Origin of the sequence: Dolosigranulum pigrum ATCC 51524, from assembly GCF_000245815.1 — a bacterium.
GTDB lineage: Bacteria > Bacillota > Bacilli > Lactobacillales > Carnobacteriaceae_A > Dolosigranulum > Dolosigranulum pigrum.
Genome location: NZ_JH601103.1, coordinates 288,812 through 346,482, shown reverse-complemented (window position 1 = coordinate 346,482; position 57,671 = coordinate 288,812). Strand labels below are relative to the sequence as shown.

The 57,671-nt window shown below is 37.1% G+C and carries 51 protein-coding genes and 1 riboswitch (1 of these 52 cut by a window edge); of the genes, 46 read left to right on the top strand and 5 right to left on the bottom strand.

The window, feature by feature from the left end; translation table 11 throughout:
- The 28 genes from HMPREF9703_RS01525 to HMPREF9703_RS01390 all read left to right on the top strand — a co-directional run.
- Positions 1 to 296, top strand: partial view of a DNA-directed RNA polymerase subunit alpha gene (locus tag HMPREF9703_RS01525; protein WP_004635002.1) — the end only. Its footprint begins 646 nt before the window's first position; only the last 296 of its 942 coding nucleotides appear in the window; its start codon lies beyond the left edge, outside the window; its stop codon occupies positions 294 to 296.
- A gap of 26 nt (positions 297 to 322) precedes the next feature.
- Positions 323 to 742 carry a 50S ribosomal protein L17 gene (gene rplQ / locus HMPREF9703_RS01520; protein ID WP_004635000.1) on the top strand — a complete coding sequence of 140 codons (420 nt, stop codon included), beginning with the start codon at positions 323 to 325 and terminating at the stop codon, positions 740 to 742.
- A gap of 259 nt (positions 743 to 1,001) precedes the next feature.
- Positions 1,002 to 2,504, top strand: a complete 1,503-nt coding sequence (locus tag HMPREF9703_RS01515) for an amidase (RefSeq protein ID WP_004634998.1) — start codon at positions 1,002 to 1,004, stop codon at positions 2,502 to 2,504.
- A 129-nt stretch (positions 2,505 to 2,633) separates the two neighbouring features.
- Positions 2,634 to 3,473 carry an energy-coupling factor ABC transporter ATP-binding protein gene (locus HMPREF9703_RS01510; protein ID WP_004634994.1) on the top strand — a complete coding sequence of 280 codons (840 nt, stop codon included), beginning with the start codon at positions 2,634 to 2,636 and terminating at the stop codon, positions 3,471 to 3,473.
- The gene (locus HMPREF9703_RS01505; protein ID WP_040376785.1) at positions 3,449 to 4,327 is read left to right on the top strand and encodes an energy-coupling factor ABC transporter ATP-binding protein; all 879 of its coding nucleotides are present in this window, start codon (positions 3,449 to 3,451) and stop codon (positions 4,325 to 4,327) included. The genes HMPREF9703_RS01510 and HMPREF9703_RS01505 overlap by 25 nt, the downstream gene beginning before the upstream one ends.
- Complete coding sequence (locus tag HMPREF9703_RS01500; protein WP_004634990.1) at positions 4,317 to 5,114, top strand: energy-coupling factor transporter transmembrane component T family protein; 798 nt, start codon at positions 4,317 to 4,319, stop codon at positions 5,112 to 5,114. The genes HMPREF9703_RS01505 and HMPREF9703_RS01500 overlap by 11 nt, the downstream gene beginning before the upstream one ends.
- A gap of 60 nt (positions 5,115 to 5,174) precedes the next feature.
- Positions 5,175 to 5,957 carry a tRNA pseudouridine(38-40) synthase TruA gene (truA, locus tag HMPREF9703_RS01495; RefSeq protein ID WP_004634988.1) on the top strand — a complete coding sequence of 261 codons (783 nt, stop codon included), beginning with the start codon at positions 5,175 to 5,177 and terminating at the stop codon, positions 5,955 to 5,957.
- Between the two features lie 146 nt (positions 5,958 to 6,103).
- Entirely contained in the window at positions 6,104 to 6,436 is a 333-nt protein-coding gene (locus HMPREF9703_RS01490) for a glycine cleavage system H family protein (protein WP_004634986.1), read from the top strand.
- The gene (locus HMPREF9703_RS01485) at positions 6,436 to 7,266 is read left to right on the top strand and encodes a protein-ADP-ribose hydrolase (RefSeq protein ID WP_004634983.1); all 831 of its coding nucleotides are present in this window, start codon (positions 6,436 to 6,438) and stop codon (positions 7,264 to 7,266) included. The genes HMPREF9703_RS01490 and HMPREF9703_RS01485 overlap by 1 nt, the downstream gene beginning before the upstream one ends.
- On the top strand, positions 7,253 to 8,140 hold the full coding sequence (locus HMPREF9703_RS08850) for an SIR2 family NAD-dependent protein deacylase (RefSeq protein ID WP_004634982.1): 888 nt from the start codon (positions 7,253 to 7,255) through the stop codon (positions 8,138 to 8,140). The genes HMPREF9703_RS01485 and HMPREF9703_RS08850 overlap by 14 nt, the downstream gene beginning before the upstream one ends.
- A complete protein-coding gene (gene lplA / locus HMPREF9703_RS08845) occupies positions 8,141 to 9,163 on the top strand; it encodes a lipoate--protein ligase (protein WP_004634980.1) in 1,023 nt (340 codons plus the stop codon). It begins immediately after the preceding gene.
- A gap of 30 nt (positions 9,164 to 9,193) precedes the next feature.
- Positions 9,194 to 10,192, top strand: a complete 999-nt coding sequence (locus HMPREF9703_RS01470) for an MsnO8 family LLM class oxidoreductase (RefSeq protein WP_004634978.1) — start codon at positions 9,194 to 9,196, stop codon at positions 10,190 to 10,192.
- 52 nt (positions 10,193 to 10,244) lie between these two features.
- The gene (locus HMPREF9703_RS01465; RefSeq protein ID WP_004634976.1) at positions 10,245 to 11,900 is read left to right on the top strand and encodes a peptide ABC transporter substrate-binding protein; all 1,656 of its coding nucleotides are present in this window, start codon (positions 10,245 to 10,247) and stop codon (positions 11,898 to 11,900) included.
- A 14-nt stretch (positions 11,901 to 11,914) separates the two neighbouring features.
- The gene (locus HMPREF9703_RS01460; protein WP_004634974.1) at positions 11,915 to 12,850 is read left to right on the top strand and encodes an ABC transporter permease; all 936 of its coding nucleotides are present in this window, start codon (positions 11,915 to 11,917) and stop codon (positions 12,848 to 12,850) included.
- Positions 12,847 to 13,920, top strand: coding sequence for an ABC transporter permease (locus tag HMPREF9703_RS01455; protein WP_004634972.1), 1,074 nt, complete (start codon positions 12,847 to 12,849; stop codon positions 13,918 to 13,920). Before HMPREF9703_RS01460 ends, HMPREF9703_RS01455 begins: the two co-directional genes overlap by 4 nt.
- 2 nt (positions 13,921 to 13,922) lie before the next feature.
- Positions 13,923 to 14,966, top strand: a complete 1,044-nt coding sequence (locus HMPREF9703_RS01450; RefSeq protein WP_004634970.1) for an ABC transporter ATP-binding protein — start codon at positions 13,923 to 13,925, stop codon at positions 14,964 to 14,966.
- Positions 14,963 to 15,820, top strand: a complete 858-nt coding sequence (locus tag HMPREF9703_RS01445; protein ID WP_004634968.1) for an ABC transporter ATP-binding protein — start codon at positions 14,963 to 14,965, stop codon at positions 15,818 to 15,820. The genes HMPREF9703_RS01450 and HMPREF9703_RS01445 overlap by 4 nt, the downstream gene beginning before the upstream one ends.
- Before the next feature lie 173 nt (positions 15,821 to 15,993).
- Entirely contained in the window at positions 15,994 to 17,490 is a 1,497-nt protein-coding gene (locus tag HMPREF9703_RS01440; protein WP_004634966.1) for an amidase, read from the top strand.
- Positions 17,491 to 18,147: 657 nt separating this feature from the next.
- Positions 18,148 to 18,834 carry a hypothetical protein gene (locus tag HMPREF9703_RS01435; RefSeq protein WP_155800778.1) on the top strand — a complete coding sequence of 229 codons (687 nt, stop codon included), beginning with the start codon at positions 18,148 to 18,150 and terminating at the stop codon, positions 18,832 to 18,834.
- The gene (locus HMPREF9703_RS01430; protein ID WP_004634962.1) at positions 18,812 to 20,056 is read left to right on the top strand and encodes an MFS transporter; all 1,245 of its coding nucleotides are present in this window, start codon (positions 18,812 to 18,814) and stop codon (positions 20,054 to 20,056) included. The genes HMPREF9703_RS01435 and HMPREF9703_RS01430 overlap by 23 nt, the downstream gene beginning before the upstream one ends.
- Positions 20,057 to 20,739: 683 nt before the next feature.
- Positions 20,740 to 21,114, top strand: coding sequence for a GntR family transcriptional regulator (locus HMPREF9703_RS01425; protein WP_256998285.1), 375 nt, complete (start codon positions 20,740 to 20,742; stop codon positions 21,112 to 21,114).
- Entirely contained in the window at positions 21,107 to 21,976 is an 870-nt protein-coding gene (locus HMPREF9703_RS01420; protein ID WP_004634958.1) for an ABC transporter ATP-binding protein, read from the top strand. The genes HMPREF9703_RS01425 and HMPREF9703_RS01420 overlap by 8 nt, the downstream gene beginning before the upstream one ends.
- Positions 21,973 to 22,617 carry an ABC-2 transporter permease gene (locus HMPREF9703_RS01415; protein WP_004634956.1) on the top strand — a complete coding sequence of 215 codons (645 nt, stop codon included), beginning with the start codon at positions 21,973 to 21,975 and terminating at the stop codon, positions 22,615 to 22,617. The genes HMPREF9703_RS01420 and HMPREF9703_RS01415 overlap by 4 nt, the downstream gene beginning before the upstream one ends.
- A 12-nt stretch (positions 22,618 to 22,629) precedes the next feature.
- Complete coding sequence (locus HMPREF9703_RS01410) at positions 22,630 to 23,220, top strand: hypothetical protein (protein ID WP_155800775.1); 591 nt, start codon at positions 22,630 to 22,632, stop codon at positions 23,218 to 23,220.
- Positions 23,221 to 23,853: 633 nt separating this feature from the next.
- Complete coding sequence (locus tag HMPREF9703_RS01405; protein WP_004634950.1) at positions 23,854 to 25,503, top strand: AMP-binding protein; 1,650 nt, start codon at positions 23,854 to 23,856, stop codon at positions 25,501 to 25,503.
- Positions 25,504 to 25,540: 37 nt separating this feature from the next.
- On the top strand, positions 25,541 to 27,799 hold the full coding sequence (locus tag HMPREF9703_RS01400) for a 3-hydroxyacyl-CoA dehydrogenase/enoyl-CoA hydratase family protein (protein ID WP_004634947.1): 2,259 nt from the start codon (positions 25,541 to 25,543) through the stop codon (positions 27,797 to 27,799).
- 23 nt (positions 27,800 to 27,822) lie between these two features.
- Positions 27,823 to 29,040, top strand: a complete 1,218-nt coding sequence (locus HMPREF9703_RS01395; RefSeq protein WP_004634944.1) for a thiolase family protein — start codon at positions 27,823 to 27,825, stop codon at positions 29,038 to 29,040.
- Positions 29,033 to 29,959 carry an NAD(P)H-dependent flavin oxidoreductase gene (locus HMPREF9703_RS01390; protein WP_004634942.1) on the top strand — a complete coding sequence of 309 codons (927 nt, stop codon included), beginning with the start codon at positions 29,033 to 29,035 and terminating at the stop codon, positions 29,957 to 29,959. The genes HMPREF9703_RS01395 and HMPREF9703_RS01390 overlap by 8 nt, the downstream gene beginning before the upstream one ends.
- 81 nt (positions 29,960 to 30,040) lie before the next feature.
- Here the strand turns inward: HMPREF9703_RS01390 and HMPREF9703_RS01385 are convergent, their stop codons facing one another.
- From HMPREF9703_RS01385 to HMPREF9703_RS01370, 4 genes are read right to left on the bottom strand one after another with little or no spacing between them, the layout of a single operon-like run.
- Entirely contained in the window at positions 30,041 to 31,240 is a 1,200-nt protein-coding gene (locus HMPREF9703_RS01385) for a M20 metallopeptidase family protein (protein ID WP_004634941.1), read from the bottom strand.
- A 60-nt stretch (positions 31,241 to 31,300) separates the two neighbouring features.
- Positions 31,301 to 32,230, bottom strand: a complete 930-nt coding sequence (locus HMPREF9703_RS01380) for a MetQ/NlpA family ABC transporter substrate-binding protein (protein ID WP_004634938.1) — start codon at positions 32,228 to 32,230, stop codon at positions 31,301 to 31,303.
- Positions 32,231 to 32,252: 22 nt separating this feature from the next.
- Positions 32,253 to 33,203, bottom strand: a complete 951-nt coding sequence (locus HMPREF9703_RS01375) for a MetQ/NlpA family ABC transporter substrate-binding protein (RefSeq protein WP_004634936.1) — start codon at positions 33,201 to 33,203, stop codon at positions 32,253 to 32,255.
- Positions 33,204 to 33,218: 15 nt separating this feature from the next.
- Positions 33,219 to 34,415, bottom strand: coding sequence for an NADH-dependent flavin oxidoreductase (locus HMPREF9703_RS01370; RefSeq protein WP_004634935.1), 1,197 nt, complete (start codon positions 34,413 to 34,415; stop codon positions 33,219 to 33,221).
- 416 nt (positions 34,416 to 34,831) lie between these two features.
- On the opposite strand from HMPREF9703_RS01370, the gene rplM reads away from it, so the two are divergent.
- From rplM to HMPREF9703_RS01285, 17 genes are all read left to right on the top strand, one after another.
- Positions 34,832 to 35,275, top strand: coding sequence for a 50S ribosomal protein L13 (rplM, locus tag HMPREF9703_RS01365; protein WP_004634932.1), 444 nt, complete (start codon positions 34,832 to 34,834; stop codon positions 35,273 to 35,275).
- Positions 35,276 to 35,288: 13 nt separating this feature from the next.
- Positions 35,289 to 35,681: a 30S ribosomal protein S9 gene (gene rpsI / locus HMPREF9703_RS01360; RefSeq protein WP_004634931.1), complete on the top strand. Its 393-nt coding sequence runs from the start codon at positions 35,289 to 35,291 to the stop codon at positions 35,679 to 35,681.
- A gap of 186 nt (positions 35,682 to 35,867) precedes the next feature.
- Complete coding sequence (locus HMPREF9703_RS01355) at positions 35,868 to 36,827, top strand: LacI family DNA-binding transcriptional regulator (RefSeq protein WP_004634929.1); 960 nt, start codon at positions 35,868 to 35,870, stop codon at positions 36,825 to 36,827.
- A gap of 5 nt (positions 36,828 to 36,832) precedes the next feature.
- The gene (gene rbsK, locus HMPREF9703_RS01350) at positions 36,833 to 37,741 is read left to right on the top strand and encodes a ribokinase (protein ID WP_004634927.1); all 909 of its coding nucleotides are present in this window, start codon (positions 36,833 to 36,835) and stop codon (positions 37,739 to 37,741) included.
- Positions 37,716 to 38,105 (top strand): D-ribose pyranase, encoded by a 390-nt coding sequence (gene rbsD, locus HMPREF9703_RS01345; RefSeq protein WP_004634925.1) that lies wholly within the window; start codon positions 37,716 to 37,718, stop codon positions 38,103 to 38,105. The genes rbsK and rbsD overlap by 26 nt, the downstream gene beginning before the upstream one ends.
- Before the next feature lie 17 nt (positions 38,106 to 38,122).
- Positions 38,123 to 39,601, top strand: coding sequence for a sugar ABC transporter ATP-binding protein (locus HMPREF9703_RS01340; protein ID WP_004634923.1), 1,479 nt, complete (start codon positions 38,123 to 38,125; stop codon positions 39,599 to 39,601).
- The gene (locus HMPREF9703_RS01335) at positions 39,602 to 40,543 is read left to right on the top strand and encodes an ABC transporter permease (RefSeq protein WP_004634921.1); all 942 of its coding nucleotides are present in this window, start codon (positions 39,602 to 39,604) and stop codon (positions 40,541 to 40,543) included.
- Between the two features lie 17 nt (positions 40,544 to 40,560).
- Positions 40,561 to 41,487, top strand: coding sequence for a D-ribose ABC transporter substrate-binding protein (locus HMPREF9703_RS01330; RefSeq protein WP_004634917.1), 927 nt, complete (start codon positions 40,561 to 40,563; stop codon positions 41,485 to 41,487).
- 198 nt (positions 41,488 to 41,685) lie between these two features.
- Positions 41,686 to 43,731, top strand: coding sequence for a BglG family transcription antiterminator (locus HMPREF9703_RS01325; RefSeq protein WP_004634916.1), 2,046 nt, complete (start codon positions 41,686 to 41,688; stop codon positions 43,729 to 43,731).
- Positions 43,732 to 43,734: 3 nt separating this feature from the next.
- On the top strand, positions 43,735 to 44,025 hold the full coding sequence (locus HMPREF9703_RS01320; RefSeq protein WP_004634914.1) for a PTS sugar transporter subunit IIB: 291 nt from the start codon (positions 43,735 to 43,737) through the stop codon (positions 44,023 to 44,025).
- Between the two features lie 19 nt (positions 44,026 to 44,044).
- Complete coding sequence (gene ulaA / locus HMPREF9703_RS01315; RefSeq protein ID WP_004634912.1) at positions 44,045 to 45,403, top strand: PTS ascorbate transporter subunit IIC; 1,359 nt, start codon at positions 44,045 to 44,047, stop codon at positions 45,401 to 45,403.
- A 5-nt stretch (positions 45,404 to 45,408) separates the two neighbouring features.
- A complete protein-coding gene (locus tag HMPREF9703_RS01310; RefSeq protein ID WP_004634909.1) occupies positions 45,409 to 46,251 on the top strand; it encodes a transketolase in 843 nt (280 codons plus the stop codon).
- The gene (locus HMPREF9703_RS01305) at positions 46,251 to 47,171 is read left to right on the top strand and encodes a transketolase family protein (protein ID WP_004634908.1); all 921 of its coding nucleotides are present in this window, start codon (positions 46,251 to 46,253) and stop codon (positions 47,169 to 47,171) included. The genes HMPREF9703_RS01310 and HMPREF9703_RS01305 overlap by 1 nt, the downstream gene beginning before the upstream one ends.
- A 274-nt stretch (positions 47,172 to 47,445) precedes the next feature.
- Entirely contained in the window at positions 47,446 to 48,381 is a 936-nt protein-coding gene (locus tag HMPREF9703_RS01300; protein WP_004634905.1) for an NAD(P)H-dependent flavin oxidoreductase, read from the top strand.
- 18 nt (positions 48,382 to 48,399) lie between these two features.
- Positions 48,400 to 49,281: an MBL fold metallo-hydrolase gene (locus HMPREF9703_RS01295; protein ID WP_004634903.1), complete on the top strand. Its 882-nt coding sequence runs from the start codon at positions 48,400 to 48,402 to the stop codon at positions 49,279 to 49,281.
- Positions 49,282 to 49,534: 253 nt separating this feature from the next.
- Positions 49,535 to 50,905 (top strand): potassium transporter TrkG, encoded by a 1,371-nt coding sequence (locus HMPREF9703_RS01290; protein WP_004634901.1) that lies wholly within the window; start codon positions 49,535 to 49,537, stop codon positions 50,903 to 50,905.
- Positions 50,906 to 50,914: 9 nt separating this feature from the next.
- The gene (locus HMPREF9703_RS01285) at positions 50,915 to 51,577 is read left to right on the top strand and encodes a potassium channel family protein (RefSeq protein WP_004634899.1); all 663 of its coding nucleotides are present in this window, start codon (positions 50,915 to 50,917) and stop codon (positions 51,575 to 51,577) included.
- Positions 51,578 to 51,682: 105 nt separating this feature from the next.
- On the opposite strand, the gene tenA is transcribed toward HMPREF9703_RS01285, so the two are convergent.
- The gene (tenA, locus tag HMPREF9703_RS01280; protein ID WP_004634898.1) at positions 51,683 to 52,351 is read right to left on the bottom strand and encodes a thiaminase II; all 669 of its coding nucleotides are present in this window, start codon (positions 52,349 to 52,351) and stop codon (positions 51,683 to 51,685) included.
- Between the two features lie 42 nt (positions 52,352 to 52,393).
- Positions 52,394 to 52,484, bottom strand: a riboswitch (TPP riboswitch).
- 293 nt (positions 52,485 to 52,777) lie between these two features.
- On the opposite strand from tenA, the gene HMPREF9703_RS01275 reads away from it, so the two are divergent.
- A partial coding sequence (locus tag HMPREF9703_RS01275; protein WP_004634895.1) for a G5 domain-containing protein occupies positions 52,778 to 57,671 on the top strand: 4,894 nt, incomplete at its 3' end.

Sequence of the window (57,671 nt, the reverse complement as noted above, 5' to 3'; positions counted from 1 at the left end):
TCATGACTGAGCACTTAGATATCTTTGTTAATCTAACTGAAGAAGCACGAGATGCTGAAATCATGGTAGAAAAAGAAGAAACACAGATGGAAAAAATGCTTGAGATGACTATCGAAGAGCTTGATTTATCTGTACGTTCATACAATTGCTTGAAGCGAGCAGGTATTAATACCGTACAAGAGCTCACTGGTAAAACTGAATCAGAAATGATGAAAGTTCGAAATCTTGGACGTAAATCACTGGAAGAAGTGAAAAACAAATTAGCCGAGCTTGATTTAAGCTTACGAGAAGAATAATTTAAGACGAAGGAGGAGATACAATTATGGGATACCGCAAATTAGGACGTACAAGTTCACAACGTAAAGCTATGTTACGTGATTTAGTATCTGATTTGATTATTAATGACCGTATTAAGACGACAAAAACTCGCGCAAAAGAAACACAGCGACTAGCTGAAAAAATGGTCACACTTGGTAAACGTGGTGACTTACACGCACGACGCCAAGCAGCAGCTTTCTTGCGTAATGAATTAGCTGAAGTCGGCGAAACAGAAGATGAAATCATCGTACAGTCAACACTTCAAAAATTGTTCGATGATATCGCTGTTCGATTCGAAAACCGTAACGGTGGCTACACTCGCGTATTAAACACTGAACCTCGTCGCGGAGATGGTGCACCGATGGCTATTTTAGAATTCGTTGAAAAAGGCGAAGTAGCAGAACAAGAAGCTGAAGAAGAATAATCTTAAGTTTTGATGAAACACTTACGATGTATGGAGCGTTATGATGATGGGACTTAATGAGAGTTAAGTAACCAAGTGTCTAGCTCTAGTTTTCCTAGGGGGATTGCCTCCTAGGAAAACACCATATATCAAAAGTGCTTTTTTTATACATAATTTTCATTAAACAATATTGTATATAAAATGAGTTGTATTTCTTTTGATTACTCAATCAATGTGTCATAATAATGAGGGTATTTGATTCAGAAGAAGGAGTTTTGCGATGAATTTATTTACAAAAGATGCAACTTATTATGCTAATCTAATTAAGCAGGATAAGGTGACCTCAGTTGAGTTAGTGAAGCGGGCATTAGCGAATATTGAGGCATTAAACCCTATGCTTAACGCGGTGACCCATGTCCAAAAGGAATATGCATTAAAACGTGCTCAAGTATTGGATGAGAACAAAGATAAATTACATACTTTACCGCCATTCTATGGAGTTCCCACCTTATTGAAAGATGTGGGCCAACAACAGGCAGGTTTTCCAGCGACTAGTGGATCACAATTACTTCACCAGAATATTGCGGAAACAACAGATTATTTTGTGGAGCGTGTTATTGAGGCGGGTTTTATTATTGTGGGACGTAGCAATGTACCGGAATTTGCCTTTAAAGGGATTAGTGATTCAACCTATACGGGTCATGTTCGTACACCGTTTGATTTAACACGTAATGCAGGAGGATCTAGTGGTGGGGCAGCGGCGGCGTTAAAAGCAGGAATTGTACCTATTGCGATGGCGAGTGATGGTGGTGGGAGTATTCGCTTGCCTGCAAGTTTTAGTGGCTTAATTGGACTGAAACCCTCTCGTGGACGTATTATTGTGGGACCAAGTGGCTATCGAAGGGGTCATGGGAATGCAGTTGACTTTGCATTAACTCGTTCAGTGAGAGACACATGGACTTTATTGAAAACATTAGAGGCTGACCAAGTTGAAGCACCGTTTAACCTTCCTTTATTATCAGAAGATAGATTACAACCAATTGATCAACCGCTTAAAATTGCCTTTTCTTATACGTCTCCTATCGGGGCTACCGTTTCGAAGACGAGTAAAGATAATATAACAAAAGCTGTTCGTTTATTGGAAGCACTGGGGCATGAATTAATCGAGGTTGCTCCTAATACAGATGATGAGAAGTTATTGAGAACCTATTATAAGGTAACGAGTATCGGCGCTGCTGAGATGTTCCATAAAATAGAAGACTCACTAGGACGACGCTTAACTATGCAAGATATGGAACCAATGACTTGGGTGATGTATAAAGCAGGAGAAAAAATTCCAGCGTATGAATTATCCAGTATATTGAATTTTTGGGATCAATATACCGTACAACGCGAAAAGTTTATGGCTAATTATGATCTAGCATTGACACCTATTACAGATGGGCCCGCACCAAAGCATGAACAGTTTGGATACAGTACCTATGAGCAGGAGATGGAACAAGCCGAACATTTATCAGAGCAAGCTATAGAAGAGCTTATTATGCGAATATATAAAAAAGGACATGACTATATGGGATATGCTTTTAGCCAAAATATTGCCGGTCAACCTGCGATTAGTCTGCCCCTATTTATGACGTCAGATGGCTACCCAATCGGCACACACTTCTGGGCGGGTAAAGGGAAGGAATATCGATTATTGCAACTAGCGCAACAATTGGAAGAAGCGGGACACTTACAGACCGATATTGAAAGATTAGATAAGCCAGCAGAAAATCATAATTAGTTAAATAGAGTATGAATAGCACACATTTTAGCTTGAAAAAGCTGATTAAGATTGTATTAAGAGGCTATTTTTGGTAATATTGAGGCATTGAGTGTCCATTTTATAGCTTAGAATATTGGAGTTAATAGTATGTCAGATATCATTACAGTGAATAATATAAAGTATAAATATAATATAGATGATGACCACTTGGCGTTGAATGATGTATCCTTCTCCGTTAAGCAGGGGGAGTGGTTGAGTATCGTGGGGCCCAATGGATCGGGGAAGTCCACTCTAGCGAAAACTTTAAATGGCTTGATCGCTCCTCAAGAAGGAAGTGTTCAAGTTGATGGGCTAGACTTAACGATGGAAAATGTGTGGGATATCCGCCAACGTGTTGGGATGGTGTTTCAAAATCCAGATAATCAGTTTGTCGGTGCTACCGTGCAAGATGATGTCGCATTTGGACTGGAAAATCTGGGTGTACCACGACCAGAGATGATTGAGCGAATCGAGCATGCTCTCGCTCAAGTAGGCATGACTGACTTCGCTGAGAAAGAACCTGCTCGTCTGTCAGGTGGACAAAAACAGCGGGTAGCGATTGCTGGTATTGTGGCCTTGAAGCCCAAGATTATGATTCTAGATGAAGCGACAAGCATGTTGGATCCACGCGGGCGTCGAGAAGTCTTGCAGACGGTGAAAGAAGTGAAAGAGCGAGAGAATTTAACGGTGCTTTCTATTACACATGATGTAGATGAAGCTGCAGCGAGTGACCGTGTCTTAGTCATGAAGGGTGGTCAGATTATTGATCACGATAAACCGGAAGCTATTTTTTCGCAGACGAAGAATTTAATGTCTTATGGACTTGATGTACCGTTTCCTGAGCGGTTGAAGCAAGCCTTGGCACAAGAGAATATTAAGGTGCCAGATAATTACTTAACAAAAGAAGGGTTGATTGATTGGTTATGGACATCCGTTTCCAAGATGTAGGATATGCTTATCAAATAGGGTCTCCTTTCGAAAGTCGGGCGCTCTATGATGTCAATTTAATGATTGAGACTGGGAAATATACTGCACTGATTGGTCATACTGGTAGTGGAAAATCAACGGTCTTGCAACACTTGAATGCACTGAAGACGCCGACAGAAGGGACAGTACAAATTGGGGATCGGACAATTACGCCCGATAGCGAGAATAAGAAGCTAAAACCATTGCGAAAAAAAGTGGGGATTGTCTTTCAATTTCCAGAAGCTCAGTTATTTGAAGAGACGGTGGGTTTAGATATTGCTTTTGGTCCGCGTAACTTCGGTATGGAGAAAGAAGAGGCATTAGCGAAGGCAGAAGCTCTCCTAGAAGTTGTGGGATTAGATGCTAGCTTCATGGAGCGGTCACCCTTTGATCTATCAGGTGGACAGATGCGCCGAGTTGCGATTGCAGGGGTGTTGGCTTTAGAGCCGGAAGTATTAGTACTGGATGAGCCGACAGCCGGGTTAGATCCACGTGGGCAAAAAGAAATTATGGATATGTTCTATCGCTTACATAAAGAACAAGGCTTAACCATTGTCTTAGTGACGCATCAGATGGATGATGTGGCAACATATGCGGATCATTTAATCGTGTTGGAATCCGGGACAGTGCGCCGCCAAGGAGATCCGCGTGAAATTTTTGCAGAATCAGACTGGTTGTCTAGCTTACAGCTGGGTGTACCGAGTGCAACGGAACTTGCCAACCAATTGCAAGCACAATATGATTGGCAGTTTGATTACTTGCCTCTGACGACGGAAGAATTGGCGGAACAATTAGCCACAACGCTGAAGAAGGTAGGTGATCACCATGATGGATAAACTAATTTTTGGGCGATATGTGACGGGAGATTCACTTATTCACCGACTGGATCCACGAGCAAAGCTATTGAGCACCATATTATTTGTCGTGATTATTTTCTTGGCTAACAACTGGATTACTTACTTAGGACTGGCTTTGTTTGTCGGGTTCGGTATTTATTTGTCAGATATCAAGTTAAGTTTCTTTATTAATGGTGTCAAACCGTTAATTTGGCTAATTTTATTTACAGTATTATTGCAAGTTGTCTTTACAGCAGGGGATAATGTACTGTTCAGTTGGTGGGTGATTGTTATTTCTAAGGAAGGTCTTGTCAATGGGGCGTTTATTTTCATGCGATTTGTCTTGATTATTTTTATGACAACTTTATTGACGTTGACAACGATGCCCATGAGTTTGACCGAAGCGATCGAATATTTATTACATCCTGGTAAAAAGATTGGGGTGCCTGTGCATGAGATTGCGTTGATGTTGAGTATTGCATTGCGTTTTGTGCCGACATTAATGGATGAGACGGAGAAAATTATGAATGCTCAACGTGCCCGTGGAATCGATTTTGGGGAAGGAAATTTGTATAACCAAATGAAATCCATTGTTCCTATGTTGATTCCACTATTTGTTAGCTCGATTAACCGAGCAGAGGAATTGGCAACAGCGATGGAAGCACGGGGATATAAAGGGGGAGAAGGCCGAACAAAATTTCGTCAGCTTACTTGGCAGCGACGCGATACGTATTTGTTAGGGGTCTATCTAGCAATGGCTATTTTCCTTATTATTTTTAGAACATAGAGAAGACAGGAGAGCTTGCTTAGTGCAGGCTCTTTTCGATTGAGAAAGGATGAAATCTTGATGCAACGTTATAAATTAACTGTAGCGTATGATGGGACGAATTATAGTGGGTTTCAAGTACAACCGAATGTACCGACAATTCAGGGAGAACTTGAACAAGCCCTTCAGCGGATTGCGAAGGGTGAATTTGTGCGTATTCATGGAGCGGGGCGGACGGATGCCGGTGTGCATGCGGCGGGACAAGTGTGTCATTTTAATTTTCCGTTTTATATTTCAGAGGAGGGAATGTTGCGAGCGATCGATGCGAATACGCCCACCGATATTGTCCCTCAAAAAGTGGAGCGAGTATCTGACACTTTTCATGCACGGTATGATGCTTGTGGGAAAATGTATGAATATCGGCTCTATACTGGTAAACAAGCTGATCCATTCAAGCGACTGTACGCGTATCATCATCCGCATGCACTGAATGTTGAACGCATTAAGCAAGCCCTAGAGCATTTTAAAGGAGAACATGATTTTACGAGCTTCTCAGCGGTCAATGCAGAAGTGGATAGTCGCGTGCGTGAACTTTATGAAGCGTGCTTAATTCAAGAAGGAACAGATTATATTTTGCGTTTTAGCGGGAGTGGTTTTTTGTACAATATGATTCGAATCATGGTGGGGACGCTGCTCGATGTGTCGGATGGTAAGTTGGATCCAGATGCAATCCCTGACATACTGCAAGCAAAAGAGCGTCAAGCTGCCAGTCGAACTGCTTCACCAGTAGGATTGAAAATGGTGGAAGTTTACTATAAAGACGCAGAATACTCAGACCATTTTTTAGAAAACAATATTGATTAATTTAGCTTAGAATACGTCTCAAAACAATCATAAATCACTAAATGTTAACGGTTTTTTAACGAACTAAGTTGAAGTTCTTCTACCGACTATTGACGAGTAAATTATGGATAAGTTACAATCAGATAGGAATAAAAAGGAGTATAATTATGAGAAAAATTGGAAATTATTTATTTGTAGAAAAACAAGATGATATTTACACGATTCGAATGACCCCTGAATTGCAAGATGATGTAGGGACCGTGGCGTTTGTTGAGTACAATTTCGAAGACACATTGAAAAAAGGAGACTTCATTCTCTTTTTAGAAGCTTCGAAAACGGTTATTGAACTGAAAACGCCAATTAGTGGCACGGTACATGCCAAAAATGAAGCAGCAGTTGATCAACCTAACTTATTGAATTCTGCTGATGAAGCTGAGAACTGGTTAATTCAGTTGACCGATGTTGATGAAGCTGAATTTGCAGCGTTAGAAGACGAATAATGGAAGATCAAACAACCCTACAGGCAACCTGGGAAGCGGTCATTCACCCCTTGTGGCAAGCACATTATGGGAGCAATAGACCATTACCCGAGTTGCATACAATGGATGATTATTTTCACTGTTATCGCAAGTTAGTCAATGTCCGCCCACCTGCTCCCATGCCGGATGAGTGGATTGCGCAACAAAATAAGGTATTAGGTGCGTATAACCAGCCAACAACTGAACTGGCAGCCCTAACGTCTATACGTGAGTTCAAGAATGGCTCACAACTCTATCTCTGGCAAGGAGATATAACAGCTTTAGTCGTTGATGGGATTGTTAATGCAGCCAACAGTCAGCTAGAAGGTTGTTATTTGCCGGGACATAATTGTATTGACAACGTGATTCATTCCAAGGCGGGTATTCAACTGCGCCAAGATTGTCACGAAATAATCCAAGAACAAGGGCGAAAAGAACCCGTTGGACGAGCAAAATTAACCCCAGCATACAACTTGCCCAGCAATTATGTTCTTCATACAGTAGGGCCGAATGTGCAAGGGAAGCAAGTAGGCAAAATGCATCGGGATTTATTAGCTAATTGTTATCAGCAATGTCTGTCGTTAGCGACAGAACAATCGTTAACTAGTCTGGCTTTTTGTTGTATTTCAACAGGTGAGTTTGGATTTCCTCAACAAGAAGCTGCCGAAATCGCTATTCAAGAAGTCACAACATTTTTAGCAAAACATACCGAACCGATGCAGGTAGTATTTAATGTCTTTACGGATAAAGATAAAGAAATATACGAACGACTTTTAACGGCGAAAGGAGATGATTCAGATGACACAACATAAATGGACAGCTGAGATTTTACCCCATCAGTCTGAAGCTGAGAAGCTATGCGAATTAATAGCAGAAGCTGATGCGGTGGTGGTTGGGATTGGAGCCGGGATGTCAGCGGCGGACGGCTTTTTATACAGTGGCGAGCGCTTTACTGATCATTTTGCCGATTTTATCGAGAAGTATGGCTTAATTGATATGCTCCAGGCGAGTTTATATGATTATGAGAGTATTACGGAATACTGGGCATTCCAGAGTCGCTTCATTGCGTTGAATTACTTGGATCAACCTGTCGGACCATCATATTTAGCGCTGAAGTCTTTACTAGCGGATAAGCCATATCACATTATTACGACAAATGCGGATAATGCTTTTTGGGTGGCTGATTATGATCCGGAAAAAGTCTTTCATATCCAGGGCGAGTACGGCTTAATGCAGTGTAGTCAGTTCTGCCATGCTCAGACATATCGGAAAGATGACTTAATCCGCCAAATGGTGACAGAACAGTCTGAGATGACGATTCCATATGAGTTGATTCCTTATTGCCCACGGTGCGGCGCTTATCTTGAAGTGAATAAGCGCAACGCCGAAAAAGGAATGGTAGAAGATGCGGACTTCTATGCTCAATTGGAGCGATATGAAGCTTTCCTTGCTCAGCATGAAACTGGTCAAGTATTGTATTTAGAAATTGGAGTTGGATTTACCACACCACAGTTTATTAAGCAGCCATTTACTGACCGTACTGAATCTAACCCAGCAGCCATTTATGTACCTATGAATCAGAAGCGTTATCGATTACCACAAGCAATCCGTCAGCGAACGATTCGTTTAACAGATGATATCCAACAAACATTAACGCAAGCTAATCAGATCAAAGGAGAGAAGTAAATGTACTTAGTAGAACCAATTCGTGATGGTAAGTTTATGACAGATGGGGCAACTTCCTTAGCTATTCAAGTATATGCCCAAAAACATATCAAACCAGGCGAAGCCCTTATCTTCCCGTATATATGTGACCCCCATGTCCAGATTGGTCGCTTCCAAAACCCCGAAAAAGAAGTAGGTAAACAGTTCTTAGAAGAGCATAATATGCCTGTTGTGCGCCGTGATACGGGAGGCGGAGCAATTTATTTGGACAATGGTAGTGTAAATTTTTGTTTCCTGTTGCCTCTTGAAGATAGCCTAGTTGGAGACTACAAGCAATTCTATGCCCCAGCGATTGCAGCCTTAAAAAATCTCGGCGTAACTGAGATCGATCAAAAAGGCCGGAATGATCTAGTTATTCATGATAAAAAAGTATCCGGAGCAGCAATGATGCCGGTGGGAGATCGCTTGTATGGCGGATTTTCACTATTATTGGATATTGATCCGGAAGCGATGGTGAAGAGTTTGACACCAAATCGTCAGAAGTTAATCTCAAAAGGGATCGAATCCGTTCGTGCTCGCGTGACCAATATTCGTCCACACTTGGCAGATAAGTATCAAGATGTTACGAATATGGAATTTAAGGACTTAATGCTCAAAGAATTACTTCAGGTAGATGATTTAGCGGAAGCGAAGCGTTATATCTTAACAGATGAAGATTGGGCAGCTATCGATCAGTTAGTCGAAGAAAAATATAGCAATTGGGATTGGGTATACGGTCAAGCTCCTCAATATGAATATAACCGAAGTGAACGATTCGATGTCGGTACAATTGAGGTATCCCTATCGATCCAAGCCAGCCGTATCGATCAATGCAAGATTTATGGCGATTTCTTCTCTAAGGGAGATGTTTCAGAAGTTGAACAAGCCCTGATTGGTACGCGGACGGAACGCGAAGACTTACTGGAAGCTTTGCACGGCCTAGAGTTTGAGCAATATTTTGGGGCACTCAATCCAGAACAATTAGTGGATCTTATTTTAAGTTAAAACCATCATTGTATGAATGGAGGAAGTTCAATGACACTACTGTCGATTTTAGATTACGGCATTCGTGATGAAGGCCAAACCTCAGAAGAAGCACTTGCTCAGACGGTAGAGCGTGCTCGGCTAGCTGAACATTTAGGCTATCACCGTTTTTGGGTGGCTGAGCATCATAATGTACCGGCGTTTACCTCGAGTGCACCTGAAATGCTTATGATGCACTTGTTAAACCAAACAACACGGATTCGTATTGGGTCGGGTGGCATTATGTTACCACATTACAGTCCGCTGAAAGTAGCCGAAAACTTAAAAACATTAACTGCTTTTTTCCCTGATCGTGTGGATGCAGGCTTAGGGAACAATCCAGGAGTAAAACCTGCTCGCGAAGCATTGAATGAATACCGCACAAGTGAAGTAGACCATCAAAAGCAAGTAGCTGACTTAGTTTACTACTTACAAAATGATACGGACGAAGACCACCGCTTTAGTGATATGGTTGTCCACCCGAATGTTAAGGCTAATCCTATTCCATTTGTCTTAACCACGGGCTCTCCCTCAACAGCACAACAAGCAGGAAAGCTTGGCTTAGGCTATGTCTATGGGAAATTCTTAGTCGGAATGGACTACGTGCAAAATGGCATTAACACTTACCGTTATCATTTCAAGCCCTCTCCCTTCTTAAAGAAGCCACTTGTCAGTATTGCACTGTCCGTAGCTGTGGCATCGACTGAAGAAGAAGCTGCTGAACTAGAGCGAGCACTCGATGTGTGGATGTTAGGGAAGCATGATTATCGTGAATTTACTCATTTTCCATCTGTGGAAACAGCTGCTCAATATAAACTAAGTGCTGAAGATAAGGACCGTATTCAGAAGAACAAGAATAAAGCAATTATCGGTACTCCCACAGATGTTCAACAACAATTACAACAACTCATCGATATAACCGATGCGGATGAACTCCTCATTGTCCCGCTTATTCCAGGCGAAGATAAGCGCCGATATACTTTGGAGGCCTTGGCTGAGATGGAGTTATAGGACGACACTAAATAAAGATTAAAAATTAAATATCAGAAAGAAGGAATATATAATGGCATTATTCAAAAAAGGATTGGTAGTCGCACTTAGTTCAGCATTGCTATTAGGCGCATGTGGAACCGAGACAGGCGGGACAGATAATGGATCTGCAGAGCAAACAACTGAATCAACAGAAGATAAAAAGGTTGTGACGTTTGAGTCAAAAACGGAATTATCTACATTAGATGGATCAACATATGACTTACCGACAACTAATATGTATTTGAATATTACTGAGAATATGTATCGAAAAACGGGTAATGGCAATGAGGTAGAATTAGGGCTAGCAGCTAAGCATGAAGAAAGTGAAGATGGATTAACGCACACATTCACCTTACGCGATGATATCTACTGGGAAAATGGGGACCCAATTGTTGCAGCCGATTTTGTATTTGGAATTCAACGTAGTATTGATCCAGAATCAGCTGTGTATCCTTCAACTTCAGACGAAATTATTGTAAATGCTGATAAAATTAGAGCAGGCGAAATGGAGCTGTCAGAACTAGGGGTAGAGGCCCCAGATGACAAAACACTAGTTATGCACCTGGCATATCCATCAGCTATCTTTGATTATGATATGTCTGGAGGACGTTGGGCTCCGATTCAAGAAAAGTTTTATAATGAAGTCGGTGCGGAGAATTATGGAACGAGCGCTGATAATTTTATGGCTTCAGGACCTTACAAAATTCAAAATTGGCAAACCTCTGCTTCTGAATGGTCTCTTGTGAAGAATGAGAACTATTATGATCATGAATCAGTTGATATTGATCAAATTGATTTTAAAGTAGTCCCAGAAACATCAACTGCCGTCCAATTATATGAAAGTGGTCAATTAGATTTTGCAACATTGACCCCTGACTTTGTACCAGAGTTTAAATCACATGAAGGATTTGCTCAGGATCTAACCACTTTTTCAGGGAATATGGAAGCGAACCAAAAAGTAGATATTACCGCTAATGATCATTTTGGTCGAGCATTGTTTTATGCGATTGATCGTGAAGAATTGACAGAAAATATTCTAGCAGATGGATCATTGCCAGTAACTGGGTATGTACCATATGAGTTAGATAAAAATGTTGAGGGTGTTGACTTCCGTGAAGAAGCCGGACATTATTATAACTTTGATGCAGCCAAAGCTCAAGAAGAACTAGATGCAGCATTTAAAGAGTTAGACATTGAATCAGCAGAGTTGACGATGGTTGTGTCTGAAGATGGTCAAGATCCACAAGTTGCGGAATTTATTCAATCACAATTAGAAAATAACTTGGAAAATATTTCAGTTAATATTGAACAATTGCCACTAATGTCATTGTATGAACGTCTAGGGAAAGAGGACTGGGATTTAGCTTACTACACGCTTACACCGTTCTTGCCAGATGCATTTGCAGTCTTAGAGTGGAGCTACACCGATGGCATTAACTTATCCCAATATAGCAATGAAAAATATGATGAATTATTAGATCAAGCCAAATATGACTTTGGCACAGATCCGCGTAAACGTCGTGATATTATGATGGAAGCTGAAGAACTAAAGGTGTATGAAGATGCGAGTAATTCAACATTACACCAGAATCAACGATCTTATCTAGTAAATCCTGAGATTGAAAACTTCGAAACACTTCCAGTCAGCGGCTATCTATACTTCAGAAATGTGAAATTGAATCAATAGAATGCGAGGTAGGCATGTTTAAATATTGTTTAAAACGATTCGGTATATCAGTGATTACCATATGGATCATCATTACGATAACCTTCTTTTTGATGCATAGCATGCCAGGGACACCTTTTTCAACAGAAGCCCATCTAACAGATGAACAGATCCGAATAATGTACGAAAACTATGGCCTGAATGAACCATTGTATAAACAATATATTATTTATATGAATCAAATGATACGGGGGAATTTTGGGCTGTCTTTTCAACAAAATAATGCGGCGGTAAGTCATATGATTACAAGTCGAATGGGGCCTTCACTACAATTAGGCATCCAATCGATAATAGTCGGAACAATAGCAGGGATAGGCGTGGGCTTTATCTCTGCTATTTATCGCCACAGTTGGGGAGATACGCTAATGCAATCACTGGCTATTTTCGGACGATCAACACCTGTTTTTGTACTGGCTGTTATTTTGCAGTATTTATTTGCAGTGAGGTGGACGTGGTTTCCGATTGCCTTTTGGAATGAAGGTTGGCGATCAACTATCTTGCCAACTCTTGCTCTTTCCCTGACGCCACTTGCTATTGCTGCACGGTTGATTAGAAGTGAAATGATTGAAGTATTGTCATCGGATTACATTGAATTTTCGTATGCAAAAGGTTTACCCCGATTTAAAGTGATGCTAGTCCATGCATTGCCGAATGCAGCGTTACCAATGTTAACCGTACTAGGACCGGTAACGGCTCGATTAATTACTGGTTCAATTGCTGTAGAGAAAATATTTGCAATTCCAGGCATGGGGCATTTATTTATCGAATCGATCTTAAGTAATGACTATAGCGTGATTATGGCCATGACGATTGTATTTTCGGTCCTATTAATCAGCGTGATCTTCTTAACCGATGTTATTCATGCAGCGATCAATCCTAAGGTGCACCTAATAGAGGAGGAAGCTCCATGAAATCGAACTTATTAAACAATGCATATAATAATTCTTTATTGCAGCAAACAAAGCATGTGTCTTCGGAAGACTTTAGCTTTCAAGAAAATAAGTTAACTGATTATGCAGATTCTCTCAATACATCAACTAAAAAAAGAATATTGAAGCGGTTTTTACGGTCAAAAAGTGCCATGGTGTCGTTAATCATTATTATAGTATTTATAGTGGTGGCACTATTTGCCCCGTGGTTAACAGACTATTCGCCTACTGAGCAGCGATCCAATCATACTAATTTGCCGCCAAAAATTGAAAGCTTGTCATCCTATTCGTGGTTTGATGGGAAGCGAATTAATCGAGGCGGGGAAGTTGTTGATGCATATGAATCATTAGATCAGTCGGATGAATCCTCCCCAGTTGCTTATATACTGGGAACAGATAGTTTAGGAAGAGATATGTTAACACGTATTATATATGGCATACGGATCTCTTTACTTGTATCTTTTTCAGCGATGATAATTAATTGCATCATTGGTGTTTCTTACGGACTGATTTCTGGTTGGGTTGGGGGAAAAATTGACACCTTAATGCAACGTGCGCTAGAAGTTTTCTTTGGGATACCGAGTTTGGTTATGATTATTTTATTATTGTTAGCACTTAAATCAACTATTACCTCAGTTGTACTAGCCATTGCTTTAACCAGCTGGATGGATACAGCGCGAGTTGTACGGAATCAAACACTCAGTCTTAAGGAAGAAGAGTTTATTTTGGCCTCGAAGTTATTCGGTCAATCATCCTTATTCATTCTTTTTAAACATATTTTACCGAATATAATGGGAACACTGGCCGTTCAAATTATGATGGGCATTCCGTTTGCTATTTTTTATGAAGCATTTTTGAGCTTTATAGGTGTGGGTATTCCCGTACCACATGCTTCTTTGGGTTCACTGATTAATGATGGCTACCAGACATTTCTGCTATATCCTCATAAAATGTGGTATCCGGCTGCGGCTATTTCAATCATTATGCTAGCTTTTAACTTATTAGCTGATGGCTTAAGAGATGCTTTTGATACGAAGAGTGAAGGAGGTTAATGATGGCAACACCCCTTTTAACGATAAAAGACTTGAAAGTGACCATAACCCAAGATCAACAAGCGGTTTATCCGGTTCGAGGGATTAGCTTGGATATTTATCCTCGAGAAACTGTCGCAATTGTAGGAGAATCAGGTTCAGGGAAATCAGTCTTTGTACGGACAATTTTGGGACTGGATCAGAAGAATAGACGCATTGATGGCGATATAAGGTTTAATAATCAATCATTGCTGACTCATTCGCAGACTACATGGCAAGCTATTCGGGGTAAAAAAATAGCAATGATTTTTCAGAATGCGATGACGGTCTTAAATCCAGCCCTCACAATTGGTCACCAACTAATCGAAACCATTAGACAACATCATACAATAACGAAAGCAGCAGCAAAGCAAAAAGCTATCCAACTATTGACAGATTGTGAATTAGATAATGTTGACTTGCGGATGAAACAGTACCCACATGAATTCTCAGGCGGACAGAAACAACGAATTGCCATTGCTATCGCGTTATGTGGCGAGCCAGAATTACTCATCGCTGACGAACCGACAACTGCGCTAGATGTTCGTATTCAAGACAAAATAATCAAATTAATAAAAAAATTCCAAAAGAAAATAGGATTTTCGATAATTTTTATTACGCATGATCTAGGCATTGTCTCAGGGGTGGCTGATCGAGTCGCGGTTATGTATGCCGGGAGACTGGTAGAGCATGGGAGCAAAAGAGATATATTTTATAATCCGCAACATCCATATACGTGGGCATTATTAGAATCTATTCCTGATATTCATTCGAATCAAACATTACTCAGTATCCCGGGAGTACCTCCTAATTTATCCCAACAAATAAAAGGTGATGCTTTCGCACCACGGAGTAAATATGCGTTAAAAATTGATTACGAACAACAACCTCCTTTTTTTCAAGTCAATCCGCAGCACTATGCTGCTACATGGTTACTTCATCCTAAAGCGCCTCAAGTTGAATTGTCGGATAACATCAAGCAAAGAAAAGAAATATTTCGATCATTAGAAAAAGAGGGTTCAGAATGACAAATCAAGCACTATTAGCAATACAAGATGTGTCCATTCATTATGGATCTGTTGAAGCTGTTTCGAATATTACATTGCATATTCACGAAGGCGAACTGATTGGTTTAGTCGGCGAATCAGGGAGCGGAAAATCAACCTTAGCTAGAGGAATAATGGGACTGGAGAAACTCACTAAAGGAGATATCTACTTCCGAGGAGAAAAATTAAATCACAAAAGAAGCAAAGCAGAGAAACAAGCGATTCAGATGGTCTTTCAAGATGCTTCAGCAGCGATGAATCCACGCATGAAACTTAAAGAGATTATGCAAGAGGGTGTGAATATTCATTTCCCTGATTTATCTAGAGAAGCAAAGCAAAAAAGAGTACATGAAAGTATGCGTCAAGTAGGCTTAACAGAGCATTTACTTGAACGGTATCCACATGAGCTATCAGGCGGGCAACGGCAACGTATCGGGTTAGCACGAAGCATCATTCTGAAGCCTAAGGTGCTTATTGCCGATGAAATTATTTCGGGATTAGATGTGTCTAATCAGGCGACTATCTTGACCTTACTCCAAAAGTTGAAAGAAACAGAAAAAATGGCATATTTATTCATCACGCATGATTTATCAATTGTGCCCTATGTGTGTGACCGAGTTGCCATTATGACGGAAGGAAAAATAGTAGAAATAGGGACACCGGAAGAGTTATTCCAAAATCCGCAACATCCATATACAAAAAGTTTACTCTCATCTGTGCCCATTGCGGATCCTATTCGAGAAGAAAAAAGAGAAATAGTAGATTATAAATCCTCTGAACGTAAAGATCATTTGAACTGGTATCAGATAACCAAAACCCATGCTGTACTCCAATAAGCATGGGTTATCTTGCAAAGAAAATTATGTGGTGTAATTTTTCTGGATGCTTTGGGAACGGATGGCGTGTCTGCGGATAAAAAGTGCCAGAGAGTTGCTAAACATATCGGTCTAACAGACGCTATGGAACAAATAATGAGAATCATAACATAAGGAAGGGATAGGAGAAGGATATGCAGTTATTTACACAGGATGCTAGCTACTATGCAGAGCAGATTAAAGAAGGAAAAGTTACTTGTGTTGAGCTTGTCAAACAAGCCCTCAAAAATATTGAAGGGTTAAATCCCAAGTTGAATGCCGTGATAAGCACCCAAGAAGAATACGCGCTCAAGCAGGCGGAGCACTATGACCGGGAGATGAAAAATAAAGAGGGATTACCGCCATTTTATGGAGTGCCGACTCTATTAAAAGATTTAGGCCAACAACAAGAAGGATTTCCAGCAACAAGTGGCTCTAAGTTATTAAAAGATTATATCGCAGAACAAACGGATTATTTTGTAGAAAAAGTCATACGTGCCGGATTTATTATTGTTGGGCGAACCAATGTCCCTGAGTTTGGCTTTAAAGGGATTAGTGATGCTAAGCAGACTGGGCGGGTTAATGCGCCGTATGACCTATCACGCAACCCGGGAGGATCAAGTGGTGGAGCGGCAGCAGCATTGAAGGCAGGCATTGTGCCCCTTGCCTTTGCTAGTGATGGTGGAGGAAGTATCCGTCTACCAGCTAGTTATAGTGGACTCATTGGCCTGAAACCATCACGTGGTCGAGTTATTGTTGGGCCTGGGGGATATCGTGGCTGGCAAGGCTGTTCGGTCAACTTTGCCCTGACACGTTCAGTTCATGATACGTGGACATTGTTAAAAGAGTTGCAAACACAACAACTTGAAGCACCGTTTAATATCCCAATGATCGAAGAACCATCTTTAGCTGAGCTAGATCGTCCACTGACAATTGCTTATTCATATGATTCGCCTATCGGGGCAGAAGTTTCCGAAACAAGCAAACAAAATATAACTCGAACAGTTGAGCTATTAAAACAACTTGGACACAAATTAATTGAAGCAAAGCCACATACTGATGACTTCAAATTACTAAAAACGTATTATGAAATGAATAGCGTGGAGATGGCTGCTGTATTTCAAGAGATGGAAGAACATCTCGGCCAAAAATTAACACCAGATGATATGGAGCCAATGACCTGGCTAATATTTAAAGCCGGGGAAAAAATTCCAGCAGCAGATTTTTCTCGGATATTAGCGTTTTGGGACCAATATACGGTGCAGCGTGAAGCATTTATCAGTCAATATGATTTGGCCATAACCCCTATTACAGATGGACCCGCACCCATTCACGGCCAATTTGAATATGGAAAATATGAAGAGGATATGTTAGCGGCTGAATCACTATCAAGAGAAGAGCAACAAGCCTTAATTTGGAAAGACTTCGAAAAAGGGCAGGATTATATGGCCTATGCATTTTGCCAAAATATTGCCGGCCAACCTGCGATAAGCTTACCATTATTTGAGACTGAGGAAGGCTTGCCACTAGGAACTCACTTCTGGGCGGGCAAAGGACAAGAATATATCTTACTTCAACTGGCGAAACAATTAGAAGATGCCGGACACTTAAAGACCGATCTTAAATTATCAGCTGAACTATCAGCTCAATAATACGTCATCTATTTTACACATACGACAACTTTTGGTGCTAGTGAGGACTTTTTCCTCGCTAGCATCTTTTTATGTATTAAACTAAAAAAACATGCGGGATTTCCTTTAAAATAAAGTCAACTAAACAAAAATTAAAGGAGAAATCTCACATGTGTGAATCTAATTCTATAGTAAATTTGATTGGTATTCAAGATAAAAATATAAAACTAATTGAAAAAGATCCTAATAATACTTAATAAACGACTATTTGAGCACAATACCGCTCAATTGATTACGTTTCTCTTAGCCTCTAGACGTTTTATTTATGAAAATGGTATCCTCTGGATAAGATGTATTTCATGAGTAAGAACATTTTTTGATAAATAAAATGATCAATGGTATATTTATAATGAAAATAAAATAGAAAAACGTTCGATTGTATCCATCTCATGGAGTAGACAAAATCAAATGATTTATTCCGTTACGAATGTGTTGACTTTATGATGACCAACACTAAATGTTGAAGAGCCAAAATTGTCTGGTGATCTCGGATAGCAGTAATTTCATTTTGGTTGGTGATAGGTATTTGAATTTATCAAATGAAAAAATTTCGGATAGGTATTTTGATTTTTCATTTTTTAATAAAAAATAAAACGCCTTGCTATAAACATTGCTTTTTTGGAAAATTTCATTTTCTATTTAAGAATGCTTAATGTTATAACATCAGAAACTGAAAATCTTTTTAAAATTATCTATAAGTTTAAAAATAATATTTACAATCTGGGATACAACAGTAATAATACTAGCCAATTTTTCATATTAAGCAATGAACAATATAAGATATTTAATAACATATATGAAAGTATTTATTTATCCTATAGGAAAGTTCGAAAACTATTAATTTCTACCGGATATTTTCATTCTAATTTTGAAAATTATATTAAAAGCACATTTACCCTTGTTTCAAAATATAGCTACACAAATGAAAAATGCGGCAGATGTAAATGTCAATTATATATTTCAGAATATTACTCATCTTTACTAGAAATGGAATATTATTGCTATTTTTGTCCAGTTTGTGGGGTATATTCATTACAAACGGCAAAGAAATTACTTTCACATAATTATCGGAAAACAGTGGGTGCGGTTTCATTTAATATTCAATTACCAGATAATAGTGGAGCAGAAGTGGTATGGCAATTAAAAAATAAAGCAACAGGAAAAAATTGGTCACAAATCACAAGTGACAGACACGGTGCTACGCGAATCAATATAGACGGTATGGAAAAAGACATACATTCGTCCAAAGCAATAATTGATAGTGAAAGGATTGAATACATACATGGAAAGTTTATTAACGGATAAAAAAAAATACTTTATGTCAGTAATTTTTGATAATTTTGGTAGTTCATTAATGACTTTTGCGATACCAGTTTATATATTAGGATTAAGTAATTCAGTTTTATATTTATCTTTAATATCTTCTTTAACACTTCTCCCCTTTCTAGTTCTAGGGATGCCATTTGGAGCTTTGGTTGATAAGTTAAATATAAAGAAAATATTGTATTTATCTGATTTTATTAGATTCTTTTTATATTTTGCTTTATTTTTTATAGTGGTTTATATTGATAGCTTAGGTATTAAATTGTGGACACTGATCATAGTAACTATTTTAGTAAGTTGTATTAACGTTATTAGTTCAATATCAGAAACAACCTACCTACCATATTTATTCAAACACACAGATGATTTTACATCTTTAAATAGTAGTATCTATTCAATACAATATATTTTAGGTATTTTATCTCCTATTGTGGGTGGAATGATATATAGTAAGTATTCAATAGGAATTTTATTGTTGATCAGTAGTCTATGCTATCTCTTAAGTTCATTTTCATTTTATTATATTAAGGCTGTAGAAAATAAATCTAATCCTAAATTTTCATCTGAAATTTTTAAGGATATGTTTGCTGATATTGTAAAGGGGTATGTATATGTTTCATGTAGAAAAACAGTATTTTTACCATTAGTTATTACAGCTATTTTTAATATATTAACGGCGAATTTTCAAAATGATAGTCTGATTTTTTTAAAAAATATCATAAATTTAGATACTAGTCAGATTGGATTTGTAGTATCAGTTGCTACTAGTGGGGCACTTTGTGGAGCTTTTTTAATAAACTTTCTGAGTAAGAAATTTGAATTTCATAAGCTTTTCATTACAAATATTTTACTTCAATCTATACTGAGAATTATTTATGCACAATGGAGTAATGTTTATATGATTGTTGTAATTACTTTTGTTATAGATGCTTTACAATCAATATTGAATATAATAATTATAACCAATAGACAAAAGTTGGTGGAAAAAGAATATTTAGGTAGAGCAAATAGTCTTTATAAAACGGTGTTGATTGGAGTGAATTCGCTTGGATTTATTATTGGTGGCTTCATAACAGAGAAATTAGGAGTTCGTGTATCATTATTGATTTCTGGGATTAGCTTAGTAGTTTTATATTGTGTAGCATCATTGTTATATCGTAACATTAGCAAAAAAAGATTAAGGAAGAACAATATAAAATATTAGAAGATTTAGAAGAATATAAAAATACACATGATCAACAAAGCAATACGCTTTGGCGTAAAGCACGGTATGGCTTCATACGACAAGAAAAAAAGAAAGGTAAACAGTTAACAAATCGGAAAGATAACTGTCAATAAAAATATAACGACAGCTAGAATTGATTATTAAGACGTCAATTCTAGCTGTCTTTTGCGGTACGACAACTTTTGGTGCTAGTGAGGACTTTTTCCTCGCTAGCATCTTTTTTGTGCGTGCAATTAAAAAATATGTGGATGCTCTACAAATTCTGAGTGGATCACTTCTTTGTAAGCAAGACATAAAATGATAATAGGTGTAAGCATTAATGACTACTAAGGTTGGTAACGTTGGGATTTGTTGAGAAAAGCAACCTATTGTATAGCAGAAAATATTTTTTAGAAAATGATTGCATTATAATCAAATAAATAATATAATGTGCATATACAATATATTCAATAGTAGATGTTGTAATGTAGAAAGATAGCCGTAACAACATTTCTTTCATGTAATAGATCGTGTGGCTGGGGCTGTAAAAAGAAGAAAAAATAGTTGCATAACTGATTAATGGCAGGATTTATTGTATAAAAATGTCATTGCGACAGATACTATTTTTTATTTGATATAATGGGGATGGAACTTTATTATATGAGGAGAATTAATCGGTGGAAATGATTATAAATGTTCAGTCGAAAGAACCAATTTATGAACAAATTGTGTTACAAATTAAATCAAAAATAAAAAATGGAGAATTAACAGCAGGAGATAGTTTACCAGCGATTAGAACATTGGCTAAAGATTTAAAAGTGAGTGTTATCACAGTAAAAAAAGCATATGAAATTTTACAAACAGACGGATTAATTATGTCAGTAGTTGGACGTGGAACGGTTATAGCTGATGTCAAACGGGAAATGATTACTAAAAATATTGAGCAAGATGTTGAAATAAAGATTAAAGAATTGATGAGTTATAGTCAAAAACAAGGAATGAGTAAACGAGAATTAATCAATTTATTTAAGAAAGTAGTAGGTGATATAGATGAGTAATGCTGTAGAAATTAAACAATTAAATGTTCACTATAAAAATAGTGAGTTTTCACTTGATGACGTTACTATTAACATTCCAAAGGGCTATATTGTCGGACTCATTGGAGAAAATGGTGCAGGTAAAACAACTATCATCAATTCAATATTAGGACTACAAAAACAGTATACGGGTGTTGTAGAAATTTTTGGAGAAACTATGGATTTAGACAATACTGAGCTAAAAGAAAAAATTGGGGTGTGTTTTGATGAAATTTATTTGCCAAAAAATTTGAAAATTAAACAAGTAGAAGATATATATAGAAAGTTTTATCCACGGTGGGACTCTAATTTCTTTAATCAGACACTAGACTTTTTTAATATCTCACAAGATAAAAAAATTGAAGAATGCTCACAGGGCATGCAAAAAATGTTTTCTATTGTTTTGTCAATGTCTCATCAACCAGATTTTTTAGTGTTAGACGAGCCAACTAGTTCACTCGATCCAGTGAAGAGACAAGATGTATTAGAAATTTTTCAGACGTATATTGCCGAGGATGAAAAACGTTCTATTCTGTTCTCTAGTCATATCACTACAGATATTGAACAGATAGCTGATATTGTTATCTTTTTAAAAGCGGGTCAAGTTGTTTTTTGTGAGCCAATTACGACTCTTTTGTATGATTATGGCATGTGTCACTGTACAAAAGAACAATTTGATCAATTACATCAAACTAGCATGATAGCCTACAAAAAAGAAACGTACGGATATAGTGTGTTACTTAACAGAAAACAAATTGATAATGAGCTACCTGATCATATTGAAGTTGAAAAACCAAACTTAGAATTTATTATGAATATGTATGCTAAAGGGGTTATCGTATGATTAGTATTATAAGAAAAGATATCATGTCATCAGGACTCAAACTACAAACTATTTATGCAGTTATTCTTTCGGTGTTATCTATTATGTTATTCTTTGATATTGTTCAATATTTGGTTATTGTTGCTTATGGTATTATTATCATTGCACCGTTAGCTTATTTTGGTAGCGTATTTAATTATACAACACTTGATTATCATAAAGAAGAGCTGATGTTACCTGTCAAGCGTCCGGATATTGTAACGGCTAGATATGTAAATTATCTTTTTTTGACGGGAACTAATTTTATACTAGTTTTAGGATTTATATGGCTATATGAATCAAACGTTACATTGCTTGAAACCAGCATGAAAAGCGCCATATTTCTCACAATGGCTGTTGGATTACATTTTGGAAGTATTGTATTAGGCGGTGCATTTTTGTTTGGACATAAGCATATTAAGACAATTATTTTAGCCAGTTTTCTATTAACTATTGTTCCGGTGAGACTATTAATGGAAGGAATAAAAATCATTATGAAATTGGATGGTACATTTGATGCGTATAACTACCCAATACTTATGATTTTATTTATAGGAGGAAGTATTTTATTGTATGGTTTGTCTTTCGGAGTGTCTTTAATTTCATTTAACCAAAAATTTTAGGGAAGGAAAATTATGATGCGTGGGCTATGTTATTATTATACGCAAGAGTCTAAAAAACGAACAATAGTTGCCTTACTAATCGGCTTAATTGTACTAGCAACTAGTCTGTTAGAAGGTATCCCGGAGATAATGCTGTTTTATTTTACCATCGTATCTACTAATATATACAGTTCAAATCAAGCATTGATTAAACAGCGGTATTATTTAGAACATATTGTGCCAATTAATTATTCAACTATCATCATCTTTAAGTACACAGCACTATTGATAAAAGTGTTAGTAAGTATACTTATGTATGGTATGTTATTAAAATATGTATTTAAAGAAGATGAGCGTATAATACTACAGCTATTACTACTCTTTAGTGTAGCAATCAATTTGGGAAGTGTCACAATTTTACGAGAATTAAGTTACAATCAATTAAATAAATGGAAAGGTATTATCCTGCAATTTTTTATTGTCTTGCTACCGTTTATTTTGGAATATGGAATTAAAACAAGTGCAATTTATTCAGGCGATCAAATTATACAAATAATAAATGCAATAGTTGCAGTTATTATCTGCGTAGTAACCGCAAAAATGATTAGGTTTGTATCAAATTAAGAAACGGAGAGATATGTATGTTGGAGAAATTAAGCACAGTAATAGAAACTATCAGTATAGAAGAAATAACACATTATTTCATTTGCGACAATCAGATAAAAGTAAAATTGAGTAGCTTGTCTCCAGTTAAATACCAGAAACAAGCCGCTCAATCACATGATTAATTGTCACTTTTCAAAAAATGAGGATGAGTATTTCATTGCTACATCCACTAGATTTCTCTTAGGTATTTCTAGTATGAAATGATATATTTGTCATCCTCTATCTAAAGATTATGTTACAATTCTTTATTAACAGGTACTTGTCCATTTTCATATTGGCTAGCTTTTTCGAATAAAAATTAGTACGACAACTTTTGGTGCTGGTGAGGACTTTTTCTTCGCTAGCATCTTTTTTGTGCGTTCAATTAAAAAATATGTGGGATGTTCTATGCAATAGCATTGTTACAACCAAAACTCATTTTATAACCTATTTTAAGTGCATTATTGTTTCCGATAGAGAAGTGAAAAGTTGATATGGTTGTGTGGAAGATATAGAATAGTGGATGAGTAAGGAAATAATAACGATTGAATTGACGGGATTTGCACGGCTGTTATACAATTTAAGTAACAATAAATGAGAGGATAATGATGTGTGGAATTGGATGTAAATACATTATATAATCGGCGTAATGATAGTCGATTTAATCGAGTGGCTGTTGGAGATTTGGTAGAGCGGATTACATATAGCTATCCTGATAAACATGCGATCATAGCATGTGAAGGTGCCTATAGCGAGCCTAATTATCGAGAAGTGAGTTATCGTCAGTTTAATGAGGTAGCTAATCAGTTTGCCAATGCTCTATTAGACAGAGGCTTCCAGCGCGGGGATCGGGTATTATTTTTCTGTGATAATTCAGCTGAAGCAATGATCGGGAAGTTTGGCGTAGCTAAGGCAGGCTTAGTGAATGTGCCAGTTAATACAATGATCGCTCCAGATGTGATTGAATATATTATTCAATTAACTGAGCCCGTATTTATTGTCAGTGATGCAGCCCATAATGAAAAATTAGAGTCCGTCTTATCCCGGATAAATCGAACAAGTGATGTGACGATTTTGATTGGGGGAGATGAATTAGCTACAGGATCAGAGTCCTTTACTGATTTTGTTAATAGTCGTTCTACCGAAGCTCCAGATGTGACGATTCATGGTGATGATATTTGGGAAATTTTGTTCACATCAGGCACAACTAGTATGCCGAGGGGAGTAATGATTAGTCATCACTACACATATTTTGCTGGTTATGATTATGGGATGCATTTTTCACGAGGACTAACCTTCCCAGGCGATTATGTCTTGGCTAGTTTCTTGCCGACTATTTATCATGTAGCTGATCAGACATTACCAGCCTCTGTTTTTTTACATGCTGGAACACTAGTATTAGGTCGGAGTCTCGATTATCCTCAGTTAGCGCAAGCGATTACTGATTATAAGGTAACGGCTTTATGGGCGGGGTTCTCTGACATGTTAGAGAAGTTAGTAGACTGTTATGATGACCACGAGCAGTTGTACGATTTTAGTAGCTTAACATCTATCTTATATGGCTATGCCGCGCTAAAACCTGCTTATCACAAACGATTGAAAGAAATTGGAGCACCTCATATTCAGACTTTTGAATCATTTGCTCAGACAGAAGTGATCGCAGGGTATCGATTCTATCATGATCAACATGAAGCAGCCTATCTTGAAAAAGCGCCACTCGTTAACTATGTCGGCTTCCCAGATGCAACACTAGCTGCCAAACGAATTGATGAACAGGGTCAAGAAGTAGACGCAGAAGAAGCAGGAGAAGTGGTCTATCAATCTCCAATCTCATTCTCTGGGTATTATAAGAATGAAGAAGCAACGAAAGCCTCATTCACACCAGATGGCTGGTTCAAATCAGGTGATGGTCTAGCCAAGGATAGCGATGGGGTCTCTATTATGATTGGTCGTTATAAAGATATTATCAAATCAGGCGGGGAAAATGTGGCTAGTCCGCGGGTGGAATCTGTCATAAAATTACATGATGCAGTGGATAATGTAGCGGTTATCGGACTACCTAGTGAAAAATGGGGAGAAGAAGTGACTGCAGTTGTTGTCTTAAAAGAGGGAGTAACGGTAAGTGGAGCGGACTTGATTGCTTTTTGTCGAGAGCGCCTAGCTGGGTTCGAGACACCGAAGAAAGTGATTTTTACCGATAGTTTACCTGAATCAGTTGCGGGCAAAATTCGTAAATATGATTTAGTCCAAAAATATAGCTAATCTGATTAATAAGAATAATTCGAGGAAGGGGCCTGAGATGACAATTCAATCGGTTCATATTTTAGGAGCAGGACAGATGGGACGTGACCTAGCTTCGTGGTGTATCAGTCGCGGGCTAGAGACCACTTTAGTTAAGATGACAGATGTTACAGAAGGTTTGATTGATAAAAAGACCGAACAATCTATTCAAGCAGATATTCAGCAAAAATTACAAGAGACAGACCGAATTCATCATTTACGATTCATTTCGTATCCTCAGTTTTTGGAAGAAGCGGCTACGTGTGAATGGGTGATCGAGTCAGTCATAGAGGATTTGACCATCAAACAAGATGTTTGGGCAGAGGTAGCTGAGGCTGTTGCTGTAGAAGCTATTTTAAGTACGAATACGTCTTCCCTTCAAGTGAAAGAGATTGCCACAAATTTACCGGAGCAAGTGCAGGAACGATTCAGTGGTGTGCATTTTTTTACACCATTAAGCCAGAGTAAGTTAGTTGAACTGATTCCGTTAGATCAGACAACTCCCCAATATATCAATCAACTTAAACAGTTAGTGGATAAAGTTTTAGCTAAACGATTTATTGTGAGTCGGGATGTGACGGGGTTTGTCGCCAATCGAATGGGGTTTTATGCGAATTATGAAGCGATGTATCGAGGAGAAGCACGTCATTGGCCGATACCCAAAGTCGATGCATTAACCGGAGCAAAATTAGCGCGGGTAAAAATGGGACCTTATCGTCTCACCGATTTAACCGGAATTGATTTATCAGAAAGTGCCTTAAAAGCATATCGCCAAAATACATTTTTGGCTGAATATTTTCCGCCACGAACGCAACATCATGCTTTATTAAAAGCAGGCTATGTGGGGGATAAAGCAGGACAAGGTTATTATAAAAAAGAGCAGGGAGAACGCCTAGCCTTTGATTTTGAAACGAGAGAATATCGCCAGGCCAGTTTTCCTACCTTTCCTTTCTTTGAGAAATTTGAGACCGGTGACTGGGAACATAATTTAGATATTATTTTTACAGAAGACAGTCCTGAAGCGCACTTTATGTGGGAATCGTTGCGCAATGTGATGTACTTTGCAGCCTTGAACGTCGGGCGAGCAGCTGATGACTATCGGACTATCGATCAAGCCCTCATATGGGGGTATAATTGGACATTAGGGCCTTTCCAAATTTGGGATAAATTAGGCTTCCATCGTGTGAAGGAACGCATCGAAGTAGAATGTGGCCCATTACCGGACTGGATTCAGACAATACAAGGAGGATTCTATCCAGAAGACCGTCCATTAGATTCAGATAATTCACCACAAGCGATAGCAGAAAAAATATTATGGCATCATGATCACCAAACACGCCTCAGCCAAACGAAACAAAATAGTTTGGTCTTAGAGCTGCGAACAGCTAATCATGCCTTAAATCCAGCTGTTTTAGAAGATATCTTGGCAGCAGTAGATGAATTAGAGCAAGGTCATTATGAAGGGCTCGTCATTATTGGTGAAGGGGAACATTTTTCAGTTGGCTTTGATTTTAGCGGCTTTGAGATGATCAAGCAAGCTCCCCATCCCTCACAAAAAGCAAAAGAGATTTCTAACTTAGGCTATGAAGTGGTCAAGCGCTTGAAGTTTGCGCGTAAACCAATTGTCGCTGCTGTTAGAGGTCATGTGCTTGGCGGAGGAGCAGAAATAGCGCTGCAGTCCACTCGAATTGTTGCGGCTGCGCAAACCTATATGGGACTTCCTGAAGTAGGAGTGGGGCTCTTGCCTGCGGGAGGAGGATTAGCTGAGTTAGCAGATCGTATTTACCAACAAGACGATTCCCGGTTTGAGAAAAAGCAAAAACTGCTAGCTATGTTTAATACAGTTGCTTATGGTCAAGTATCCAAGCATGCCCAACATGCCCGAGAATTAGGTTTCTTACGAACAGAAGATATCATTGTTGCTAATGAGCGTTACTTATTGCAGACAGCTTTATCTATGGTTCAGATGCTTAGCCAAGCCGGTCATATCTCTGCAACAAACATCCGTTATCAAGCATTAGGCCAAGATTTTAAGGCGGTGGTTTCTGGTCTAGTAAAAAATTGGCGAATCGGTGGATATGTAACTGATTTTGAACAAGAGTTGGCCAATCGTATAGCTGATGTATTAGCCGGAGGGGAGTTACCGCTAGGCGTGGAGATCGATTATGAGTACCTCCTCCAATTAGAACAATCACATTATCTAGAACTCATTGAACATGACTTAACATGGGAGAGACTTCATCACATGCAAGTTTACAAACGACCACTTAGGAATTAATGCAATAGAAGGAGAGAATCGATATGACCGATAAAGCTTATATTGTTGCTTATGGGCGGTCTCCAATAGGTAAAGGCAAAGAAAATGGTTATTTCGCCCATGATAAACCTGAAGAGATTGGGAAACAAGTATTAGAAGGCGTATTGCAACGAATGGGGGGATCCTTCGACCCGGCATCGATAGACGATTTAATCTTAGGGTGTTCATTACCTGAAAATATGCAAGGGATGAATATGGCCCGGCGTCTATCACTGAGAACAGGATTACCGACAACTGTTCCAGGGATGACCCTTACTCGTTTTTGTGCCTCAGGATTGGAAGCTATCGCACTAGCGGCAAACCAGGTTAAAGTAGGGCAAGCCAACAGTGTCGTTGCGGGTGGGTTAGAGTTTATGTCCACAAGTGGTGTTTCGGCATGTGAACTGTCTGCGAACTGGCAGCTTGAAACAGTCGGACCATCCTTAAGTACTTCAATGGGTATGACAGCTGAGAATATAGCAGAGCGCTATAACATCTCTCGTGCCGAACAAGATCAGTTCGGTGTTTCTAGTCATTATAAAGCAGCAAAAGCACAGGAAGAAGGATACTTTGTGCGTGAAATTATTCCCGTTGAAACAACAGTTGTAACTTATGATGAGAACCATTATCCCACCTTGGACAAACACCTGATAGATACCGATGAAGGAGTGCGACCAGACACCACAATAGAAGCGGTCAGCAAATTACGTCCGGTTTTCAAGCAAGAGGGGACCGTGACTGCTGCGACAAGTTCACAAGTGAGTGATGGAGCCGGGTTTGTTGTAGTCATGTCCGAAGAAAAACTAGCCGAAGATGGGATTGAACCTATTGGAGTATTTCTGGGGTATCAAGTTGTTGGCTTGGATCCCGATTACATGGGAATGGGGCCTGTCGAGGCAGTAAGAGCTGTGTTGAAGCAGACCGGTCTAGCTCTGGAAGATATGGATGTGATTGAATTGAATGAAGCTTTTGCAGCCCAAGCCCTAGCGGTAATTAATGAACTCGGATTAGATCCAGACCGGGTAAACCCTAATGGGGGAGCCATTGCTTTGGGCCATCCAACTGGTGCTACCGGTGCGATCTTAGTGGCTAAAGTCTTATCTGAACTGGAGCGAATAGGCGGACGATATGGACTTGTGACGATGTGTGTTGGTGGCGGAATGGGAGCTGCTGCTATTGTAGAGTACGTAGGTTCCCCAAAAGGAGGAAGAGCAAATGACTAAGCCGTTAACAGAATTATTAGGGATACAATATCCGATTATTCAAGGAGGTATGGCCCGAATCTCTGATAGCACCTTAGTTAGTGCGGTGAGCGAAGCAGGTGGATTTGGGGTGCTCACATCAGTTGGATATACTAAGGAAGAATTACGACAAGAAATTCGGCGAGTTAAATCATTAACTGAGCGCCCATTTGGTGTTAACTTAATGCTACAACAAGATAATATTCCTGAATTAGTGGAGGTGACTTTAACTGAAAAAGTCACTGCCGTAACTACCGGAGCAGGATCACCGAAGGCTTTCGCAGCTGAATTACAAGTAGCAGGGATTAAAGTCATTCCGGTAGTATCTCAAGTCACGCATGCGGTTAAAATGGCTAACTTAGGTGTAGATGCTATTATTGCTGAAGGTTATGAGGCAGGTGGACATGTTGGATTGACAGCGACTTTACCACTTATTCAGCAGTTACAAAAAGAAGTGGAACTACCTATTATTGCAGCGGGCGGTATTGGGAGTGGAGAAGCTATATTGGCCATGGAAGCCTTAGGAGCAATCGGAGTACAGATTGGGACACTATTTCTAACAGCAGAAGAATGTGCGCTGGGTCAACGCTATAAGCAGGCGCTTATCGATGCAGATGATGTTGCAACAGCTCTGACAGGTTTATCATGGGGACTTCCGGTGCGTAATATTGCGAATGAACTTATTCAAGACTGCTTAAGGGAAGAATTTGCTGGAGTTAATTATGAAGCAATCCGGCCGATGCTATATGAATCATATGTTCGTGCAGTAGAGCAGGATGATGTTGAACGAGGGAGTGTGATGACCGGTCAGATTGCAGGCATAATTGATCGCATTCAGCCAGCAGCGACTATTATCGAAGCATTAATGGCAAGCTACCATGAAGCGAAAGAGCGCATATAAAAAATTAAAGATAACCCTCAAGTGTAAGTTGTTAGTACACCAGAGGGTTATCTTTATATGAACTATTTTTTAAATATAATTTTATGTTAAATAGTCAACTGTTAGCTTAACAAAGGCAGCCACACTCAAGTATAACTTAGATTCATCAATATCAAATTTTGGACTATGGTGTCCATGAAATTTTCCCTCAATAAATCCGGGATTGTGAATAAAGAAAAATGTACCAGGTACTTCATTTAAAAAGCAGGCCATATCTTCTCCTCCCATAAATGGATGCTCTAATTCCCCAACCAGAGAATCTTCAAATAATTCTATAAGAGATAGCATAGTTTCATGGGTTACATCTTTATCATTGACGAGAGTCGGATATTTATCATGACAAACTAAGTGACATTTTACATTCATCATTTGACCGAGTCCGGAGCATATTTCTTGTAAACGATTTTTAATATACTGTCGGACAGTAGGATCGAATGTTCGTATAGTCCCCTTGAGATGCACTTTTTCTGGGATGATATTGTAGTTGATCCCCCCCTCTAGTTGGGTTAACGAAATAACAGCAGAGTCAAGTCCCGATAAATCCCGGGAACGAATAGTTTGGATAGATGTAATTAAATGACCAGCAGCTACTATTGGATCATGAGAACCTTCAGGATAAGCTCCATGATATCCTTTCCCAATAATATCTATATCAAAGGTATCTACTGAAGCAGCAAGTGGTCCTGGTTTTAAGTTAAAAGTTGTATTTAAGGTGCCTTCTGAAACGCCTCCTTGATGAGCCCCAATTATTCGAGTGACAGTTGGATTTAGTAAAGCTCCTTCATCAATCATAGGTTGAGCACCCCCAGGACCTTCTTCGCCTGGTTGAAATAATAACTTTACTGTTCCATTAAATTTATGACGATTTTCATATAGTAACTTAGCCGTTCCCAAGAGAACGGCAGTATGGCCATCATGTCCACAAGCATGCATATTTCCATTAGTTGATTGAAAGGGGAGACCAGTTTCTTCTTTAATAGGTAAAGCATCCATATCTGCTCGAATAGCCAGTACCTGTTCTGATTGAGGTAGTTTTGTGCCATGTATTAAAGCTACAATTGCATTGCCATTAACAAAGGTCGAATCATAAGGAATACCAATATCATCTAATTGTTGGCAAACAAAGGCAACAGTTTTTGGCAAATTTAAACCTATTTCGGGAATTTGATGTAATGAGCGACGCCAATCAATAACTTGTGATTCAATTTGGATAGCTTTGTTTAATATTTGAGTTGAGTTCATATTATTCCCTCCTAATTAAGTAAAAACAGCTATCCTTTGATAGCTGTTTTATAAGTCATTTTATTTGTTCATAAAGTCTCTGACGTATTTGTCATAGTCTTCTAGCGGTGTTTCTCCTTCGTGCCATGCGGGAACATATGCATCACCACGACGAGCTTTTTCGGATTTCACAGTTTCTTCTGATTGATAGTAGTCAACAACTGTTTTGAGCACTTCATCATCTACCCGGTCTTTATTCGTAACCATCATAACTTGGTAGTAATAAGGTGTTTTGTCAGTATCTTCAATATAGAGTGCATCTTCTGGTTTGAATCCAGCATCATTAGCCATCGAAAGACCGGTAATCATTACGTCCACATCACCTGTTGCTAATGAACGAGCAACTTCAGGGCCTTCAAGTGGAATGAATTCTAAGTTCTTAGGATTATTAGTGATTTTGTCAATACTTAGACGTTCCCCTTCAACTTCTTCGACTTCAATTAAGCCAGCTGTTTTTAGTTGGATTAATGAATTGTCAATATTAACCGGGTCATCGGTAAATGATACACGAGCACCATCTGGAATGTCATCAATAGACTCAATAGACTCGTTAGCAAAAATAGCAATCGGTGGAATAGAACCATACCCAATTGGACGTAATTCTGTTCCAGCATCTTCGTTGTACTGAGCAAGGAAAGATATATATTGATAAAGATTCATATCAATATCTCCGTCACTTAGTGCACGATTGAGTTGATAAAAGTCATTAATAACAACAGGCTCTATTTCAATATTTTCGTGCTCTAATAGACGTTCTCCAATTTCTTCCCACATGATGCGACCATCTTCAGTTCCCATACCGACTTTGACAACAGTTGGCTCCTCATCATTAGTTACAACATCTTGGTCAGTTGTGGATGCATTATTAGAGTTTTGGTTTCCACACGCTACGATGACAAACGATACTAACAGTAGCAGTGATGCTCTGAAAAAAACTTTCAATTGTTTCATTGAATTCTCCTTTAACTAATTGTTAGTGCTTCATAAACTCTTCAACATATTTGTCATAGTCTTCTAGCGGTGTTTCTCCTTCTGTCCAAGCTGGCAAGTAGGATTGGCCGAAGTTTTCTTCCACGAATTGTCGTGTTTCTTCGCTCTGGAATTCTGCTACCGCTTTTTGAAGGATTTCATCATCGACACGATCTTCTTGGGAGACAATCATAACTTTGTAGTAGTAAGGTGTATCAGCTGGATCTTCAATATAGAGAGCATCTTCTGGATCTAGCCCACCATCTGTTGACATAGATAATCCAGTAATCATTAAGTCCACATCACCAGTTAGCAATGAACGTACAACTTCTGGACTTGCTAGTGGAACAAATTCAAGATTTTTAGGGTTTTCTGTGACATCATCAATTGTTAGACGTTCACCCGGTTTGTGTTCTACTTCGATTAAGCCCATTTTCTCTAATTGAAGCAAGGTATTATCGGTGTTCGTCGGATCTTCTGTGAATGAAATTTTAGCCCCTTCAGGAATATCATCAATTGATTCAATCCCCTCTTTAGCAAACATAGCTAGTGGTGGCAAGTAAGCATAACCAATTGGACGTAATTCAGTATCGGCATCTTGGTTGTATTGGGCCAAGAATGAAATGTATTGGTAAGCATTTAGATCAATATCCCCATCACTAAGTGCACGGTTGGGTGTACTAAAATCACTGAAGACTTGAGTTTCTACCTTAATATTTTCTTTTTCTAATAAACGTTTACCAACGTCATCCCAAGTTGCTTTAGTAAGTTCATTAGCCATGCCGACTTTAATAACAGTGGGTTCTCCACTATCTGTCGTTGTTTCTTGTGCGGTATCATCTTGGGTAGTTGTATCCGTATCTTTAGATCCAGCATCTTGGCTCGTGCAAGCAACCATAATAAATGCTACTAAGAATAGTAGACTTGCTTTAAGTAATGTTTTCATATGTTTCATTAAAAAATATCTCCTTTATTGTGTATAATTTTTTTCGAGTTCTTTTAGGGTGGATGTTGTGTCTTTAGACAGGGATTGTCCGAGATCCATTAATTTAATTAAGTCTTTGAAGGCGGCTTGAGGGATCGCTAATTCATCGATGTTATCTAAGTCAATTCCTAAGTCAATGTCTTCTGCTCGTCCGTCTTCAATTTTTGTGACAAAATCGGGCTCAGTAACGAATACGCTAGAGAGACCAACCATATCGCCGTGCTCGAGCGCTTCGAGTGCTTTGTCTGGTGAATTAATACCACCTGTCGCCATAGTAACTGTACGCCCTGATAAGTGATGTTGCACAACTTCATTGATGTATTGGCCGTGATAGTTTCCTTGAGATCGAACTTTATTGAGATAAATATTTTTGCCCCAGCTAGCGACCGCAAAGTATTGGACATTAGCTATCTCTAAGACCCAATCCAATAGAGTTAAGTATTCTTGAATGCTGTAGCCTACTTCATCTCCCCGTGTTTCCTCAGGGGTGCCGCGGAAGCCTAAAATAAAGTTATCAGGGGCTTCTTCATCGATAACGCGCTGGACTTCTTCAAAGATTTCCAGTGTTAACCGAGCACGGTTTTCCAACGAATCCGCGCCATATTGATCATCACGCTTGTTGGAGAAGGTGGAGAAGAATGTTTGGGGTAACAATCGCTGGGCCATCGAAATCTCAACCCCGCTAAAGCCAGCCTTGATTGCGCGTCTTGTAGCGTCACCGTAAGCTTGGATGACATGTCTAATCTTCCGTTCACTCATTGCAATTACTTGGTGAGGAATCGGTGTCTTCAACTCCATTGCACTTGGCCCATAAGAGACTCCATAATCTTTGATTGCTTGAGTAGAGAATCGGCCCGCATGTGCAAGTTGGATGATACCGTGAGCCCCATCTTGTTGCATTGCTTCAGCCAATTTCGTTAGGCCTGGGATTGAGCGATCATCATCAATACTAAATGAATACTCGAACAGTTGACCATAAGGCTCGATATAAGCCGCACTCGTTACTTGAAGTGGAGCTGAGTGACTACGGCGTCGAGCATAATCAATATCTTCTTGTGTGACGAATCCTTCTCGCGTCGAGGAATTGGTGGTGACCGGACACATACAGAAACGGTTAGGTAGAACGATTCCGTTTGGTAAAGTTACCGGTTTAAACAGCTTAGAATAAGTCGTGTGAGTCATAAATGCTCCTTCCTAATCTATCAATCTATGTGATCACAACCATTATTGTATCAAATTTTTTCTTAGCAATATAGCACAGCGATAATTTTTACGCATTTTAAGAGAAAAAAAGATGATTATGACATGAATTTGATATGAAACCCCCATTTTTATATTCAAAAATGTATTTTTGAAACGCATCAAAATTCTGGCTAAAAACTTCTCTTTAACTCCTTGACATCAAGGGATAGACTTGGTAAGATAGTAAATGGTATTGTTTACCCCACATGGTAAGCCCCGGAACTTATTATGCTATTGTAAACAATGACGGCTAATATTTAATGATGATCTTTTTTTAATTCTGGTGGGACAGAGTTACGAAAAGCTGAATAACAGATTTAGACTGAATAAACTAATTATAATTGGAGGAAACAAACATGCGCACAACTTATATGGCAAAAGAGAGCGATATCGAGCGTAAGTGGCATGTAGTTGACGCGACGGATATTCCATTAGGTCGTTTGTCAGCTGCGGTTGCTAAAATTTTACGCGGAAAACACAAACCAACTTACACACCTCACGTTGATACAGGTGATTACGTTATTATCTTAAACGCAAGCAACGTGAAATTAACAGGTAAAAAAGCAAGTGACAAGATTTACTCACGTCACACAGGATATCCTGGTGGTTTAAAACAAATTTCAGCAGGTGAATTGCGTGAGCGCAAACCTGAACGCTTGGTTGAATTATCAATTAAAGGAATGCTACCAAGTGGACCATTAGGACGTAAACAAGCGAAAAAATTATTCGTTTACGCTGATGGTGAACACAAGCAGCAAGCACAACAGCCACAAGAACTCGACATTAAAAACTTAATCTAAGGAGGGAATTTCATTGGCTAAAGTACAATATTTTGGAACAGGTCGTCGTAAGAACTCAACAGCTCGTGTTATTCTAGAGCCAGGTTCTGGTGCGATCACAATTAATGGCAAAGATATCAATGAATACTTGAACTATGACCACCACCGTCTGATTGTTAACCAACCATTCGAAACAACAGACACAAAAGGTAGTTATGACGTTCGCGTAAAAGTTCAAGGAGGCGGCTACGCAGGACAAGCAGGTGCAGTTCGTCACGGAATTGCTCGTGCACTTCTCGAAGTAGACCCAGACTTCCGCGGACCACTTAAAGCAGCTGGTCTCCTCACACGTGACTCACGTATGAAGGAACGTATGAAACCAGGTCGCAAAAAAGCGCGTAAATCACCACAATTCTCAAAACGTTAATTTACAATTATATATTACAAAAACGTCCAACTCATTTACGGGTTGGGCGTTTTTTGGGTGTCTTGTTAGTCGAATGAAGCGGGTTATTCTATAAAAATCAAATATTTTGTAAATAACACTTGACAAAATGAAAGCGTATGATATTATTAAAGTGTGATACCGGTTACACATTGAGGTGAAGATAAGATGGTTACGATGAAGGATGTAGCAAATGAAGCAAATGTTTCTGTTGCCACAGTTTCTAGATCAATAAATAATAGTGGTTATGTAAGTAAAGAAGCGCAACATAGTATTAACGAAGCTATACAAAAATTGAATTATGTACCGAATGAAGTTGCCAGATCATTATATAAGAAAACATCGAGAATGATTGGAATGCTCATTCCAGATGTTACTAATCCATATTTTAATATGATTGTTAAGGGTGCAGAAGAATTCCTATCTTTACATGGATACATGCTTATAGTTGGTGATATATCAGAAAATATTAAAAAAGAAGAACAGTATCTTCAATACTTCCTACAGTACAATATAAGTGGCTTATTAATAGCTACTGGTGTCAATAAGAAAATAGGGAAAGATATACCAAGAGTTTATTTAGATAGAATTTTTGAGAATAAAGTATATAGCGTGTTAAATGATGATTACTACGGTGGAAAAATTGCTGCTAAAAGTGTAAAAAATTCTGCGCATAGAGTAGTTATTTTAAAAGGACCAGATAAGTTACCTAGTTCAAAAGAAAGACTTAACGGAGCTTTGGAGGTTCTTCGTGATAAAGAAGTTTATATTTTCGAAACTCATACTCATAGTCCTGAAAAAGCTAATATAATAGCTAAAGAAGTGTTAGATAAGTTTCCACAGGCTGATACAATTATATCATCTAATGATATTTTTGCTCTTTCAATTTTGAAAGAGATTCAAAATAGAGATAAAAAAGTACCCAATGATATTCAGGTTGTTGGTTATGACGGAATATCATTCGGAGAGTATACATCACCAGGACTTACTACAGTAGCACAGCCAGCAGAAAAAATTGGAAAATCAGCAGCTGAGATGCTTATAAAAATAATTGAAAATAAAAATATTGTTAGTCAAAATATTAAATTAAAACCAAAATTAATTAAACGAGAATCAATTAGGGAGTGATATTTATGAAGAGAATTACTGTAATTGGAAGTATTTCAACGGATTTTTTTGCAACAGCGCCGAGGTTTCCACAAAAAGGGGAAACGATAACTGGCTTTTCATTTGACACTGGATTTGGCGGGAAAGGGGCTAATCAAGCAATTGCTATATCAAAACTAGGTGGAACTGTTTCAATGATTGGAGCTGTTGGCTCAGATCGATTTGCAGAGCCATTAATTAACAACCTAACAGAAAATGGGGTAAATGCTGACAATGTGGAACGGGTTACAGATATAAATTCAGGCTCTGCATTGATCACATTAGCTGAGCAGGATAATAATATTATTTATATTCCTGGTGCAAATAATAAAGTGTCAGAAAAAATTATTCATAGTTCAAAAAAAATTATCTTGGAATCAGATTTAATAGTGATTCAGAATGAAATACCAGAAAAAACAGTTGAATATGTTATTAATCTCTGTCAGAAAGCAGGAGTCCCTATATTATTAAATCCAGCTCCAGCTAGAAAAATAGACCGAGCACTTATTGATCAAGTAACGTATTTAACTCCAAATGAAACAGAATGTGAAGTTCTCTTTCCAAATAAAGATATTAAATCAGTACTTAAAGAATATCCGAATAAACTAATAGTTACTTTAGGGTCTGAAGGTGTGATATATCATAATGGTAACAGTATAGTAAAGGTAGATCCAATTGAACCAAAAGAGATTGTTGATACGACTGGAGCAGGAGATACATTTAATGGTGCTTTATCAATAGCAATAGTTAATGACTTTTCATTAGAACAAGCTATAAAATTTGCTAACTTGGCTGCCTCTATATCCATTGAAAAACTTGGAGCACAAACGGGGAGTCCTACTTTAAGTGTAATGAAGGAGAGAAATACGTATGAAAAAATATGGGATTTTAAATAGTTCGATCAGTAAAGTATTAGCTGATCTTGGACATACTGATCAGATTATAATAGCAGATTGTGGTTTACCAATACCAGATCATGTAAAAAAAATTGACTTAGCTTTAAAATTAGGGAGTCCTAGCTTTTCAGAGGTTTTTGAAGTTATTTTGGAAAATATGTATGTTGAGCAAGCTGTCATTGCTAATGAAATAACAGAACATAATGAACAGTTAGAAAATATTATTAATAATAGTATCAATAATATTAATTATGTCTCTCATGAAGAATTGAAAAAACAATCAAATGTAGCTAAAGCCATTATTAGAACGGGGGAAGCCACTCCATATGCTAATGTGATTTTACAGGCTGGTGTTAATTTCTAATCAGAGGAGGTGAAGTAATGAATATCGAAATGACACATATTGAAAAAAGTTTTGGTTCTAATGAGGTATTAAAAGATGTGAGTTTTGAACTAAAAGAAGGCGAAGTTCATGCTTTAATGGGAGAGAATGGTGCAGGTAAATCAACATTGATGAATATCTTAACTGGATTGCATGAAAAAGATAGTGGTCTAATTAAGATAAATGGGTCTGAAATTATTTATGATAATCCAAAAGAAGCAGAAAATAATGGTGTTAGCTTTATTCATCAGGAGATGATTACTTGGCCAGAAATGAAAGTTATCGATAATATGTTCATGGGCAAGGAATTAACATCAAAATTTTCTTGGCTCAACATGGCAAAAATGAAAAAGAAAGCTAGTAATATTCTAAGTGAACTTGAAGTAAATATTCCTTTAGATAAGACCATGAAAGCTTTGAGTGTTGGAGAACAACAGTTAATTGAAATTGCTAAAACATTAATGAATAATGCAGAAGTTATTATTATGGATGAACCAACAGCAGCATTAACTGATAGTGAAATAAAAGTATTATTTCGGATTATAAGAAAACTAAAAACTAGTGGCGTTTCAATTGTGTATATATCACATCGTATGGAAGAAATTTTTGAAATATGTGATAGAGTAACTGTCATGCGAGATGGATTATCTATAGAAACTAATTTAATTGAGAATACTAGTGAGAAAGAAATTGTTAAGCAAATGGTGGGTAGAGATATTGATGATTTTTATCCAAGTCAAGATAATCGAACGGATGATGTTTTACTTGAATTAGACAATATTTCTACAGATAAAATAAAAGATATTTCCTTCAAATTACATTCAGGAGAAATATTAGGTTTTTCAGGATTAATGGGGGCAGGCAGGACAGAAATAGCTAGAGCTATTTTTGGAATGGATACTGTTCAAGATGGTAATTTTTATTTAGAAGGAAAAAAAGTAAATTTAGCATCGCCAACTAATGCTAAAAGTTATGGTATTGGATTTTTAACGGAAAATAGAAAAGAAGAAGGTTTAATTCTTGATTTTTCAGTAAAAGATAACATTGCACTTACTTCGTTAGGGGAATTTTCAAAGTATGGTTGGATAAATACAAGAGAAGAAGAGGATTTTGTTGATTTACTAATTAAGCGTTTAACTGTCAAGACAGAAAATCGTTACTTACCTGTTAAATCTCTTTCAGGAGGTAATCAACAAAAAGTTGTATTTGCTAAATGGATTGGTTCAGGGACGCGAATTCTTATTTTAGATGAACCAACGCGAGGTGTTGATGTAGGAGCAAAACGCGAAATATATAATTTAATGAATGAATTAACTGAACGTGGTGTAGGTATTATTATGATTTCTAGTGATTTACCGGAAGTAATAAATATTAGTAATCGAGTTTGCGTAGTTCATGAAGGACGTATTGCAGGAATAGTTGAAGGAACAGATATTAACGAAGAAAAAATTATGACATTAGCTACAGGAGGAAAATAAATGAGTAAAGCATTGAAGAAAATAGACTTTAGAAAGCTGGGACCAGTCATTGCACTTATTGTACTTGTACTTTTTGTTACAGCTTTAAATCCAAGCTTTATTAGATTATCCAATTTGTTTAATTTACTACGTCAAGTTAGTATAAATGCATTACTTGCTTTTGGGATGACATTTGTAATTATTACGTCCGGTATTGATTTATCAGTTGGATCAATCTTGGCACTAAGCAGTGCTTTAACAGCAGGTATGATAGCTAGTGGAATCCCTTCTTCATTAGCGATTATATTTGGGTTATTAATTGGTGGAGTTATGGGATTTGCAAATGGATTCTTTATCACGAAAGGGAATGTAGCACCATTTATTGCTACGTTAGCAACAATGACTATTTATCGTGGCTTGACACTTGTTTATACTGGTGGGAATCCGGTATCTAATTTCGATCCGGGATTATCACTTCAAATTTTAGGCCGAGGAAGTTATTTTGGAGTTCCTATTCCAGTTATTGTCATGTTGCTTGTATTTGCTATTTTGTATGCATTCTTGCATAAAATGACATTCGGAAGAAAAGTTTTTGCAATAGGAGGAAATGAAGAAGCTGCACATATTGCTGGTATCAAAACAGATAGAATTAAACTTTGGGTATACACTATTTCTGGGATGATGTCTTCTCTTGCAGGTTTAATCTTAGTTTCAAGATTAAATTCAGCTCAGCCAACAGCAGGTACTTCATATGAATTAGACGCTATTGCAGCAGTTGTTATTGGAGGAACTAGTTTATCAGGCGGAAAAGGAAGAATATTTGGAACGTTAATTGGAGCCCTAATTATTGGGACACTTAATAATGGGTTAAATATTTTGGGAGTATCAAGTTTCTACCAGCAAGTTGTACGAGGGATTGTAATCTTAATTGCCGTCTTTGTAGATCGTGGACAAGAAAACTAAAAAAGGAGAATAGAAGAATGAAAAAAATATACAGTTTATTAATAGTATTAATTGCATTTGTACTAGTAGGATGTGGTGGATTAGATACAGGGGGTGGAGAAGTAAGTGTTGATGAACCAGTTGAAGAAAAACAAGCTGGAGATATTACGATTGGATTGTCAGTGTCTACTTTAAATAATCCATTCTTTGGAGCATTACGTGATGGTGTTGTTGAAACAGCAGAAGCTAATGGGAGTCAAGTTCAAGTATTAGACGCACAAGATGATTCTGCTACACAGAGTAATGATATTGATGATTTAATTCAACAAAATGTGGATATTCTACTAATCAATCCAGTTGATTCATCTGCTATTCAATCAGCAGTTGAAGCTGCTAATGCAGCTCAAATTCCGGTTATTACAATTGATAGATCTACAGATGGTGGGAGTATTTTATCCTATATTGCTTCAAATAATGTTGATGGAGGAGAAATGGCTGCTGAATATATTGTTGAATTATTAGGAGAAGGTGCGAATGTTGTACAATTAGAAGGTGTTCCTGGAACATCTGCTGCAAATGAACGTGGAGAAGGGTTCGAAAATATTGCTAATGAAAAACTGAATGTACTTGATAGTCAATCAGCAAACTTTAACCGGGCAGAAGGATTATCTGTCATGGAAGATATGTTACAATCTCATTCAGAGATTCAGGCTGTATTTGCTCAGAACGATGAGATGGCATTAGGCGCACTAGAAGCTATTGAATCTGCTGGGAAAGATATTGTTGTAGTAGGTTTTGATGGCAATGAAGATGCAGTAAGTGCTGTTGAAAAAGGTCAATTAAGTGGAACAGTTGCCCAAAAACCATATGATATGGGTAAAATTGCTGTCGAAACAGTCTACAAATTCTTCAGTGGTGAAGCAATTGAAGAACAAATTGACTCACCTTTGGAATTAATTAAGTAGTACTATGTTAACAAACTAGATATTCCCAAGATAAACTCGCACTAAACTAGTGACTAACTAGTATTAGTGCGAGTTTTAATATTAAATTGTAGTTAATTTTTTAGCACAATAGACTGGTTACTTTGAACAGTTAGCTTGTGCTCAAAAACTATTGAGTATTTTACTGCTTGCGCTTACAATGTAATTAGGAGGGATGAAATGATTGATAATTGGACGATAGGGATATTGATGACCATTTTAAAATATTCAACGATTTCATTATTTGAGTTAGAAGTAGAGACAAAACTAGATAGAGAATCAATTCAAAATAATATAAATCTTATTAATAAGGTTCTAGATGAGAAGGATTTAAATTGCATTGTAGAAGATAGTGGTCAATATTCAGTTCCAAATATACTTAGGGAAAATAAGGATGAAGTGCTAGATTTGTTCCGAAGCCATCAAATAATTCTTTCCCAAGAAGAAAGATTAATTTTAGTATATTTATTTATATTTTGTCGACAAGAATTTATTTCGAATCATCATTTACAGGATTTTTTAAATGTAAGCAAGAATACGACACTTAATGATATAAAAAAGCTAAGGATGGAGTGTTTAGATAATAAGGTTAAATTTGAATATACACGTTCTAAAGGTTATCACTTAGTTGGTGATGAAATTAATAAATATAGATTAGCGCAAAAATTTATAAGTAAAATGCAGTCACAATCTAATGGAGAATGGTCAACAACGTATCTTTTTAATCAATGGGAGCACAAAAATGAAAGTGATGCTTTACAACAACTAATTTTAAAGTTTGTAAAAAATCATAATTTAATTATATTAGATGACAGATTAAATGAATGTGTAATATTAATTTTGATGCTTTCTATTAGATTTAAATATCACAGTATTCCTGTACTGAATTTAGAAACGTATAATTCTGATATGATGGATAATTTAGTTGAAAATATTTGTATCTTTTTATCAGGTAAGTTTGGATTAGAGAATATTGCTGCAACTAGTATAGGTATATATTTCCAAAATATCTTAATGGGATGTTTTGAAGGAAATATATTGGATACTCGTAATGAATTTTTTCAACAACTTACAATTGATATTATACAAAGAATGGAAAAGCTATCATTGGTAGAATTTAATAATCGGGAAAGACTTATTGAAGGTTTGTTTCAACATTTGGTACCTGCTTATTATCGGCTAAAAAATAAGATGTTTACAGTAAATACGTATACTTCTGTTGTTAAGGATGAATATCAATCACTATTTGATATTGTGAAAGCAGCATTAAAACCGTTGCAGCGATTAATTGACTATCCTATTCCGGATAGTGAAATTTGTTATTTTGTTATTCATTTTGGAGGTTTTATTAAAGATATCCAAAAACAAGAAACAAAAATAAAAGCATTGTTAATATGTCCAAATGGAGTTAGTTCATCGCTTGTAGTACAAGATGAATTAAAAAAACTCTTTCCTAATATTATATTTTTAGATATTCATAGACATGAAGATATAAATAGTATGGGGTTCTTAGAGTATGATTTAGTTTTTTCTACAGTGAAGGTTAGAACAAGTAAACCTACCTATACAGTGCCGGTTTTAATGAATGAGCATGAGAAGAATGAATTATTTTATATGGTTAAAAAAGAGTTTCCAAGAGCTGATCGATACTCTAGAGATGTTGAAGAATTAATGATAATTATTGAAAAGCATGCAGATATTAATAACGAAAAGGATTTAAAATTTTTGATTTCTCAATATCTAAATACAGAAAAAAATTATAAAAAGGTGGTAAGTCCATTGTTAAAAGAATTAATAACTAAAGAAACATATCAAGTAACGGATCAAAATTTAAATTGGAAGGAGGCAATTGCATTAGCAGCTAAGCCATTACAAGAAAAATCTATTATAGATGATAATTATATTCCTGCAATGGTGAATAAAGTTGAGGAGTTTGGTCCATTTATCGACTTAGGAAAAGGAGTAGCTATACCTCATGCTAGACCAGAAGATGGTGTAAATGAAATAGGGATGTCTATGCTGGTGTTGCAGGAGCCTGTTTATTTAGCTAATGATAAAGACCATCCAATTGAAGTAATGATATGTATTGCTGCAGTAGACAATAAAAGTCATTTGAAAGCATTATCACATTTAACAAGAATTCTTAGAGATAATGAAATGGTTGAACAAATAAAGCAATCAAATAAATTTGTTGATATTGAAAACATATTAAACGAGGAGGAATAGAAAATGTTAAAAATAGGTGCAGTATGTGGATCAGGTTTGGGATCAAGTTTTATGGTGCAAATGAATATAGAATCAATTCTTAAAGAATTAGAGGTGGATATGAATGAGGTTGAAGTGGAACACTACGATATGGGGAGTGCTACTTCAAATGATGCTGATGTATGGTTTGTAGGAAGGGACTTAGAAGATTCAGCTAAACATTTAGGAGATGTAAGAGTACTGCAAAGTATTATTGACATGGATGAATTGAGAGAAGCAATTACTGAGCTCTGCAAAGAGAAAAATTTAATATAAAAACAAGGAGTGATATACAATGAAAGGTATTTTAGATTTTATCATTGATATTGTTAAAGAACCATCTATATTGGTGGCATCAATTGCTGTATTAGGCTTGATTTTACAAAAAAAATCACTACCCGATACAGTCAAAGGTGGAATTAAAACATTTGTAGGATTTATTGTGCTAAGTGGTGGAGCTGACATGGTTGTTTCTTCATTAGAACCATTTGGAACTATGTTTGAGGAAGCGTTTAACTTACAAGGAGTAGTACCTAATAATGAAGCAATTGTTGCAGTAGCGTTAACTACTTATGGAACAAGTACTGCTTTAATTATGTTAACAGGGATGATTGCTAATATTTTAATTGCTCGATTTACTAAATTTAAGTATATTTTTCTAACGGGTCATCATACACTATATATGGCTTGTATGGTTGCAGTAATTTTGTCAGTAGCAGGTTTTAATTCTATCGGATTAATTCTTTTTGGAGGGCTAGCATTAGGAATTATTATGACACTTTCACCTGCAATTGTTCAAAAATACATGGTCCAGTTAACCGGGAATAATAACATTGCGCTAGGCCACTTTAGTGCACTAAGTTACTGGTTAAGTGGATTTGTAGGACAACTAGTGGGTGGGGAAGATGCAAAATCTACTGAAGATATTAAATTTCCGAAGAGTTTATCATTTTTACGTGATAGCACAGTCAGTATTACGATTTCAATGGCGATTATTTACCTGATTGTTGCAATTTTTGCCGGAAATGAGTTTATTATGACTAACTTAAGTGAGGGAACAAATGGTATTGTATTTGCACTAAAATTAGCAGGATTGTTTGCAGCTGGAGTATTTGTTATTTTGGCTGGTGTTCGATTAGTTCTGTCAGAAATTGTGCCAGCATTTAAGGGGATTTCTGAGAAATTAGTGCCAAATTCAAAACCAGCCTTAGATTGTCCGATTGTATTTACTTATGCACCCAATGCAGTATTATTAGGCTTTATTTCAAGTTTTATTGGTGGATTACTTAGTATGATAATTATGATATTCACTGGTACTGTGGTTATTCTTCCAGGAGTTGTTCCACATTTCTTTGTGGGTGCAACAGCGGGAGTAATAGGAAATGCTTCTGGTGGAGTTAAAGGAGCGACAATTGGAGCTTTTTTACAAGGTATTTTGATTAGTTTCCTTCCAGTATTTTTAATGCCAGTTTTAGGAAATTTAGGTTTTGCTGGATCAACATTTTCTGATGCAGATTTTGGAGTCAGTGGGATTTTCTTAGGGGTATTGGCAGATAATGGAGGCACCACTTTAGTAGCTATTGGAATTTTAGTTGTGCTAGCTATTATGATTGGACTGTCAGTATTTACTAAAGAGTCTGAGAAAGGAATGTAAATAGAATGCATAAAATAGATTCGATAGATTTGTTTGCTGACAAAATAAGATATAATACATTATCGATGCTAAATAATTTAGGATTTGGTCACTATGGAGGAAGTTTATCAATTGTAGAAGTTTTAGCTGTTCTATACGGAGCAGTAATGGATATATCTCCTGAGAATTTTGATAAAATTGATAGAGATCATTTTGTTTTATCTAAAGGACATGGAGGTCCAGCTCTATATAGTGCATTGTATTTGAAAGACTTTTTTGATAAAGAAATATTAATGTCATTAAATCAGAATGGCACTAGCTTACCATCACATCCTGATCGTAATTTAACTCCGGGGGTAGATATGACAACCGGATCTTTGGGGCAGGGTATCAGTGTAGCGACAGGTATAGCACACGGTAAAGAGATTCAAAATTTAGATCACTTCACTTATACCATAGTTGGAGATGGTGAATTGAATGAGGGACAATGTTGGGAAGCTATTCAATTTGCTGCTCACTATCAGCTAGATAAGCTAATTGTATTTGTAGATGACAATAAAAAACAACTAGATGGACCAACAGAAGAAATCTGTAAACAGTTTGTAATTGAAGATAAGTTTAAGGCATTTGGTTGGGAGGCAACTACCATAGATGGAGCAGATACAATGAAAATATTACAAACTATTCAAATGTATCAAGCGTCTAATTCTAAAAAACCTAAATGTATAGTTTTAGACACAATCAAGGGGCAAGGAATTGAAGAAATTGAGACAATAAAAAATAATCATCACTTACGTCTATCAGAAGATATGTTAGGTGAATTTAAGGAAATTGAAGAAATGATGGCAAGAAAGATTGGTGATCAGTGATGCGTGAAACAAAAGAAATGAGAGAAGTTTATCGAGATTTTTTGTTGGAACATGTGGAGAAACGTGAGGACTTAGCAGTTTTAGAAGCTGATTTATCTAGTTCAATGAAAACAGATAGTTTGAAGAAAAAAATGGGTAAACGTTATATTAATGTAGGGATTATGGAAGCTCAAATGGTGGGAGCAGCTGCAGGGTTATCAGTAACTGGCCTTAAACCATATATTCATACTTTTGGGCCATTTGCATCTAGGAGAGTTTATGATCAAGTCTTTATTTCTTTAGCGTATGCACAATTGAATGCAACAATTATTGGTTCTGATGCAGGAGTAACTGCTGAAATGAATGGTGGTACGCATATGCCATTTGAGGAATTAGCTCTAATGAGAATTATTCCTAAAGCAACTGTGTATGAAGCTGTAGATGATATTCAATTTAAAGCTATTTTGGAAGAAACCTTAGATTCAGATGGATTTAATTATATAAGAACTATTAGAAAAACACCGTATCCTATTTTTAATGGGACAGAAGATTTTTCTAAAGGGTTTGTCCAAATTACAAATGGATCAGACGCTACAATTATTGCAAGTGGAATTATGGTACAGTATGCCCTTGAAGCCGTAAAAATTTTAGAAGAAAGAGGGATATCCACTAGTGTAATTAATGTGTTTAGGATCAAACCACTGCCTATAGAATTGAAAGAATTACTTTCTGGGCAAAATATTGTTACAGTTGAAAACCATAATAAAATAGGCGGTTTAGGTAGTGCTATATGTGAATTGATGGATGAACAAAATGTGCAAGTTAAGAGAATTGGTGTAGATGAACAATTTGGTCAAGTTGGTAAAGAAGCCTATTTGCGGGAAGTATATGGATTAACCACTGAAAAAATTGTTGAAAAAGTAGAAGAATATATCAAATAAGTTATTCCTGTACGTGATTTGATTAAATAATAGATATAGTTGAGAAATTTTATAATAATTTAATGATAGTAGGTAATAAATCTGTTTCTAGGTATTAAAAAGGAGTATTCCTCTTGAAACTGAATTTTCCATAACATGATGTGCTACCCTGGATTTTCTAGAATTCATTTTTGAAATCCCTCTCATAAAAACAGCAAACGGTTGAATAAAGCACTTTAAACGTTTATACTTTAATTAATAGTCATTGGAAATGATTATAAGAGGGAGTGTTATGATGTCTAGTATTACAGAGTTACTTAATATAAAATATCCAATCATTCAAGGAGGGTTGCAGTATATATCACGTAGTCCATTAGTTAGTGCGGTATCTAATGCAGGTGGATTAGGTGTGCTGACAACCGGTGGGATGGACAAAGAAGAGTTGCGAGAACAAATACAAGAAGTTAAGAAGCAGACAGATAAGCCATTTGCTGTTAATTTGACATTGATTCAAAAGAATATAGAAGAGCTAGTAGATGTGGTAGTGGAAGAAAATGTTCCTATCGTTACTACAGGAGCGGGATCACCTAAAAAGTTTATTCCAAAACTTAAAGAAAATAATACAATTATTTTGCCAGTAATCGCAGCGGTTAAGCACGCTAAAAAAATGGAAGCATTAAATGTAGATGGGTTGATAGTCGAAGGGCAAGAAGCTGGGGGACATATTGGGCAATTATCTACCCTACCACTTGTTCGACAAATTGTTAAAGCAACTCATTTACCCGTTGTAGCAGCTGGTGGAATAGGTGATGGTCATGGATTAGTAGCTGCGCTGGCTTTAGGAGCTAGTGGTGTTCAAATGGGAACTGTATTCTTAGCAACTCATGAATGCCCAATACCAAATAGTTTTAAACAGGCGATTATAGAAGCAGATGATTTATCTACTATTGTAACCGGAAGAACTTTAGGGCATCCGGTTCGTGCGATTAGAAATGAAATACTGCAAGAATATTTAGAATTGGAACAAAATAATGCTTCTCAGGAAGAACTGGATAATTTAGTTAAGGGTTCTCTGTACAAAGCCATTAAAGAAGGAGATAGACAAAGAGGAACTATGCAGGCCGGGGAGATTAGTGGATTGATTACAGAAATAAAATCAGTTGCTGAAGTAATAACGTCTATTACGAGTGAAGCAAAAGATGTCTTAAAACAATTAGAATTGCCGTATTAAAGGGAGTGAGTAAGCTTTATGAAGACGTATCAATTTGGAAAGGTTTCGATTACCTGGTTAGATGGTATGCGATCATATCATGATGGTGGCGTATTATTTGGACCCGTGCCAAAAGCTGTTTGGAATAAAAAATTTCCAGTGAACAATAAAAACCAAATTCCACAGGTAATGGATCCAATTTTACTGCAATATCAAGGAGAAAATATTTTAATAGATACCGGAATTGGGACCTCTAAAATGACGAATAAACAGCGGCGAAATGCTGGCGTCACTCGAGATACGACCGTTGAAGAGAGTCTCCAAGCGTTAGGTCTAACTGCAGCTGATATTGATACGATTATTCAAACACATATGCATAATGATCATGCTGGAGGTCTCACCAAATTAGTGAATGAAACCTTAAAGCCTGTTTTTCCTAATGCAACTATTTATATGAATGAAATAGAGTGGGATGAAGTCCGAAATCCAAATGAGCGAACAACCGGGACGTATTTGAAAGATAATTGGCAGCCGGTTCAAGATCAAGTGGTTACATTTTCTGATAAGTTTGAGTTAAATGACGCGATAACACTTCATCATACAGGAGGTCATTCACGAGGGCATTCGATTGTTGTTATTGCTCAGAATGAGGAGACCATGATTCATATGGGCGATTTATTAATGACCACAGCACACCTTAATCCATTATGGGTTCCAGCTGTTGATGATTATCCGATGACTTCAATCGAACAAAAGAATAAGTGGTTAGAATATGGATTCAGTCATCAGTCTCAATTTATTTTTTATCATGATCCGTATTATGCACTTGTGCAATGGGATAAATCGGGTGAAAAGATAGTGAAATCGATTCCGAGAGATAAAGAACCGCTTATCCCATATAGTGAGGATTATATGATATAAATAGGACGTGACAATTAATTGATAGATTATTAAATTAATAAATAGGAATTCCCTACTCATAGTGTGTGAGTAGGGGATTTTTTGTTGAATCATATAAGCGAGATGATTTTAGTATGATTCAGTATTGTCAGACGAGGTTAGGGGCGTATTCTCATCATATTTTTGTTAATTTTTTAGTGACAATTTACTTCATATGCGTTAAACTAGCTAGTGGTATGTATTATTCGATTTTAAAATAGATAGAAGGTTTTTTATGTTACATCAATTTAATAAATTATCGATTCCGTTAAAAATTTCGCTCAGTTTTTTAGTCACGGTGCTGATTGGTTCAGGATTACTTAGTTTACCGATTAGTCAGGCACATAGTTCAGAAGCGGTGTTCTTTGATCACTTGTTTACCGCTATTTCAATGGTATGTGTAACCGGCTTATACACACAACCAGTCTATTTGACGTATAATTTGTTTGGTCAAGTGGTCAGTATGATTCTGATGTCTATCGGAGGTTTGGGGATTTTGACGATTATTGCATATCTCTACTATGCGATTAATGAGCGTGTGAGTTTTTCGGAACAAGTTGCGGTTACAGAGGCGTTGAATCGGGAGAGTGTTGAGGATTTCAAGCCGTTTATTAAGTCCGTTTTTAAGTTTGTTGCAATGGTGGAAGTTGTAGGTGCCTTATTGTTGATGACGTATTTCATTCCTGATTTAGGGTGGAAAAAAGGAGCATTCACGTCAGCTTTTTTATCCATTTCGGCTTTTAATAATGCCGGGTTTGATAATCTGGGACCTACAAGTTTAATTGCGTATAGCCATGTGACTATCATTAATATTGTCATTCCGATGCTTATTATTTTTGGTGGACTTGGGTTTTCGGTTTGGAATGATTTGAAGGAACACTTTAAGCAGGCAACTTCTTGGGAAGATTATATTAGTCCTAAGCATTTGTTTCGACGGTTATCGTTGAGTTCTAAGGTGGCGATTACAGTTACGGGAGCATTGTTGTTAAGTGGGACGGTGCTGTTTTATCTATTGGAAGTGGGCCATACAATGGTGGGCTCAGCGTTCGTTGATCAGTTGAAGATATCCTTCTTCCAGTCCACAACTATGCGGACGGCAGGTTTTGCGACGGTAAACTATACCAAGTTACATACGGCGACTTTGTTAATTTGTACGATTTTTATGTTCATCGGTGGATCTCCGGGTGGAACGGCTGGGGGAGTGAAGACAACGACATGTGCGATTATCGGGAAGATGATTCTTTCAGAAATGAGAGGAGAGCAACAAGTTATTTTCTTCCGACGCTTAATTGACAAAAAAGCAGTTCAAAAATCACTCATTATTGCGATGACTTTCTTGGCAATTATTGTCACTAGTATTATTGCGATTACGTTGCTTGATAGTTGGGTAGATTTAGAATTTGTTATTTTTGAAGTAGTGTCAGCACTGGCAACGGTCGGGGTAACAGCTGACTTGACACCAGAATTAAGTCGGATGAGTCAGACCATCATTATGGTATTAATGTTTATCGGTCGTGTTGGTCCAATTACAATCTTCACGGCACTTAAGTTGAAAAAATCAAGCCCAGATGTCCAACGAGCAACAGGACAAATATTAATAGGATAGGATGATTAGATGAGACGAACAATTGGAGTACTTGGATTAGGCGTGTTCGGTCGTACAGTAGTGAAAGAATTGACGGACGAGCCAGTTGATATTATCACGATTGATAAGGATAAGACGATCACGCAACGCATAGAATCTTATGTGTTAGAAGCGGTTATTGGGGACTTCACAGATATGGAGTTAATCAAGTCAGTGGGTATCGCGCAGTGTGAGACGGTCATTATTGCGACGGCATCTTCCTTGGAGTCAAGCGTTATCGCTACCTTGAACTGTAAGAACCTTGGCATTAAGAATATTATTGTCAAAGTAAAGAATAAGCGACATAGAGAGATTATGGAACAACTGGGTGCCACTGAAGTGATTCGACCAGAGTATGCGGCAGGACTGAAGCTTTCCAAACAATTGCGCAATCCAAATATTCGCGATGTGATTGATCTGGAAGATGATGTATCGATTGTCGAATTTACTCCGCCGAAAAAATGGTTCGGTAAATCAATTAAAGAGTTAGACTTACGATCAGAATTTGGACTAAATATTATTGGGATCAAATCAGCTCAAACCAACATGATCAATTATAACTTAGCAGTCGATGCACCACTTGATGCGACAGATATCCTAGTAGCCATTGGGAATAAAGATGACATCGAAGAATTCGATTATGTAGAAGATTAAGGCTACCTATCAAAATAAATTAAATATTACAAAAAAAGCATCTACTTCATGAATCTGCAGTGTTCTAATAAGTGAAGTAGATGCTTTTTAAGTATATTCAGTACATTATCGTTCCGAATACCACTTCTCATGTTCGTACGCCATGCTCCAGAAGGCAATTTCGAATTCAACGGCTTTATGGAAGGCATCGAAATATTTTTCTTTTTGGGCATCGGATGCTTCTGCTGCGAGGTTATCCATAATTTGAATCATCTCATTCTTGGACGATTGGAACCAGTCACTAGCGTATGTCTGAATCCAGTTATCATAAAGTTCCTCGGCTGGATGCTGGTCAGCATAATAGGCACCAATATCGGCATAAACCCAATAACAAGGCAAAATCGCCGCAATCATCTCGCCTACGTCACCAAATAAGCAACAGCGATACATATGCGATGTATAGTTATAGGCAGCTGGCGCAGGCGAGAAGTCTTCTGCCTTGAAATCTGCTAAATCCAGTGCCTTCGCATGCTGTTCGTGCACAGTCAGTTCAGCCTGCGCTGTCTTTTGTGCTTTTTCTGCCAACCGAACCGTTAACTTGAAGTCATCAGAGTGAGCGGATGCTAGGGCATGTGCCTTTCCGAAGTGCTTCAAGTAGTATATATCTTGTTTAATATAAAACTTGAATGCTTCCTTATCCAGCGTCCCTGCTACCAACTCTTCAATATAAGGATGGTGAATGTTTTTCTCCCATGCTTCCTGCGACCGTGCTTTCATCTCTTCACTAAAACTCATAAAAAAGCCCTCCTTAAGCGTTTTAACCGCTAGACAGAAAGCCCTCATCTACCTTCGCTTCCCTCCGTCGATCTTAATCGAATCAGGTTATAAGGGTCTCTCTCAAGCCTCGCGACTACCCCTAGCAGTTATTTGTAGACAGTATACCATAGTGAGGGGAGAAGACAAGTGGAAGGGATTGCGGGTGAAAAGACATAAAAAACACAATTGAGATTATCCAATCATCATATAGGAATAATCCCTAAATGTTCTTTTATTAAAATACTATTAATAATCATTGTCATTTAAATCTTTAAATTATTTTATAAAATTACTGTTTTTTTAAAGATTTTATTATATAATATGAAAGAATTGTGGAATAAATTAGAATGATTTAAGGAATGTTGTTAATTTTTCAAACTGTGCAAATATGATTGGAGGAACCTTATGCTAGGAAAGAATAATAAGAAAGAACGGATTAATCGCTTACGTAATAAGAAAATTCACTATACAATCAAGAAGCTAAAAGTTGGTGTTGGATCAGTTGTTGTTGGAGCATCATTAGTCTTTGGAAGTGAAGCTGTATTGGCAGAAGAACAGTCTAATGCAACAACAGAGGACACTAAAGTGGAGACTACATATAATAAAGTAACTCCAAAAGTAGATTCTGAGAAAATTAATGAAGCAGTTGAAGCATCAGTAACATCTACAGAACAATTACCAACAGTGGAGGAGAAGATAGCAGAACCTGCTAGTAGTGGAGCGGAAGAACCAGTTCTAGAAACAGAAGAACCGGTTGGAGAGACCGAACTAACTCAACCAGTGGGAGAATCTGAGAAGTCTGCAGCATCTGAAGAATTCGAAACACTTCAAGAATCAATCGAGGACCCAGTAACTACTGAAAAGACTGATTTAGTAGATAGGGATGAACTAAAGACCCAACCACGAGCTAATCAATCAGCTGATAGAGAATATGATTTTGAAGAAATTCCGATAATCAATAAACCCGAACCAGAAGTTGATAATGCTAGTATAGAACCTGAAGATGGAAATTCAAGAGATATAGATCGTGAAGAATTAATAAAAAGTGCTGAAAGAGATAATATTCTCAAATCAGAATTGGTACAAAATGACGGGGGTCTTAATATAAGAGTTGAACAAGATGGTCCTCGTCTCGAAGATCAAGATTATATTGATACTCAAATAAATCAGCGAGTTTTTATAAACTATGATGGAGAAAAACAGTATGAAAATGTTATATTAAGATTTAAGAGGTCTAAACAGACATATGATGGATACATTTATGATTTCGCAGTTAATTCTGGTGAATTCTCAAGAGCTTCTTCCAATAAACGATCTGATTCTCATTATTATTCTGATTATAAAATAGGTACAATTACGCCCGGAATGAATAATATATCAATCCCTTTTAGTATTAAGGCGCGTAATTACCGTGCAAATAGCCTAAGTCAGGGTACAAACTCTGATTTCAAAGAAGAATTTGAAATTTCACTCGTTGATAATAATGGGGAAACTATTAGCAAACTGGCAGTAACATATGTCCAAAAAGCTTATCACATTATTCCCGTCAAAACAATAGAGGCTAATGTGAAACCACCATACAAATCTAGCTTTATCAATGAGTCAGGTGGTTCTAGTGCAAATCCTGAAACTGACCCATTAAAAGTTGGTTCATGGGATAATAACCCTAGTAATTATGGCCCTGTTAATTTTAGTGAATTCCAATTGAATTGGGAATTAAAAAGTGATCTATATAGTTATGAGTTTCCTAGTAAATATTTTATACCATCAGAGAAACTATTTTTTGAATTTCCAGAAGGATATGAGATAAGATTTGATGGGGGGTTACCTGCCCAAAAATTAACTGATACAGATCGCAATATATATACCTTTAAGAATAGATATTATAGTACCACAGGTAGACGGACAATGAATATGTATGTGAAAAATACAAATCTTTCTGAAAAAGATTTGTCCGGAAAAACTTTTTGGGCTAAGCTCTATGCAGATAATCCCTTAGAAAATTCTGAAACACTTTTGGCAGAGTATCATAAAGATAAATTGGGCTGGGTAGAAGTAGATACCTCTGAGAAAAAATTAAACATCCGCACTTTAGCATATCCGACCCGAACAAGACTTTCTCAAAGTAACGAAATAATAGGTAATTTCCGTAGATTATATACTAAAGAGGATTATAAAGAATTAAAACCAGATTTTGAAACAACAATAACAGGTACTACTTTAGATGGAAGTACGACTCCTATAACAAAAATTAACTTTAATAATCCATCTACTAAAGATTTTGAAATTGAGCGGTTTTATTTTGATAATACATTTAGTGATATTGATTTTCAGATTTTAGGTATAACAGAAAATAATGAGCGTAGCATATTATCTCGAGAAGCTGTTCTGGCGGGGGAAGTATCTTTCAATCAATTTAAAGAGTTTGATATAATCTTTGATGAGCCTATGCATGTGAAGAGGTCTGTATTTAATGTTTATATGAAAGCTTCTGAAGATGCAACGCATGAAGGAGTAACAACTTCTTCCAATGGTACTTTAGTAGCAAATGTTTCATTCAAAAAAACTGAATTAGAAGAAGTTACGGAAAGTACACATAGATTCAGTAATAATACAAATAATAAATATACTTTACAAGATATTCAACGAGTCTATAAGTTGAAGTCGGATATCTCACTAAAAGATGAAAGAGTTGATTTAAATAAAAGTTTTGATTCAAAAATTAGTATTGATCATTCCAGAGGATTACCGTCTAGAGTTAATCAGGATGTAAATAATTATATTTATGAGATTACAACGCCTCGAGGTGTGTATATAGATTTTCAGGATAAGAAAGCTGACTTTGAAAAACTATATACAATTGAAATGACTCAAACTGAAACTGGAGGAACAAATTATAAGTTTATCGCAAAGGAGCCTGTAACACCAATTTCAGTTGAACATAAACCTGAAAAGTTGAAATACCAGATGGATTCAGATGTTTTATTAAATTCTAGAAATGGATATGTGGAGTTTGAAATAGAACATCGTATAGATTTTGAAGAAAATGATAGATTTAAAATTGATGCTGAACACAGTAAAGCTGTTCGTCATGCTTCTGTAGCCGTTCCAACGGGTTTAACTAATACTATCGAAATAGGATCATCAAGAGATGGTAATTATTATGAACGTATAGCTTCGGTACCAGGAAAAGATCTCTATATGCGATCACGATTATTTAATTTAACTGATACACCTGTGACAGATAGAGGTGTTATTGTATCCTTACCACGTAAAGATGGCTATAACGTTAATGGTGAAAAACAGGAAACAACAAACAGTGTGTATTTAACTGAGTTTGTTGAACCTAATGAAAAATATGATCTTTTATATACAACAGAAGAATTAACGAGTGAATCTTCAATCGATAATGTTAAATTTGTATCTGAAAAAGAAATTACTAATGTTCAAGAGGTTACAGCTGTTAAGTATCAACTGAAAGAAGGTGTACAATTACGACCATATAATTATGATGAATTTATTTTAGTGGGACAACTTACCGAAGAATCAGAGCCAAGATTATATTCAAGGGTATATTCTAATCTATTTAACCCTAATGAATTAATTAATTTAGGTTCAATAAATGCAAGAATATATACAAATTATAAAACAATCTCAGTAAATGAGATAACTGAACCATTTGATACAGTGAAAAAAGAAGATGCTAGTTTGCCTGTTGGAGTATCAAAGACTATAATAGATGGTCGGGACGGATTAGTTAAAGAACGTACTGGTCAGTGGACATTATACGGAGAAGCTTTTGGAGAACCTAAAGTTATAGATAGCGAAGTAATAACAAAGAAAATTGACGAGGAAGTACTTGTTGGAACAGGGGTATTACCAGAAGTAACAGGTAATGATCCGTTGACAGTTCGTCAAGGAACGGGTGATACTGACCTTACAGACGGGATTACTATTACTGATAAGAATGCTAATGAAGACAAAGATGTTACAGCAGAATCTACTATAGAAATATTGAATATAGAGGAGATTAACTTTGATCAACCAGGTGAATATAGAGTTAACTTCCGAGTACGTGATTTAGATTTAAAAGAGGAGTATGAAGATCAAGCATATACTACATTTAGTCGAATTGTTAGAGTACAGGAAGTCGAATTTAGACCATCTGATGAGCTAGAATTTGGTGAAAAAGAAGATAGAGGTGATGAAGAGGGTAAACGTATTATCCTAGTAGGTAATCAATATATCAAAGCATTCCATGTACCAGCTCCAATCGAACGTATCCCAGATGTTAATTTAGCTCATGGTGAAGTTGTAGTTGAACAAGAAGGTAAAGATGGATTAGAACGAGTGACTTACGGAGCTTTTGTAGATCCTAAGACCGGAGAATTGGGACAGGCTCTTAAGATGTCTACTGAGACGGTTTATTCTCCAGAAAAACGTGTGGAACGTATCGGTGTGCGACCAAGTTCCGATGTTGTAGAAACATTCATCGAAACATTACAATACGAAACAATTATGATAGAAGATCCTAATCTTTACGTCGGTATGCAAGTTGTTGAGACAGAAGGTAGACTAGGTCAGAGTGTAGTGGAAACCCCACTTGTATTCGAAAATGGAAAACTTGTTAAAGACTTCGATAATCAAACTGTCGAAACCATTGATGCCATCGATAAAGTTGTTCGAGTTGGTACGAAACAGTTGCCAAACTTTGAAGCAATGCAGTTTGAATTAGATACCATTAAAGGTGTCTTAGAAGAAGCCGATAAACAACTTCAAGACCTTCAAGCATCAGATAATATTCAACAATATGAACTTGATACAATTAAAGCAGTATTACAAGATTTTGAATTGGCAATTAACAATTCAGCAGGTGACTTAGCAGAATTAATTCAACTCGTATCTGAATTGGATGGCCGAATTGCTGAAGAACTTGAAGATATTAGAGAAAGCACACTCTCTAGCTTAAAAGGTATAGCAGAAACCATTGAAGCTAATGAAGAAGCACTGAAAGAAAATCTAGATAAAATCCGTAAAAATATTCAGACTGAAAAAGATCGTCTCGAAGAATTAACTGAACGAGTAGAAGCAAATGAAGGAAACATTTTGCGACTTGAACAAGATATCTTAGACATGACTGATGACATCTTAAACATGACCAATGACTTGGATCACTTAGACAGTCGAGTAACTGATATAGATGCAGCTCTCCAACAAGAGATTACAGTGCGTAAGGAAGCAATTAACAACCTTTACACAGAGATTAATAATATCAAACTTCAAATTGTCAACAATGAAG

What these genes read in the sequence shown, in the direction of transcription:
- HMPREF9703_RS01510 (WP_004634994.1), top strand. Translation starts at nt 2,634, where the DNA reads ATGTCAGATATCATTACAGTGAATAATATAAAGTATAAATATAATATA.
- rbsD (WP_004634925.1), top strand. Translation starts at nt 37,716, where the DNA reads ATGAAAAAATATGGGATTTTAAATAGTTCGATCAGTAAAGTATTAGCT.
- HMPREF9703_RS01465 (WP_004634976.1), top strand. Translation starts at nt 10,245, where the DNA reads ATGGCATTATTCAAAAAAGGATTGGTAGTCGCACTTAGTTCAGCATTG.
- HMPREF9703_RS01285 (WP_004634899.1), top strand. Translation starts at nt 50,915, where the DNA reads ATGAGACGAACAATTGGAGTACTTGGATTAGGCGTGTTCGGTCGTACA.
- HMPREF9703_RS01330 (WP_004634917.1), top strand. Translation starts at nt 40,561, where the DNA reads ATGAAAAAAATATACAGTTTATTAATAGTATTAATTGCATTTGTACTA.
- truA (WP_004634988.1), top strand. Translation starts at nt 5,175, where the DNA reads ATGCAACGTTATAAATTAACTGTAGCGTATGATGGGACGAATTATAGT.
- tenA (WP_004634898.1), bottom strand. Translation starts at nt 52,351, where the DNA reads ATGAGTTTTAGTGAAGAGATGAAAGCACGGTCGCAGGAAGCATGGGAG.
- HMPREF9703_RS01295 (WP_004634903.1), top strand. Translation starts at nt 48,400, where the DNA reads ATGAAGACGTATCAATTTGGAAAGGTTTCGATTACCTGGTTAGATGGT.
- HMPREF9703_RS08850 (WP_004634982.1), top strand. Translation starts at nt 7,253, where the DNA reads ATGACACAACATAAATGGACAGCTGAGATTTTACCCCATCAGTCTGAA.
- HMPREF9703_RS01515 (WP_004634998.1), top strand. Translation starts at nt 1,002, where the DNA reads ATGAATTTATTTACAAAAGATGCAACTTATTATGCTAATCTAATTAAG.
- rplQ (WP_004635000.1), top strand. Translation starts at nt 323, where the DNA reads ATGGGATACCGCAAATTAGGACGTACAAGTTCACAACGTAAAGCTATG.
- HMPREF9703_RS01335 (WP_004634921.1), top strand. Translation starts at nt 39,602, where the DNA reads ATGAGTAAAGCATTGAAGAAAATAGACTTTAGAAAGCTGGGACCAGTC.
- HMPREF9703_RS01355 (WP_004634929.1), top strand. Translation starts at nt 35,868, where the DNA reads ATGGTTACGATGAAGGATGTAGCAAATGAAGCAAATGTTTCTGTTGCC.
- HMPREF9703_RS01500 (WP_004634990.1), top strand. Translation starts at nt 4,317, where the DNA reads ATGATGGATAAACTAATTTTTGGGCGATATGTGACGGGAGATTCACTT.
- rplM (WP_004634932.1), top strand. Translation starts at nt 34,832, where the DNA reads ATGCGCACAACTTATATGGCAAAAGAGAGCGATATCGAGCGTAAGTGG.
- lplA (WP_004634980.1), top strand. Translation starts at nt 8,141, where the DNA reads ATGTACTTAGTAGAACCAATTCGTGATGGTAAGTTTATGACAGATGGG.
- HMPREF9703_RS01395 (WP_004634944.1), top strand. Translation starts at nt 27,823, where the DNA reads ATGACCGATAAAGCTTATATTGTTGCTTATGGGCGGTCTCCAATAGGT.
- ulaA (WP_004634912.1), top strand. Translation starts at nt 44,045, where the DNA reads ATGAAAGGTATTTTAGATTTTATCATTGATATTGTTAAAGAACCATCT.
- HMPREF9703_RS01425 (WP_256998285.1), top strand. Translation starts at nt 20,740, where the DNA reads ATGATTATAAATGTTCAGTCGAAAGAACCAATTTATGAACAAATTGTG.
- HMPREF9703_RS01445 (WP_004634968.1), top strand. Translation starts at nt 14,963, where the DNA reads ATGACAAATCAAGCACTATTAGCAATACAAGATGTGTCCATTCATTAT.
- HMPREF9703_RS01375 (WP_004634936.1), bottom strand. Translation starts at nt 33,203, where the DNA reads ATGAAACATATGAAAACATTACTTAAAGCAAGTCTACTATTCTTAGTA.
- HMPREF9703_RS01380 (WP_004634938.1), bottom strand. Translation starts at nt 32,230, where the DNA reads ATGAAACAATTGAAAGTTTTTTTCAGAGCATCACTGCTACTGTTAGTA.
- HMPREF9703_RS01420 (WP_004634958.1), top strand. Translation starts at nt 21,107, where the DNA reads ATGAGTAATGCTGTAGAAATTAAACAATTAAATGTTCACTATAAAAAT.
- HMPREF9703_RS01455 (WP_004634972.1), top strand. Translation starts at nt 12,847, where the DNA reads ATGAAATCGAACTTATTAAACAATGCATATAATAATTCTTTATTGCAG.
- HMPREF9703_RS01460 (WP_004634974.1), top strand. Translation starts at nt 11,915, where the DNA reads ATGTTTAAATATTGTTTAAAACGATTCGGTATATCAGTGATTACCATA.
- HMPREF9703_RS01485 (WP_004634983.1), top strand. Translation starts at nt 6,436, where the DNA reads ATGGAAGATCAAACAACCCTACAGGCAACCTGGGAAGCGGTCATTCAC.
- HMPREF9703_RS01430 (WP_004634962.1), top strand. Translation starts at nt 18,812, where the DNA reads ATGGAAAGTTTATTAACGGATAAAAAAAAATACTTTATGTCAGTAATT.
- rbsK (WP_004634927.1), top strand. Translation starts at nt 36,833, where the DNA reads ATGAAGAGAATTACTGTAATTGGAAGTATTTCAACGGATTTTTTTGCA.
- HMPREF9703_RS01300 (WP_004634905.1), top strand. Translation starts at nt 47,446, where the DNA reads ATGTCTAGTATTACAGAGTTACTTAATATAAAATATCCAATCATTCAA.
- HMPREF9703_RS01470 (WP_004634978.1), top strand. Translation starts at nt 9,194, where the DNA reads ATGACACTACTGTCGATTTTAGATTACGGCATTCGTGATGAAGGCCAA.
- HMPREF9703_RS01305 (WP_004634908.1), top strand. Translation starts at nt 46,251, where the DNA reads ATGCGTGAAACAAAAGAAATGAGAGAAGTTTATCGAGATTTTTTGTTG.
- HMPREF9703_RS01415 (WP_004634956.1), top strand. Translation starts at nt 21,973, where the DNA reads ATGATTAGTATTATAAGAAAAGATATCATGTCATCAGGACTCAAACTA.
- HMPREF9703_RS01385 (WP_004634941.1), bottom strand. Translation starts at nt 31,240, where the DNA reads ATGAACTCAACTCAAATATTAAACAAAGCTATCCAAATTGAATCACAA.
- HMPREF9703_RS01390 (WP_004634942.1), top strand. Translation starts at nt 29,033, where the DNA reads ATGACTAAGCCGTTAACAGAATTATTAGGGATACAATATCCGATTATT.
- HMPREF9703_RS01310 (WP_004634909.1), top strand. Translation starts at nt 45,409, where the DNA reads ATGCATAAAATAGATTCGATAGATTTGTTTGCTGACAAAATAAGATAT.
- HMPREF9703_RS01505 (WP_040376785.1), top strand. Translation starts at nt 3,449, where the DNA reads ATGGACATCCGTTTCCAAGATGTAGGATATGCTTATCAAATAGGGTCT.
- HMPREF9703_RS01440 (WP_004634966.1), top strand. Translation starts at nt 15,994, where the DNA reads ATGCAGTTATTTACACAGGATGCTAGCTACTATGCAGAGCAGATTAAA.
- HMPREF9703_RS01290 (WP_004634901.1), top strand. Translation starts at nt 49,535, where the DNA reads ATGTTACATCAATTTAATAAATTATCGATTCCGTTAAAAATTTCGCTC.
- HMPREF9703_RS01490 (WP_004634986.1), top strand. Translation starts at nt 6,104, where the DNA reads ATGAGAAAAATTGGAAATTATTTATTTGTAGAAAAACAAGATGATATT.
- HMPREF9703_RS01450 (WP_004634970.1), top strand. Translation starts at nt 13,923, where the DNA reads ATGGCAACACCCCTTTTAACGATAAAAGACTTGAAAGTGACCATAACC.
- HMPREF9703_RS01340 (WP_004634923.1), top strand. Translation starts at nt 38,123, where the DNA reads ATGAATATCGAAATGACACATATTGAAAAAAGTTTTGGTTCTAATGAG.
- HMPREF9703_RS01370 (WP_004634935.1), bottom strand. Translation starts at nt 34,415, where the DNA reads ATGACTCACACGACTTATTCTAAGCTGTTTAAACCGGTAACTTTACCA.
- HMPREF9703_RS01400 (WP_004634947.1), top strand. Translation starts at nt 25,541, where the DNA reads ATGACAATTCAATCGGTTCATATTTTAGGAGCAGGACAGATGGGACGT.
- HMPREF9703_RS01410 (WP_155800775.1), top strand. Translation starts at nt 22,630, where the DNA reads ATGATGCGTGGGCTATGTTATTATTATACGCAAGAGTCTAAAAAACGA.
- HMPREF9703_RS01320 (WP_004634914.1), top strand. Translation starts at nt 43,735, where the DNA reads ATGTTAAAAATAGGTGCAGTATGTGGATCAGGTTTGGGATCAAGTTTT.
- HMPREF9703_RS01325 (WP_004634916.1), top strand. Translation starts at nt 41,686, where the DNA reads ATGATTGATAATTGGACGATAGGGATATTGATGACCATTTTAAAATAT.